Below are 56,395 nucleotides of genomic sequence, written 5' to 3' on the forward strand. Positions count from 1 at the left end.
TTGTCCAGATAGCGCGTGGCCACGCCGTTGAAGTGATGGAGCCACCGTTTAAAGCGGCTGTGATAAGCGTTGACGTTTTGAATGTGAATGGCTTCACGTACACGAACGCCCTGGCGCAGATTGATGCTTTGATGGTCGATGCCCGCCTCGCGCGCGAATTTTTTATAGGCCCCATTGGCGTCGCTCACGAGCAGCACATCGCGCTGCAGTTTTGGTAACAGGTGGGTGTGCAAGGCGTCGGCCTGGAGGGCGCCGCGCCCGGCAATAAAATCGATGGTGGCGCCGCCCCGGTCGCGCGCCACCACGATGTTGACCAGTTGCCTGGATATGCCCCGTTTCGACGCGACGCCCCCGCGCTTGCGGGGCGCTCTGCCCAGCGGTGTATTTTCCTGCTGACTTTCCTGATCCTTTTTCGGCCCCTTGTCCTGATCACTTTCCTGCTTATTACTCTGCTGCTTGCTCTGCTTCTTACCCTGCCGGTTCCCCTTCTCCGATTCGAGCAAAAACGTCTCGTCGGCCTCGGTGATGCCTTGCAGTGTGGCGGGTCGGTCGAACTTGACCCAGTGCAGGAAGCGGTGGCGCCATCTGAAACTGGTATTGGCGTGCACCTGCACTTTCTCGGCGGCGCTTTTGACGGTGCAGGCCGGGTCGCGCAGGCAATCGCAATACGCGAGCCATTTGCCCTTGAGGCGCAGGCGCGCCAGTGGCGTGCCCGTTAAACCATTAAAAGTTTTTCCACAGGCGCTGCAGCGATAGCGCTGCAGGCCATTGGCGAAGCCGTGGCGGCCGAACTGGCGCGATGCGCAGCGGGGACACGCGCTGCGCGCGTGGGCGATCTGGTCGATCAGCGCGGCGATGCGCTCGCCGTTGACGAGCGCCGACATGAAACAGCACACGGCCAGCCTTTGTTGCGTATTGAAGGCGCGCAGCCGGGAGAACAGACGGGTGAAATTCGGACGGACCTGCTTGCCTTGTGCCATGCTGCTCTCCCATCACCTTGGTGGAGCAGGTTTGACCTCAGCAATTCAAATCGGTTCGGGGTCGACCCACAGCAAACGGTGAAAGCGCCATAAAAAAAGGCCGGGTCGATGCCGACCCGGCCTGTGGCCGACCGCCTGCCCTGCGTGTTAGCAGCCGCGCCGCGCGCCCGTCGCCAGGCCTTCGTTGCCGGCCACCTGCAATTGCTGGTAACTGCGCTCGGTGGCCGGCACCGCCAGCACGTAGGCCTGCCGTTCGAACTTGTGCACGACGGTGATCTGGGCGACGTAACTGGGCGCGAGCACCTGCTGCGCCTTGCGCTTGCCCAGGTCGAGGTAGCCGAACAACATGCGCGCTTCGGCGATGGCGTCCGGGGGCAGCTCGTCGCGGCCGTTGCCGAGCAGGCTGGCAAGGTGCTGGGCCAGCTGGCGCGCCGCCAGTTCGGGGGCGATGGTTGTCGCCGTGTCGACCGTTTCGGCGGCGCTGGGGCGGATGCGCAGCGAGAACGCATCGACCGTGCCGTCGCCAGCGAGCCGCAGCGCCACCGAGGCCGCGCCCAGCACGGCAATGCCGGCCACCGCATGGCGCCAGGCGCCCACCGCGCGCGTGAGCAGCACCTCGCTGTTCTTGCCGGTGCGGTCGCTGCCCTGCGCTTTCATTTGCCACAGCCGTTCAAAGCTGAGCGAGCCCTGTTCGCCCAGCCAGGCGGGTAGCTCGAGCCGGGCCGCCCGCTCGGTGAGCTGGCGGATCAAGCCCTCGCGTTCGACCGGCTGGGCAAAGCTGGCCGCGAACGGGGCCAGGCCGGAGCGGTAGTCGATGGCGCCGGAGGCGTGATAGAGCACGGCGCGCGCCCCTTGCGGCAGGGTGATGGTGGTCTGGCTGTCGTCGCTTTTCCAGTCGGCGCGGTCGCTGCGGCAGGCGCCGGCGCTGTCGTCCTGCCCGGTCAGCAGGGCCAGCAGGCCGCTGGCGCGCGTGCGCAGTTCGTCCAGTGCGAACGGCTGCACGGCGTAGATGGCGGCGCTGGCCGGCGCTTGTGTCGCGCTGGCGGCCAGCACGCTTGTCAGGGATTGTCCGTTCATCGCTCAGCCCTCCGTCCAGTACCACAACAAGCAGGCTTGCTGGGCCGGCGCCAGGTCGGCGTCGACGTTGCCATGCCCCCAGAAATGATCGCGGTTGAGGTAGCTGCGATCCCAGCGAATATTGCCGTTGTTCCAGGTGGCGGCGTCGCCCACGCACACCGTGATGGGGTGGTTGTCGACCCACCAGTCGGAGACGCCGTCGTGCCAGGCATGGCTGACGGTGTCGCCATGGATCAGGTTGTCGCCCACGTCCTCGCCGCACTCGTCGGTGGTGATGCCGTCGTACATATTGCCCCAGGCGCCGCAATAGATATGCAGTCGGGCAAAAATGTTCCACAAGCCCGTGACCCGGTTGCGGTCCACCGTTTCGCAGGAATACGCCATGACCCACTCGGCGTTCCAGTTTTCGCCCAGCTGCCACTGGTCGGAGTAGGTACGCCAGTTGACCCGGGCGGTGTCATACAGCATGCGGGCGCGACCGTCGGCTTCGTGGTTGCCATGCGTTTCAATCCAGAACAGGTCGACATTGTCGGCCCAGCGGACGTCGTCGCCGCCCTTGTCGGTGTCGCGGATGTCGGTTTCCCAACAGTTGGTGTTGGCCCAGTAAAACGCCCGCGTATGCCCGGCCGAGCGCAGCTTGTTGTCAATGCCGTTGGCGCGGTTGAACGTGTAAGTGAGGTCGCCGGCGGTGCTGACGCCGGCGGCGCGCGCGTGATTGAAATAACGAATGCCTTCCACTCCAAAACTTGCCATAGTCGTCTCCCAGAAGGTGAGGCCGGACCCACGTCACGGCCCGTCCAGGGGGACAGACCGCGCATGCCACATGCGCCGGCTTGAACACCTTAGCCCCGCAACTTTAGCGAGCTCTGCTTTAGATCAATGAAAGGGGTTTCCCGACAGCTTGGTCGGGGCACCGGCGGGACGAAAAAAAACCGGACAGCGTCCGGTTCTTTTGAGGGGGGCAGTACCTGCTCAGGCGCCAGCCTTGGCGGCGCGGCGGTTGCGCGGGGTGAACATGGCGAGACGGATGGCGACGACGACAGCGGCCAGGCCAACGGGGATCAGTTCGAGCATGTCCATGGCTTAATCGCGGGTGGCGAGGTTGCGCAATTCAGCGGCCAGGTTCGGCGAAAAATGCTCGACGTCGCGGGCCAGCGAGAACAACTGGCGCACGCCGCGGGCCTTGACGGCCGGCGCGACCGGCGCGCTGGCGCGCACTTCCTGGACGACGAACTGGCGCGCCTGGGCGGCGAACAGGGCATCGGCGAAGGCGCGGGCAGCGTTGCCCAGGTCGGAGAAATAGTGGCGGAGGGAGGCGCTGTCGTTCGAATAGGTGGCGGTGGTCATGATCGTTCCTTGAGAATGTTTCGTTGTTGCAGTGCAGTATATGTGCGCCTATCCAATAACGGAAATTTTAAGATCTGATGGCGTCCATACACAAAGCGTATATCTTGACCGCGTAAGCGACGATATCGGTTCAATTGTGGAACACAAATAGAAATGAGAGTGATTCCTATTTACAGAAGTGGCCCTGGTCGTTTATGATTTATTCAAGTTGGCACCAGCGCTCACCGCGCCGGGCCTGCAGCACATCATCCATCACGCCATCCATCAAGGGAATCATGAATCACTCGCCAGTTCGCCAGCCGCTGCGTCTTCGCCATCTCGACACCACACCTGCCGCTTCGCTGCAGCGCTCGACGCTCGCCATGAGCGTCTCGGCGGCGATGCTGCTGGTACCGCTGGCGCCGCTGAGCGCGCTGGCGCAGACGGCCGCCGCGCAGGGCGCCGCCACCGCCACCGCCACCGGTCCTGGCGGCGAGCAGATCAGGCAGCTCGGTGAAATCGTCGTGCTGGGCAAGCGTGTCGAATCGAATCCCAACGCCGAAGTGGGCGCGCCGTATAAAGCACGTACTTCGGGCGACTCGCGCCACACCCGTCCGCTGGCCGAGACGCCATCGACCATCACGGTATTGACCAAGACCGCCATCGACGATGCCGGCGTCACCGACCTCAAGCAGATCCTCGCCGCGCAGCCGGGCATCACCCTGGGCACGGGCGAAAACGGCAATGCCTTTGGCGACCGCTACATCATCCGCGGCCAGGAAGCGCGCAGCGACGTGTTCGTCGACGGTTTGCGCGACCCGGGCATGAGCACCCGCGAGAGCTTCGCGGTGGAGCAGCTGGAAATTTCGAAAGGCCCGAACTCGAGCTTCGCCGGCCGCGGCACTGCCGGCGGCGCCATCAACGCCATCACCAAGCAGGCCACGCTGGACCACGATTTCACGCGCTTCTCGGCCGGCGTCGGCAGCGACAGCCAGAAGCGCTTCACCACCGACTTCAACAAGGGCTTCGGCGACAACTTCGCCCTGCGCGTCAATGCCCTGTATGGCGACGAAGACGTCCCCGACCGCAAGCCGGTATCGCGCAGCCGCAAGGGCGTGGCCGTCTCCGGCCTGGTTGAAGTGAACAAGGACCTGGCCATCACGCTCGACTACTACGGCCTGCGCACCAGCGACAAGTCGCCCGATCTGGGCGCCTACCTGACTGGCACGCTGCCGTACCGCGTGCCCGCCAAGGACGTGCCCGTGTATGCCCAGTCGAGCGACTTTTTAAAATCCGACATCGACACCGTCACCGCCCGCATCAACTGGAAGCTGGCGCCGAACATGCGCTTGACCAGCCTGACCCGCTACGGCACCTCGAACAATGCCTACGTCACCACCGGCGCCTCGGCCGGCACCCGCTACGACGGCGCCACCGGCGCGGCCTACACGACCGGCTATATCGACGGTGGCCACAGCGGCTGGCAGGACGTCGACTATTTCGCGCACCAGAGCAATCTGCGCCTGGACACCACCCTGGGTGGCATGAAGAACGAGTTCATTTTCGGCGTCGAGTACACCAACCACAAGGTCGTTTCGGGCAGCTACGGCATCACCAACGGCGCCGCCGCCAATTGCCGCTCGGTGTCGACCACGTCCCCCAACCCGATCGGCGCCAATAACGCCTGGTGCTTCACCGCCTCGAACGGCACGCCGGTGGCCAACCTGGCCAACCTGGCCGGGCGCAGCGCGATCCGCGCCGGCAAGAACCAGGACTGGCGCGTCAAGACGGTGGCCCTGACGGCGATGGACACGATCGACCTGACCGAGCGCTTTTCCGCGTTCGGCGGCGTGCGCGCCGACCGCTTCGACCTCGACCTGGTGCGCTTCACCGCCGCCACCGGCGCCGTCAGCGGCGACTACGGCTACAAGGACACCCTGGTCAACGGCCACTTCGGCCTGACCTATAAAGTGGCCAAGGACGTCATCGCCTATGCCAGCGCGTCGACGGCGCAGGACATCAACGGCGGCGAAGCCGATTCGGGCACCAACAGCGGCTACGGCGGCGCCGTGCTGTACCAGGGCCAGATCGCCGGCGCCAAGCCGGAAAGCTCGACCAACCTGGAACTGGGCACCAAGTGGAACCTGCTCAACAATCAGCTGCTGGCCACCGCGGCGCTGTTCCAGACCACCAAGAAGGAAGTGATGGAAGGCGCCAACTACGACACCATCGGCACCTTCAACACGGGCAAGAACCGCGTCCACGGCCTTGAAATCGGCATCTCGGGCGACTTCACCGACAAGTTTTCGATGCAGGCCGGCGCCGCCGTCATGAAATCGAAAGTGCTCGGTTCGGCCGTCGCCACCAACGTCGGCAACCCGCTGTCGAACTTCGCCGAGAAGTCCTATTCGGTGCAGGCCAAGTACCAGTTGACGGACGCCTTCTCGTTCGGCGCCATCAACCGCTACGAAAGCAGCCGTTGCGGCGGCCAGCCCGACACCGGCGCCGGCTTCACCAATGGCATGTGCTCGCAGCCGGTGCCGTCGTTCAACGTCTCCGACCTGTTCGCCGCCTACCGCTTCAACAAGAAGCTCGACGTGCGCGTGAACGTGCTCAACGTGTTTAACAAGGACTACTACACGGCGGTGTACCGCTCCGGCTCCTTCCTGTACAAGGGTGACGCGCGCGCAGTCCGGGTGACGCTCAACTACGAGATCTGAGTTGGCAGCGTAATCCGCCCCCAGGCATGCCGGTACAATACCGGCGTGCCTTTTTCAATTTGATGAGCACCCCCATGACCAGCGCCAGCCCGGCCCAGCCAGCCATTACCAGCATCCCCGCGCAGATCGCCTGCGCCGAGGATTACGCCGTGCTGGCCCAGCGCTTCCTGGCCGCGCCCACCTTCGACTACATTGACGGTGGCAGCGGCGCCGGCGCCACCGCCAGCGCCAACCGGGCGGCGTTCGCGCGCTGGTCGGTGCTGCCGCGCATCTTGCGCGATGTCGGCCACGGCCACACTCGCCTGACCCTGGCCGGGCGCGCTCTGGCCCATCCCATCCTGCTCGCGCCGGTGGCGCTCCAGACCCTGGCGCACCCGGGGGGCGAGCTTGAAAGCGCCCGGGCGGCGGCGGCGCTCGAGACCACCATCGTCAGCAGCACGCTGGCTTCGTACACGCTCGAGCAGATCGCCGCGGCCGCGCCGGCCCCGGCGTCGCACTGGTTCCAGCTGTATTTTCAGGGCAGCCGCGAGGCCACCCTGGCCCTGCTGCGGCGTGCCGAAGCGGCCGGTTGCGGCGCCATTGTCGCCACCTTCGACGCCGCCATCCAGGCGCCCGGCCGGCGCGCCCTGCGCGCCGGCTTTCGCATGCCGGCCGACTGCGTGGCAGCCAATCTGCCCACGCCGGCGCCGGCGGCCGCGCCGCAGGCGGGCGCCAGCCGGATTTTCCAGGGCATCATGCGCGGCGCGCCCACTTGGGACGACCTGGCCTGGCTGCTGGGGCAAACCCGCTTGCCCGTGTGGGTCAAGGGCGTGCTCCATCCCGACGACGCGCGCCAGGCGCTGGCGCTGGGGGCGGCCGGCATCGTCGTCTCCAACCATGGCGGGCGCGGGCTCGACGGCGCGCCCGCCAGCCTCGACGCGCTCGTCAAGGTGCGCGCGGCGCTGGGCGATGGCGCGCCACTGCTGTTCGACGGCGGCATCCGCAGCGGCCTGGACGTGTTCAAGGCGCTGGCGCTGGGCGCCGACGCCGTCATGGTGGGGCGCCTGCAGGTGTACGCGCTGGCGGTGGCGGGCGCGCTGGGCGTGGCCCACATGCTCCAGTGCCTGCGCGAGGAACTCGAACTGTGCATGGCGCTGGCCGGCTGCGCCACGCTGGCGCAGATCGACGGCGCCACCGTCTGGCGTAGCGACTGTAACGACTACCAGGAACGACCATGCTGATCTCGATTGAACAGGTACTGAGCAAGGACGAAGTGCGCCAGTTCCGCACGATCCTCGACGGCGCCCCCTGGCAGGACGGCGCCGCCAGCGGCGGCACCCTGGCCCGCACCGTCAAGCACAACGAGCAGGTCGACGACAGCGCCGACGTGGCGATCAGCCTGGGCAACCATCTCCTGCGCACCCTGGGCGCCCATCCCCTGTTCGTCTCGGCCGCGCTGCCGCGCAAGATCTATCCGCCCCGCTTCAATCGCTATGCGAGCGGCGGCGGCTACGGCGCCCACGTCGACAGCGCCATCATGCACGTGCCGGCCAGCGCCGTGAGCGTGCGCACCGACCTGGCGGCCACCCTGTTCCTGTCCGAACCGGACGAGTACGACGGCGGCGAACTGGAGATCGAGGGCGCCTTCGGCGGCCAGTCGGTCAAGCTGGCCGCCGGCGACATGGTGCTGTATCCCGCCTCGAGCCTGCACCGGGTGGCGCCGGTGCGGCGCGGCGCGCGCATCGCCTCGTTCTTCTGGATCGAGTCGCTGGTGGGCGACGAGGGCGCGCGCGCCACCCTGTTCGACCTTGACCAGGCGATCCAGCAACTGACCCCCGTGCTGGCCACCGACGACGCGCGCCTGCTCAAGCTGACCAACGTTTATCACAATCTGGTGCGCCGCTGGGCCACCACCTGACCCTGACTTTTCTTCAAAGGACCACCATGAAACACTCCCTCGCATCCCGCCTGCTGCTGTCCGTGCTGCTCGCCGGCGCCGCCGCCGGCGCCAGCGCCCACGGCGACGTCAAGTGCAAGGCCTATCCGAAAACCGAATGGAAGTCGCACGAGGAACTGGCCAGGAAACTGGTGGCCGAAGGCTGGACCATCCGCCGCATGGAAGTGTCGAAAACCTGCTACGAGGTGTACGCCAAGGACCCGCAGGGCAAGCGCGTCGAAGCGTTTTTCGACCCGGTGACCTTTGCCCGCGTTGAAGAGTAAAAAGGGCGCGCGAATGCTGCGCATCTGGGACCTGCCGGTGCGCCTGCTGCACTGGCTGCTGGTGCTGTCGATCGCCGGCGCCTGGATCACCAGCAGCCGCACCGGCCCCCTGCACGAGTGGGTCGGCTACGGCGCCGTCGCCATCGTCGGCGCGCGCCTGCTGTGGGCCGTCAAGGGCAACGCCTACGCCCGCTTCAGCGAGTTCGTCACGCCGCCGCGCGCCAGCCTTGGCTATCTGCGCCAGGTGCTCACGGGCGCCGCGCCGCGCTACCTGGGCCACAATCCGGCCGGCGGCGCGATGGTGGTGGCGCTGCTCGCCTGCGTCACCCTGGTGGGCCTGTCCGGTTGGGCCGCCACCACCGATCTGCTGTGGGGCTATGCCTGGCCCGTGCAAGTGCACGCGGCGCTGGCCTGGCTGCTGGTGGGATTGATTGCACTGCACCTGGCCGGGGTGGCGCTGGCCTGCTGGCAGCACCGCGAAAACCTGGTCAGGGCGATGCTCACCGGTGACAAGCGGGCCGGGGACTGAACAGCGTCGGCGCCCGCTTCAGCCCAGGCTGACGCTGCCGTCGACCACGCGCCGGCCATCGAGGCCGATGCAGTAGCGGTGATGGTCGCCGCTGAAGTACAGGGTAGGGCGAGCGCGCAGGGTGATCGGCGCGCGGAAGCGGGCGCTCACCGCCGTCACGCGCCTGGCGGTGGTGTGCTCGAGCAGGGCGCAGGCGGCCGCCACGCTGTGCATGCCGTGGATGATCGGCCGGCGCAAACCCATCAGCCGCGCCGACCAGCGCCACAGGTGAATCGGATTCCAGTCGCCCGACACGCGGGCGTAGGCGCGCCCCAGCGAGCCGCCCACCGCCCAGCCGCCGATGCGCTTGCCTTCGATGGCGTCGTCGCCGGCGCCGCCCGCCCCCTGGCGCGTGCCGCGCCGCGCCATATATTTGCTGACGCAAGTAAATACGGTGGCGCCGTCCTGTGCCGCCACCGTCAGCAGTTCGCAAAACGCGGCGCCGCCCGCGCTGAGCGGGGCGATGGTGACGGTGGTGGTGAGCAGCAGGGGCCGCGCCGGATCGGCCGGCTGCGCTTCGACCAGGCTGTTTTCGACGTGGATCATGCCGGCCACGCGAAACGGAAAGGCCGGCGCCAGCAGCGTGGCCAGGTGGGCGCGCTGGGTCAGCAGGTAATAGTAAGTGAGCGGCACCCGTGCCGGCGCAAAGCCCAGCAGGGTGTTGTAGCGCGCCAGGTGGCGCGCATCGATGCGGGCGAGCAGAAAGACCGTCTGCAGCGCGTCGATGCGGCCCTCGGGCACGTCGCCTGCCGCGCCTCGCTTGAACAGGGCGGCGAGCAGGCGCGCGGCGCGCATTGGCGGAAGGGGAGCGATCATCGCCTTATTATGGCCTATCGACCCCTTGTGCACGATTGCGTGCGCCGGCTCAGGCCACCAGCGCCAGCGAGCTCGAACAGCCGATCCAGTCGACCAGCGCGGCCGAGGACAGCGGCTTGCTGTACAGGTAGCCTTGCCCCTTGTCGCACTGCAGCTCGTTGACCACCCTGGCCTGCGCCGCCGTTTCGATGCCCTCGGCCACCGTGTCCATGCCCAGGCTGCGCGCCACCTTGACGGTCGCTTCGATCAGCACCCGGTGGTGCGCGCTGGTGTCGCTCTGGCTGACGAACGAGCGGTCGATCTTGACGGTGTCGACCGGCAGCAGGTGCAGGCTGGCCAGCGACGAGTAGCCGGTGCCGAAGTCGTCCAGCGCCAGCTTGATGCCCAGCGCTTTCAGTTCGTGCAGGCGGTGTTGCACCTGATCGTCCTGCGCCGCCAGCGATTCCGTCACTTCCAGCTGCAGCTGGCACGCGCGCATGCCGCACGTTTGCAGGATCTGCGCCACGCGCGCGGCGAAGTCGGTCTGCGCCAGCTGGGCGCGCGACAGGTTCACCGCCAGCAGGCGCGGCGTCGCTTCTCCCAGCAGCGCCTGCCAGGCGACGAAATCGGCGCAGGCCCGTTCCAGCACGAAGTCGCCCAGCGCGCCGATCAAGCCGCACTGCTCGGCCACTTCGATGAATTCGAGCGGTGGCACCACGCCGCGCACGGGGTGCTGCCAGCGCACCAGCGCCTCCACCCCGGTCGAGCAGTCGATGCGGCCGTCGGCCAGCAAGCCCACCACCGGCTGGTACAGCACGAACAGCTGCTGGTCGTGGATGGCGCGGCGCAGTTCGCCTTCAATGTCGCCACGCCGCACGGCGCGCTCGCGCATCGACTGGTCGAACACCAGGTAGCCGCAGGCGTCGGCCTTGGCCAGGGTCATGGCGATGCTGGCGTCGCGCAGCACGCTGTCGGCTTCGCCGGCCGCCTCGGCGCCCAGCACGATGCCGATGCTGACGTTGCAGATGATCTCGTGAGCGTCGATGAGGCAGGGCGTGCGGATGGTTTCCAGCAGCCGGCTGGCGACATTTTCGACGTCGCCGGCGCGACGTATGCCATCGAGGACGACGACGAATTCATCGCCGCCGATGCGCGCGGCCATCTGACCGCCGCTGTCGGGCTGGCGCAGCACGGCGCGCATGCGCCGCGCCATCGCCACCAGCACCTGGTCGCCGATGGCGTTGCCGAGTGAATCGTTGATCATCTTGAAGCGGTCGAAATTGATGAACAGGACGGCAAATCCGCCGGGCGCGCCCCGGTGGCGGCTCATCATCAGGCCGATCTGCTCCTGCGCCGCGCGCCGGTTCGGCATCTGCGTGAGGGCGTCGATGCGGGCCGCGCTGTTGAGCCGGCGGGTGATGGTGTCCTGCTCGCGTTGCGCTTCGGCGGTGGCGTCGGCCAGCACCGCCATGACCTTGTTGGCGTCGATTTTGAGCAGGCTCACGGACAGGCACATGGGACGCGCCTGGCCATCGTCGTGCGGTTCCATCATGATGCGAAACGACTCGCAGATCACGCCGGCCGGCGTGGCGAACAGCGTCGTCATCTGGCGCAGTTCCGGCGCCAGCGGGTCGAGCACATCGAACAGATTGACCATATTGCCGTCGCGCGCCAGCGGCATCAACAGGCTCGATGACATCGGGTTGAGCATCTCGATGCCGCCGTCGAGGGTGATCTGCACCAGGCCGATGGGCGCGCGGTACAGGAACTCGATCAGCGCCTCGTTGGGGTCGATGTTGTCCAGGCTCATGAGCGATCTCCCCCGGCCTGGGCGGGCAGCGCCTCACGCCAGCATTCGACGCGGTTGCGCCCGCCGGCCTTGGCCGCGTACAGCGCCTGGTCGGCCCGTTTCATCAAGCCTTCCAGGTCCGTCACGTTCGCGTCGAGCACGGCCACGCCGGCACTGACGGTATAGTCGATATTGGCGCCGTCGACGCGCACGGCGGCCTGCTCGACCAGCAGGCGCAGGCGCTCGGCCAGCTCGGCGGCGCCGGCCAGCCCGGTCGATGGCAGCAGCACGGCGAATTCTTCGCCGCCCACGCGGGCGACGATGTCGATGTCGCGGAACGTGAGATTGAAGGCGGCTGCCAGGTGGCGCAGCACGGCGTCGCCGCCGGCGTGGCCGTGGCGGTCGTTGACGGCCTTGAAATGGTCGGCGTCGAACATGATCAGGGCGGTCGGGCGGGGCGAGCGGCGGTGCCGATCGAGCTCCACTTCGGCGGCCTCGAAAAACGCGCGGCGGTTGCCCAGGCCCGTTAGATAGTCGCGCAGGGCGGCGTTGCGTTCGCGCTCGGCGCCGGGCTGCTTGTCGCCGATATCGCGCATGATCATCGAATAGGCGGTGGTGGCGCCGTCGTCGTGTTCGCGCAGCGGCGTGATCATGGTGCTGACGCGGAACTCGCTGCCGTCGGCGCGCACGCGCACGCCGTCGTCCAGGCTCCAGCCATCGCGGTCGGCTTCGGCCAGGCGGTCGGCAAGATGGTGGTCGGTGGTGGTGCCCGGCGCATAGAACATGGCGCCGGAGCGGCCGATGGTGTGCGCGGCGTTGTAGCCGGTGACCCTGCCGATGCTCTCGTTCCACGATTCGATCATGCCCTGCGGGTCCAGGCGCACGATGGCGTAGTCGCTGATGCCGGTCAGGATGGCGTTGAGCCAGGCGCCGGTCTGGCGCAGCTCGCGCTCGCGCCGCACCTGGTCGGTGACGTCATTGAGCACCGCCATCAGGCGCGCCTCGCCCAGTTTGACCACCGACAGCGACAGCACGCGGGCGTTTTTCGAACGCCGGCGGTCCGGGTCAAGGTACAGGTGGGCGCCGTCGCACACCATGCCCTGCGCCGCGCTAAAGTCGTGGCACTGGTGGCGCAGGTCGGGGGCGACTCCCGCCAGGACGGTAAACAGGTTCTCGAGCTGGCCGTCGGTCGCCAGCGGCATCAGCAACTGCGCCGCCACCGGATTCATCATCGAAATCGCGCCATCGAGCGACGCTTGCACCAGGCCCACCGGCGCCAGGTACAAGAACTGGATCAGGGCCTCGTGCTCTTCGCTCAAGCGTGCCAGGTCGAATTCCATCACTGGGCGCGGCGCACGAGGACGTAGCGCACGGCGCTGCCTGACGGGGCCAGCAGGCGCAGCGCCACCTTGATCGGGCGCATGCGCAGCGTCAGCACGTAATCGATGGTCACGTCGAGCGCCTCGCCCGCATCGAAAGCGTCCTCGAAACGCTGGGCCACCATAAAATTGTTCATGCACGGCGCTACCACCGTGAACAGCGGCTGGCCCAGCACGCGGTTGGCGGTCAGGCCCGCCGCATTCGACTCGAAGGCGTTGTAGCGGGTCACCACGGTGGCGGCGTCGAAGCCGATCACGCCGAAGTCGAGTCCGTCCAGTGCCGACTCCGACAATCGCGCCAGTTGCGCGGCCAGGTCGGTCGCGGCGAAAGAACAAACGGCGGGAAGCGCGTCGGTGTGCGGCATGGTGTGAACTCCTTGAAAATGGTCAGATCCGTTAGCAGGGTAGTCTATCTGAATTGATCATATGTTGTTGGCGCACAGAAACAATTGTGCGCTTCCTGCGACAAATTGTGTCAATTTGAGGACGCCGCCTCCATGATTGATCCTCGCACGGGGACCGGGATTTTGCGAGGACTTGTAGGTGAGGATGGATAATTTATAATCGGTCTATATATTGGTGACGGAATAAGGAATGGGTGTGAAAGAAATTGCGAAAATACAAACTGGCGTGCACGCCGCCGTCACTGTGGCACAGCCGCAACAGCCGCAACAGCCGCAACTGTCGCAACAGCCGCACTGGTGGCGCGCCCCCGGCGCCTTGCAGCGCTTTACGGTCGACCTGATCGACGGTGAGCTGGCGCGCCTGCGGCCCGGCCGTGGCGGCCTGCGGGTGGCTGGCGACGGCGCGCCCGACCTGGTGGCCGACCTGGGCGCCGATTCGCTCGAGCTGATGGCGCTGACGGCCGCGCTGGCCGAGGTGCTGCAGTTGCCGCAGGCGGGCATGCTCGATGCGCTGCTGGCCGACAGCTCGCTCGACGCCTGGGTGGCGGTGCTGCAGGCGGCGCTCGAACAGCCGGCGCCGATCGCATCGCCGGCCCGGCTGGGGTTTCGCAGCTCCGGCAGCAGCGGCTTGCCCACCTCGAGCGTGCACCCGCTGGCCCATCTGTGGCAGGAAGTGGCGGCGCTGGCCCCCTTGCTGCCTGGGCGCCGCCGTATCGTCAGTGCCGTTCCCTGCCACCATATCTACGGTTTCTTGTGGACCGTGTTGCTGCCCCAGCTGGCCGGCCCGGGCCGCATCGTGCCTGTCGTCGACGTGCGCGGCCAGGTGGCGGCCGGCGTCTGGCAAGCCCTGTTGCCGGGCGACCTGGTCATTGGCTACCCGGAGTTCTGGCAGGCGGCGCTGGCCGGGGCCGGCCTTGGCCAGTGCGCCGCCGACGTGGTCGGCGTCAGTTCCACCGCGCCCTGTCCGCAGGACCTGGCCGAACGCTTGCAGGCGGCCGGCCTGGCGCGCCTGGTGCAGATCTACGGCAGCTCCGAGACGGCCGGTGTGGGCTGGCGCGACGGCGTCAGCGCGCCCTACCGCTGCTTGCCGTACTGGCAGCGGGTCGACAAGGACGATGCCCGCCTGGTGCGCCGCATGCCCGATGGCAGCGCGTCGATGGTCCGGCTGCCGGACCGCCTGGTCTGGCAGGACGACTGCCACTTCGCGCTCAGCGGCCGGGTCGATGCGGCCGTGCAGGTGGGCGGCATCAATGTGTTCCCGCAGCGGGTGGCGGCCCTGCTGCGCGAGCATCCCGCCGTGGTCGATGCGGCTGTTCGGCTGATGCGGCCCGACGAGGGCACGCGCCTGAAAGCGTATATCGCCACCGCCAGCGGCGCCAGTCCCGCCACGCTGGCGCAGCAACTGGGCGATTATGTGCGCCAGCACCTGGCGCCGGCCGAGCGGCCCGCCAGTTTTACGTTCGGCACGGCCGTGCCACGCCAGCGCAACGGCAAGCTGGCCGATTGGGTGATCGACGGCGACTGACGCGGGCAGGACGCTTGCGCAATGGATTGCATATGGAGAACTTTTTTCGCGGCTATAATTTAGCCCCGCAGCAATCTAAGAAGTTCGATGTTCCAGATCCCACGTTTCAGCGCCCTTGTTGTCGTTTTTATCTCCTCCATTTCTTCTGCAGCAAGCCTTGACAGCTGCCCGCAGTTTTTTGTCAATGCCAGCGTCCCCAAGCTTCCCAACAGTGCGCCCGCGCGGCAACGCCTGTTGTGTTTCGACGCCTTTGCCGTGCTTTATTCCGGCGAGTCGAAAACGCCCGTCTATGTCGTCGAAAAGCTCAGCCGTGCGCAGTTGGCCGACGCCGACGGCGAACAGCGCACCAACAAGTTTTACGAGGAAGCGCGCCTGCCCAGTGCCGACCGCGCCCGCCTCGTCGATTTCAAGGCGCGCATCGAGGACCACGGCGACGAACTGCGGTTCGACCGGGGCCACATGGCGCCGGCGGCCGACATGCCGAACGCCCGCGCGATGGCGCAGTCGTTTAGCCTGAGTAACATGGTGCCGCAGGCGCCGGCCAACAACCGGGGCGCCTGGGCCAAGTCGATCGAACAGGCCACCCGCAAGTACGTGATGCGCTCTGCCGGCGACGTGTATGTGTTCACCGGCCCCGTGTTCACGGCGCCGGTGCGCACGCTGGGGCCGAACCAGGTGTGGGTCCCCCGCTATTTGTACAAGCTGGTGTATGACCCGGTGGCCAACCGGGCGTGGGCGCACTGGATTGAAAACACCGACCAGGCGCGGGCCAGCAAGCCGATTACTTACGAGGAGCTGGTACGGCGCACGGGCATTGAATTTTTGGACAAGGCGCGGCCCGGCGGCATCTGAGGTAATTGGCGCATCTACATTTCGCCGTAGCGAAACGCAAGGTTCAGCGCCGACGGCGCCGCCAGCCACAGCGACAGCAGCAAGGCGCCGTACCAGCATGCCATCAGCAGATTGGCCAGGGGCGCCGGTAGCATGCGCATCAGAAATTCGTACATCATCGTTTTCCTTATTGTCCCGCCAAAACGCTAATTTTCCGGAAGGCCTCGCCCAGGGTGGCGCTCGAGGTCAGGGCGAAACTGACGATCACAAATTGCAGCGTGAGCAAGCTGCAGGCGACCCGCCAGGCCCGGTAAGTGCGCAGCGTGGCGGCCAGCGCGATGTGGTTCGACCACAGGTAGGCAATGCCCAGGCCGAGGCCGTGAAAAGCCCCCCAGGCCAGGTAGCGCGGCGACAGTTCATGCCACAGCCCCAGCACGATCATGCTGGCCAGGCTGGCGGCCAGGTAATGATGGCTACGCGAAAACAAGGGCCGAAACACGAAGTCGCGGCACCATTCGGACACCGTGATGTGCCAGCGGCGCCAAAAGTCGGGCAGGCTGCGCGCGGCGAAGGGAAAGTTGAAATTTTCCGGCACCCGCATGCCCAGCAGGGCGGCGAAGCCAATGGCGATATCGCAATAGCCGGAAAACTGCCAGTACAGGTCAAGGCCGTAAGCGAGTAGTCCCAGGTAGGTATCGACCCAGACCACGCCGCTGAGGCCTTGCAGGCCGTGGAGTTTATTGGCGAGCAGGTAATGGGCCAGCAGGATGACCTTGCAATAGCCGTACAGGATGCGCTCGAGCGCGCGCGAGGCGTCCCGGCTGTCCCAGCGCGCGCGCAGCAGCTCGAGCCGGAAGGCGTCGAAGCGCTGCACCGGGCCGAGCGCCAGCGTGGGCGGGTACAGCAGGTAGGCAAGGGTACTTGCCATCCGGCCTTGTGCGCCAGCGCCGCTGCCGTGTTCAGCAATGATGTGCCAGGCCTTGAGCGACACAAAGGCGAATCCCAGGTAAGGCGCCAGGGCGTGCTCAGCCTTGGCGTACTGGTACAGTGCAAACGCCAGCACGATGCCCGTCAGGCCGAGCTGCCTGGCCAGCGCGGGACGGCGCCAGCGGGGCCCGCACACGAGGCCCAGCCAGGCCATCAGCGCACCCCACGCAGCCAGCCCGGACCAGCCGTCCTGGGCCAGCAGCAGCGCACCGGCGGCGCTGAGCACGCCCGGTCGCCAACGCGCCGGCACGCGCCAGTAGAGCAGCGTGGTGCCTGCCATGAAGAACAAGCCGAAACCGGTCAGCCATACCATATCAGGGTGCGCCTTCACGCAGGGCGACCAATTGCGCCAGCCACCAGGGGCCGAACCGGCGGCTGCCGGCGCCATTGAGGTGGGCGCCGTCACAATACAAACGGGTATCCTGGTACGACGGCGCCGCCTGATAGCGCAGTATGGGGCCGGGCGGCAGCGCCTGGCGCAGGCGGGCGTACCAGCGCGCCTTGTCGGCGGCGGAAGGCCGCTCCAGTTCGGCCGAGCGGGGCACATCGAGGATCACGACGCGCACGCCGCGCCGCGCCAGGCGCAGCAAGGCGGCCGTCAGCACGGGGTCGGGCGTGGGCTGGGCATAGGCGCGGCGCAGGTAAGTGGCGTAACCAATACGCTGTTGGGGGCTCAGGCCGGCAAAGCCAGGCGTGCACTGGAACGCCATGCTTTGCTCGGCCAGCGGCAGTTTTGCCTTCGATTGCAGAAGCATGGCCGGTAGCGCGCCATTGGCCACCACGAGCAGCGCCGTTTTGAGCGCGTGCTTGATGTCGATCTTCACCAGTTCGTCGATGCCGCTGCCTTCTTCCTCAAACAGCAGGGTTTTTTCAACGACCACGACATCGGGCGGCGCGCGCTCGACTTGCGCCAGCGCCTGCGCCAGCGCGCCCAGTCCGGGACCGCCTTTGATCAGGCGCACCCAGTTCAGCCAGGCCGGTTGGTGCGGCGGGTCGATCTGCCCGGGCGGCGTGGCCGCCCACAGCAGCGAGGTGCCAAGGCCCAGCACCCGCAGTTCGCCGGGCTGGCGCGGCGCGGCCAGGATCTTGCTGGCGAAAGCGGCCATCAGTTGCTGCGGCTGCGGGGCAGCCGCCATGGCATTGTGGCGCAGAAACGCCAGCACGATCACGCCCGCCGCCAGCGCGGCGCCGGCCGCCCAGACGGTCAGAGGAGGGGCCTGGCGCATCTCAGGCGAGCCGGCGTTTGACCAGGTCGATGGTGGCATCCATGCTGTCCATGTGCACCACGTCCGAGGGACTGAGGCGGATGCTGAACAGGCTCTCGAGTGCGATCACGAAATTGATGTGCGCCAGCGAATCCCAGCCAGCCGTGTTCGCGGGGCCGGAATCGAGCCGCAAGTGCCCGGGCGCCAGATGAAACAGGCCCGCTGCCAGCTCGAAAATCTGCGCGTGCAGATCGCCTGCCGCGCTCGTGGCCGCGCCTTCCTGGCCCAGCTCTTGCTGCAATTGCGCGACGATGACCTTGCCCGACGGCGTGCGCGGCAAGGCGGCAAGCAAGCGGATTTTTTTCGGCAGTTCATGCGCGCCCAGGTGCAGCGCGCAGTGGGCCAGCAAGCTGGCGGCATCGGCTTGCTGGCCGGGCCGCAAGACCACGAAGGCCACCGGGATCTCGCCCCACAGGGCGTCGGGCAGGCCCAGCGTGGCTGCTTCCTGCACCGCCGGATGCAACATCAGCACACCGTTGATCGCTTCGGGCGACACGTTGTAGCCGCCACAGATGATCAGTTCCTTGATCCGGCCCACGATCCAGTACACCCCGTCGCCGTCGCACCTGGCCTGGTCACCCGTGTGCAGCCAGCCGTCGATCAGCGCGCGCGCGGTGGCATCGGGGTCGTCGAGGTAGCCCGTCATCAGGTTGGCGCCCTGCAGGCACAATTGTCCCGCCTCGTCGGGCCCGGCCTCGCTGCCATCGGCGCGCAGGATCCTGGCCAGCATGTCGCGCGGCATGCCGACGCTGCCGATCTTGTGGCTGGCCGCATCGGGGCCCGCGTACAGCCCGCAGGCGCCGGTCTCGCTCAAGCCGTAGGTATTGATCAGCTTGACCTTGAAGCGCTCACTGAAGGCGCGCCAGACGGCCTCGCTCAGGGGCGCGCTGCAAGAGATGGCAAAACGGAAATGCTCGTTGGCGAAATTGTCGGCCAGGTGGCCGCCATATTGCTGCAGCAGCGCCAATGCGGTCGGCGCCGCCACCAGGTGGCTGACCCGTTCGCGGTAAATGGCGATCAGGATGCTTTCGATCGCCACGATGCTGAACGGCGCCGGGCGCACCAGCGTGATGCCGCAGCGGTAGGCCAGCAGCAGGCCCTGCACGAGGCCGTCGCCATGCGACAGCGGCATCAGGTTCAACAGGCGCGCATCGGCTTGCAGATCGTAATGGCGGGCAATGGTATCGAGATGGCTGTTCAGGGCCGGCCAGCCCATTTCCACGCCTTTCGGCCGCGCCGTGCTGCCGGAGGTAAACACGACATAGGCGCTGCCATGCTGGCGGGGCGGCGGCAGGGGCGGCCCTTTCGGTGCGGACAGCAAGCCGGGCCAGCTGTCCGGTTCGGCGCTCGCGCGGCGCCCTAGCAGTTTGCCCAGCAACAGGCCCTTGGGCGCCGCGGCGCTGACGCGTACTTGCCGGGCCGGCAGCGCCATCCCGGTCTCCGACCAGCGGGCCAACAGAGCGGCGTCGGCGATGACGCCGTCGACGGCATTGAGCGCGACGATGTCGCTCACCTGGCGCGGCGCCATGCCGGGATCGATCAGCAGGGGCAGCGCGCCGGCGCGCAGGCAGCCGAGCAGCAGCGGCGCCAGGTTATGGTCGTCGGCCACCGCAAACAAGATGCGCTGGCCGGCAAGCCCGCGCGCGATCAGGTAAGCGGCAACCTGGGCAATGCCGTCTTCCAGCTCCCCATACGACAAGCTTTTTGGGCCACACAAGAACTGCTGGGCGGCTTTACGTGGTTCAAACATGATTATCCTGCATTCAAAGAAGTTCGGCCAGGCGGCGCCGGTCCAGTTTGCCCGCCGCCGTCTGCGGCAGCGCCGCCACCTGGCGGAAGTCGCGAGGCAGGTAGGCGCCGGCGGCGATGGCAAGGCAATAGGCGTGGAAGTGGGGCAGGTCGAAGCCCTCGTCCGTCACCAGCAAGGCGACCAGGCCATGCACGCCAGGCGCGAGCGCGGCTTCGCGCACGCACGGGTGGCTGGCCAGGATCGCTTCGAGGGGGGCCGGATGGACGATTTCGCCGAACTCGTTCTTGAGCTGGTCGTCGCGCCGGCCCAGCAGCCGGATGCGTCCCTGGCCGTCGTGGCTGGCGATATCGCCCGTGTAGAACCAGCCCTCGCGCACGGCGGCGGGCGCGGTGGCGCCGGCGCCGGCGTCATCCCAGTAGGCGCTCAGCAATTGATTGCTGTGCACGCGCAACTGGCCCGCCACGCCGGCGCCGACTGGTGCATCGGCCCCGTCGCAGATCTGCAGCACGGCGCCGACGGGCCGGCCGGCCACCGGCGCGACGCCGTGATCGAACACCATGCACAGGCCACCGGTTTCCGTCAGCCCGAAATAATCGACGATGTCGACCCGCAGGCGCGCGCTCAGCGTCGCGTGCAGCGACGACGCCAGGGTGGCGCCCGTGCTGACGATCTGGCGCAGCGCGGGAGGACGCAGGGTCAGGTGCGGCGGCAGCATGGCCAGTTGCGCCAGCCAGGCCGGTCCCGCGGCCAGCACCGTCACGCCCTGCGCGGCGGCGGCCGTCAAGGTGCTGCCGGCGTTCTGTCGTTCGCCCGCGCTTGGCAGGTAGACGGTGGCGCCGGCGAACAGGGCCGCCACGGCCGGGTTGCGCAAGCCGCTCATGGTGTGTTGCTCGCCCAGCGACAACAGCACGTCCTTGTCGTGCCAGCCGAATTCGGTGGCGGCGAGCTGGCCGCTGTAGAGCAGGGCGCGCTGGCTGAGCACCACGCCCTTGGGCTGGCCGGTGCTGCCGGACGTAAACAAGATCACGGCGGGATCGTCGGCGGCCACCGGCGTCGCCGTGGCGGTCGGCGTCGCTTCTAGCCAGGCTGGCAACAGATCCGCCAGTTGCGGCGCGCCCGCGGGCACCGCACTGGCGTCGCCCTCGCCGCTATCGTCGAGCAACAGCACGGGGCAGCCAGCCAGGCCCCCCGCCAGCGCGCGCGGCCCGTCGAGCACCAGCAGCGCTGGCGCGATGCGGTCGAACAGGGCGCGCAATGGCGCCGGGTTGTCCGCCAGCTCCTTGCGGAGCGGCACCAGTACGCTGCCGTTCAGCCAGATGGCCCAGCTGAGCAGGACGGCTTCCGGATGGGGCGCGCTGAGCATCGCAACCCGGTCGCCCGGCTTCACGCCCAGCGCCAGCAAGCCCCGTTGCAGGGCCGGGACCAGCAGGTTGACATCGTCCCAGCAGAAGGCGCTGCCGTCGTCGCCGGCAACGAGCAGCGGCCGCGCGCCATACAGCGTGGGCAACAACTGCCACAGGTAGTCAAAGTTCGCTTCCTGCGGCAGGGGCCGCACCACCTGGTCGCCGTAGTACGACTGCAGGCGCGCCATCGCCGCACTGAGCGGCGCCACTTGCAGCAGTTCTTGTCCGACCATGCGGGCGACGTGCTGCGCCACCACGGCAAAAGGCAGCGCCAGCCGTTGCGCGGTGTCCTCGAGCGTGTGCAACTGGTCCAGCTGGAACAGGATGCACAGTGCGGTGGCATCGAGCACCTGCGTGCCCAGTTCGTCCAGGCGCGCCGCATAGCAGGGGTGGCGCGACAACAGCTCACCCATCAGGGCGCCCAGCGCCTGCGGGTCGGGCGTGGCCTTGCCCGTCAGGCTGTCGATACGCAGCAGGCGATTGCGCACCGCGCGCGACTGCGGCAGGCAGATATCGAGGTTGGCAGTGCGCAGCGGGGTGCCTTCCCATGCGCGCGGCACCAGCGCCACGAGGGCGTTGTAATGGGGCGTGTCGGGCTCGGAGCGCAAGGCGGCGGCGCCGTTGAACAGGCGCGTTTCCGCCATCACCACCACGCTGCGGCCCGCGCGCGCGTGGGCCTGGTCGAAGCGTTGCTGGTAGCTGCGGCCAGAGACGATATGGCCGCCGCGTTCGAAAAACGGTTGCGGCTGGCTGTTCGACAGGTGTACATGGGGAAACACGATTACACCGTCGGCGCGGGCGATGCGCAAGATGTCGCCGGCGAACCGTGCCGGCGCATAGCGGTGCAGCGAATCGAGGCCGTGGACGAGAGCGAAAGCGTGGTCGAGGAAGGGCAGGCCGGCGCCGGCGGCGGCGAAGACGATGTCGTGATTGGGGGCACGGGCGCCGGCCGCCAGCCAGTGGGCATAACCGGCATACCCGAGCACGTCGAAATTACCCTCCCATACTGAAATGACGTGTTGTTCTGGAAACGCCGCCGCCAGCATTTCGCCACTCCAGCCCGTGCGCCCCCAGGTGTCGAGGATGGCGTCGCCGGGCGACAGGCAGGGTCGGATCAGATCGAGCAGGGCGTAAAACGCCCGCGTCGATTCATTGAACGGCTGGAACGCGGCGTAGCGGTCGGGAATGCGGCGCGCATGGCGCTGGTGGACGAAGGCGCGGTAGGCGCGCGACGCGCCGACGTGCTCAAGGGGCGCGGCGGGCAGGGCGCCCGGCAATGCCTCCGTGAACATGGCGAAACCCTGTTCCACGGGGACCTGCAGCGCACATTGCGGACAGGCCAGCACGCCCGAGACCATGCGGGAGGCATGGTGCGCCGATCCCACTGCGCGCAGGGCAATGCGGCAGGCAGGACAGGCGAGTCGGTCTAAGGTGGCGGCTAGCATAAAAGAGTGCAGTGGTCAGGCGACGGCGACGGTGGAAGTCGCCCATGTTGCACTTGGGCGGGATGCGGCCAGTCAGTATGCCACGCGCAATGGGTAGCCACGCGCTGTATTGGAAACGCCAATGGAGGCGCAGTCGCCCTTGGCGTTCGTAGAATGGGCATCGACGCACCATAACAGTTTTATGTCGGGCGTGAAAGATTTCTCGAGGGAATTCAATCTTGCTGTCGCGGACAAGAAACAGCGTGCGCATGGCGCGGCGCAGCCTGCCGGGACAGGCGGGGCTGGACCAATCGGCGCCTTTGCGCGAGGGCCCGGCTCGCTTACAATCAGGCTTTGCCCGCACGGGGCGCCTCGGAAAGCCTCATATGACCAAAGCCGGACGGCCCCCATCGACCAGCGCCGGCAGCCAGCGCCGCCTGCAGATGGCCGATATTGCCCGCCTGGCGGGGGTGTCGACCGCCACCGTCTCGCGCGCCTTGAGCCACAGCCCGCTGGTGAACGAGGAAACGCGCCAGCGCATTCTCGATCTGGCCAGTTCGCTGCGCTACGCCGTCAACGTGGGCGCGCAAAACCTGCGCATGAAACAGAACCGTACCGTCAGCGTGCTCATTCCCTACGAGCGCGCCACGCGCCAGCATCTGTCCGACCCGTTCTTGCTGGCCATGCTGGGCAGCCTGGCCGACGCCCTCACCGAGCAGGGTTACGAGATGCTGTTCTCGCGCATCAGCACGGACGAATTCGAGACCGCCTCGGCGCCGTTCGACAGCGGCCGCGCCATCGGCATCATCATGATCGGCCAGTGGGGGCGCCACGCCCAGCTCAATGAGATGGCCGCGCGCCAGGTGCCGATGGTGGTCTGGGGCGCCCAGCTGCCCAATCAGCGCTATTGCTGCATCGGCAGCGACAACGTCCACGGCGGCATGCTCGCCACCTTGCACCTGCTGGCGCTGGGACGACGCCGCATCGCCTTTGTCGGCGACATCGCCTTGCCCGAACCGCAGCAGCGCTACCAGGGCTACTGCGCGGCATTGGCGCAGTATCAGCTGGCGCCCGATCCGCAGTTGCAGGTGTCGGTGCCGTTCCTGCCCGAGGGCGGCGCCCAGGCGGTGGCCGAACTGGCCCGCCGCGGCGTCGCCTACGACGCCATGTTCGCCTGCAGCGACCTGTTGGCCATGACCGTCATCGACGCCCTGCGCGTGCGCGCGGTGAGCGTACCGGGCATGGTGGCCATCGTTGGCTACGACGACATCGCCCAGGCCACCCTGTTTCATCCCCGCTTGAGCACCGTGCGCCAGAGTACCGAGGCGGCCGGCCAGGCGATGGTGGCGGCCCTGCTGGCGCAGGTGCAGGGCACGCCGGCGCCATCGGTGCAGCTGGCGACCGAACTGGTGATTCGCGCGAGCAGCGTCGAGGCGACACCCTGAGTGTTGCAAAAACACGTCGCCGGCCGTGCCGTCGGCGTTTGCAAACGATTGTATAAAAATCGGCATCAAGCCGTTTTTCCCGTTGGAAAATTCATTAAATAGCGTACGCGCTTCCATATTTACCCACTAAAAACCGCTAAAAGCGCTCACTGCCGTGATTCAGGCATGGTGCTAGTCGGCATTGCAATCGTTTGCATTAATTGTCAACTCTCGCCATAATCGCTTCACCGCCAGATGCATGGACGGTGCGGCCGCAAGGTACGCCTCCCACATCCGTGGCGATGACTATAAAAATTTTGGAGACAGCATGAACGCGAATTTCACCCGCATGGCGGCAGCCGTATCGCTCGCCGTATTTCACATGAGTGCTTCAGCCCAGCAGCAGGCGCCGGCCGCTCCCGTTGTTGTCGCCGATGGCTTGAACATGGAGCGCATCGTCGTCACCGGCAGCAGCACCGGCCAGAGCAAGATGAAGTCGAGCGTCTCGATCAGCACGATGGAAGAGGCGGCCATCCTGCACAGCGCGCCCACCAGTGCCGCCGAAGTGCTGCGCTCGATTCCCGGCGTGCGCTCGGAGTCCTCCGGCGGCGAAGGCAATGCCAACATCACCGTGCGCGGGGTGCCCATCTCCGCCGGCGGCGCCCGCTATGTGCAGATCCAGGAAGATGGCCTGCCGGTGCTGCAGTCGGGCGACTTCAACTTCATCACGCCGGACGCCTACGTGCGCATCGACGGCTCGCTGTCCCACCTCGAAGCGGTGCGCGGCGGCTCGGCCTCGACGCTGGCGACCAATTCGCCGGGCGGCATCATCAACTTCATCAGCAAGACCGGCACCGAGAAAGGCGGCAGCGTGGGCGTGTCGACTGGCCTGGGCTACGACAGCAAGCGGGTCGATTTCGACTACGGCGCGCCGCTGTCGGCGACGACGCGCTTTTTCGTCGGCGGCTTCTATCGCAGCGGCGAAGGCATCCGCGACAGCGGCGTGACGAGCGAGAAGGGCGGCCAGATCCGCGCCAACCTCACCCACGAATTCGATGGCGGCTTCGTGCGCGTCTCGCTCAAGCACCTCGACGACCAGACCCCCACGGCGCTGCCGGTGCCGGTCAGCGTGAGCGGCAAAACCATTTCCACCATCGACGGCATCGACCCGCGCACGGTCAGTTTTTATTCGCCGTACTGGGTGCCCGATGTCGTCCTGAACAAGAACAACGCCCGCATGGCGACCAACGTCAACGACGGCCTGACGGTCAAGAGCGACTCGATTGGTCTTGAAGCGCAGCTCAAGCTGGGCGCCGGCTGGACCCTGTCGGAAAACTTCCGCAAGTCGAGCAACAGCGGCCGCTTTATTGGCGTCTTCGCCGGCAATAACGGCGCCACCGGCAGCTATATCGTCGCCAGCGGCCCTGCCGCCGGCAGCGCCTACAACGGTCGCGCGTTTTCCGCCGTGGTCTTCAACACCTCGATCGACGACGCCGGTTCGACCATGAGCGACACCCGGCTGGCGCGCACCTTTGCGCTGGCCGACGACATGCGCCTGACCACCACCGCCGGCCTGTACCTGTCGCACCAGAGGCTGGGACTGACGTGGAACTTCAATGAATACCTGCTGCAGGCAAGCGGCAACAAGCCGGCCCTGCTCAAGACTGCCAGCAGCACGCCTGGCCTGGTCGGCCCGGCCTTTGGCGGCTGCTGCTCGCGCGCCATCGACATGCAGTACAACTACACCTCGCCCTACCTGAACCTGGGCTTCGAGCGCGGCCCGCTCAACGTCGACGCCAGCGTGCGGCGCGACCGCCAGCAGGCCGATGGCCAGGCCAACATCGCCACCGCCGGCCTGCGCTACGACCCGGCCAGGCGCCAGTTCGTCGACTACAGCCTGAACCACGACTCGTATTCGGTCGGCGGCAACTTCAAGGTGACGCCGGCGCTGGCCTTGTTCGCCCGCATCAGCGACGGCGTGGCCTTCAACGCCGACCGCATCCTGTTCGGCACCCCGCTCGATGGCAGCAAACCGATCAACATCAACACCGTCAAGCAGATCGAGGGCGGCGTCAAATGGCGTCGCGGCGGCCTGAGCGCATTCGTCACCGCCTTCCAGGCCAAGACCGTCGAGACCAACTTCGAAGCGACCACCCAGAAGACCACCGCCAACAGCTACGACGCCAAGGGCGTGGAACTCGAATCGGCTTACCAGGTCGGCGCCTTCCGCATCAACGGCGGCCTGACCGTCACCGACGCCAGCATCACCGCCACCGCCCCCGGCGGCGAAGCGGTGATCGGCAACACGCCACGGCGCCAGGCGCGCGTGATCTACCAGGTGGCGCCGTCGTACGCCATCGGCGCGGCCACCTTTGGCGCGAGCGTCGTCGGCACCGGCGAAGCGTGGGCCGACGATGCCCACACCATCCTGATGCCGGCCTACCGGGTGGTCCATGGCTTTGCCAATTACCAGGTCAACAGCGCGGTGCAGGTATCGCTGACCTTCAACAATCTGTTCAACAAGCTTGGCTACACCGAAGTGGAAGGCGACGGCCACGCCGCGCGTGCCGTCTCCGGGCGCGCTGTCAAGGTGGGCCTGAAGTATTCGTTCTAAGTCAGCTGTCAGCCATCACCCGTCACCCGTAGCGCAAGACGCCGGCGTGCCTGCACGCCGGCGCACTTCATCGAAACCATGACCATGCACCTCCCATTTTCCGAACGGCTGCTGGCCGTTCTTCCAGCGCACTTGCGCGCCGATGCCGCGCGCCGCTACGCCGAGCACGGCGCCGTGCTGCACGGGCGCCTGGCGCACCTGTACGGCGACAGCGCCGATTTTTCAGCCTGGTATGGCGACCTGCTCGAGGCCGCCGGCCGCCTGCACGGCGCGCGTCCCGCGCCGCTGCTGGCGCAGGACGCCGCGCGCGAGAATGCGCCGCAGTGGTTCGCCAGCGAGCAGATGCTCGGCTACAGCGCCTACGTGCGCCAGTTTGGCGGCACCCTGCAAGGCGTCGCCGGGCGCATCGCGCACCTGCGGGAGGCCGGCGTCAACTACCTGCACCTGCTGCCCTTCCTGCGTCCGCGCGACGGCGACAACGATGGCGGCTTCGCGCTCGCCAGCTTCGACGACGTCGATCCTGCGCTGGGCAGCAACGACGACCTCGACGCCCTCTGCACGGCGCTGCGCGAAGCGGGCATCAGCCTGTGCGCCGACCTGGTGCTCAACCACGTGGCCGACGATCATCCGTGGGCGCAAGGCGCCGCCGCTGGCGACGGCGCCTTGCGCGAATTTTTTCACGTCTACCCGGACCGCACCATGCCGGACCGCTTTGAGGCGACCCTGGCGCAGGTGTTTCCGCAAGCGGCGCCCGGCAATTTCACCTGGGTCGAGGCGCTCGGCGGCTGGGTCTGGACCACCTTTTATCCCTTCCAGTGGGACCTCAACTACGCCAACCCGGCGGTGTTCGCCGAACTGGCGGCGGCCCTGCTGCGCCTGGCCAACCGCGGGGTGGACGCGTTCCGGCTCGATTCGACCGCCTTCCTGTGGAAGCGCGAAGGGACGAGCTGCATGAACCAGCCGGAAGCCCACACCATCTTGCAGGCGCTGCGCGCGCTGGTCGACATCGTCGCCCCCGGCGTGCTGCTCAAGGCCGAAGCCATCGTGGCGACGCGCCACCTGCCGGCCTATTTCGGCACGCCGGCTGCGCCCGAATGCCAGCTGGCCTACCACAGCTCGCTGATGGCGGCCGGCTGGGCCGCCCTGGCCGAGCAGGACACCGCCATGTTGCGCACCGTGATCGCCACCACGCCGCCGCTGCCGCCCGGCGCCAGCTGGATCACCTATGTGCGCTGCCACGACGACATCGGCTGGAAGGTGCTGGCCGATGAAGCAGGTGCGGACGCGCAGGCACGCCTCGACCACGTCGCCGCCTTCTATCATGGCGCCCCGGGCAGCTTTGCGCGCGGGGTGCCGTTCCAGTCGGGGCAGGCCACCAATGGCAGCGCCGCCGCGCTGGCGGGCTACGACCTGCCCGGGCAGGACCACGCCAACGCCCACGCCCTGCGCCGCCTGCTGCTGCTCCATGGCCTGGCCTATACGTTTGGCGGCCTGCCGCTGTTGTACATGGGCGATGAGCTGGGCATGCAGAACGATGAGGCCTGCCTGGCCGATCCCGTCCGCGCCCTCGACACGCGCTGGGTACAGCGGTCCCCGCTCGACGCTGCCCGGTTGGCGCAGCGCGACGATCCGGCCAGCGGCGCCGGCGCCGTGTTCGCCGCCCTCGGCGCGCTTGGCGCGCAGCGGCGTGCGCAGCCGGCGCTGGCGGCAGGCGGCGCGCGCCGCCTCTTGCCCTGCAGCGATGCAGCGGTGCTGGCGCTGCTGTGCGGCGAGGATTTTTTGAACTTGTCGAATTTTTCCGGCCGCGCCATCACGCTCGATCTGGCGTCGCTGCAGGCGGGCCACTGGCCCGGGCAGGCCGCGACGGTGATGCTGGCGCCGTGGGCCATGCTGTGGCTGACGCGCGATGGCGCCATGCACAAGGAGACCAGCACATGATCAGCCCATCTTCAATGAGCGCGCCGCTGCCATCGCCGCGCGCCGCCGACATCGTCCTGTTTGGCGAAGCGCTGATCGATGAATTTCCCGCCACCCGCGTGGTCGGTGGTGCGCCGTTCAATGTGGCGCGCCACCTGGCCGCCTTTCAGGCCGGCGTTCTGATGGTCAGCCGCATCGGCGACGACGCCAATGGCGCCCTGGTGCGCGCCGAATATGCGCGCTTTGCCATGCGCAAGGAGGGCTTGCAGCGCGATCCGGTGGCGCCCACTGGCCGCGTGCTGGTCGAGGCGGACGGCGACAGCCACCGCTTTGTCATTTTGCCCGACCAGGCCTATGACCATATCGATGGCGCGCTGGCGCTGGCGGCGCTGGCGTGCTGCGCGCCTTCCACCATTTATTTCGGCACCATGGTCCAGCGCGGCGCGTGTGCGCGCGCCGCCCTGGCCGGCCTGCTGGCGGCAACCCCGGCCCGCCGTTTTCTGGACCTCAATGTGCGCGACGGCCAGACCAGCGCCGACTGCGTGTTCGCCTCGCTGCGCGAAGCGGACGTGGTCAAGGTCAATGAAGACGAGCTGGCCGCGCTGTTTGGCTGGGTCGCACCGGCGGCGCCGCCCTTGCTGCGGGGCGGGCGGGTCGACATGGACGATGGCGCGCTGCGCGTCGCCTGCCTTGGCCTGATGCAGCGCTTTGACGTGAGCCGCCTGATCGTCACGCTCGGTCCGCGCGGCGCCGTCTGCCTCGATGCCGACGGCCAGTATGTGGTCGCCGCGGCCTCGACGGCGCCGCTGCACATGGTCGATACTGTCGGCGCGGGCGATGCCTTTGCCGCCGTCTGCCTGCTGGGCTGCGTGCGCGGCTGGGCACTGGCGACGACCTTGCGGCGTGCCAACGAGTTCGCCAGCGCCATCTGCGGCCTGGCCGGCGCCGTGCCGGCCGACCTGGCATTTTACGTGCCGTGGCGCGCGCGCTGGCTCGCTGACTGATCACCCAATTGACATACCGCGCAACACACCAAGCAACGCACCGAGCAACCCCAAGGAAAGATCATCATGGCGCATCAACCGCACTTGTCGTTCTGGCAGATCGTGAACATGAATGTCGGTTTCTTCGGCATCCAGTTCAGCTTCGGGCTGCAGCAAAGCAGCATGAGTCCGATCTACACTTACCTGGGGGCGAACGAGGCGACTTTGCCGCTGCTGTGGCTGGCGGGGCCGATGACGGGACTGATTGTCCAGCCCATCATCGGCGCCATGAGCGACCGCACCGTCAGCCGCTGGGGCCGGCGCACGCCATATTTCCTCATCGGCGCCATCCTGTGCAGCCTGGGCCTGCTGGCGATGCCTTTCAGTCCCACCCTGTGGATGGCGGCGAGCCTGTTGTGGGTACTCGACTCGGCCAACAACGTCACCATGGAGCCGTACCGCGCCTACGTTAGCGACAAGCTGGCGCCGCCCCAGCACGCGCTGGGCTTTCTGACGCAAAGCGCCTTCACGGGACTGGGGCAGACGCTCGCTTACCTGACGCCGTCGCTGCTGGTGTGGTTCGGCATGAACAAGGACGCCACCAACGCCAGCCACATTCCCCATATTGTCATTGCCGCCTTCCTGATCGGCGCCGTGTTTTCCATTTCCACTGTGCTGTGGAGCCTGGTGACGACACCGGAGACCAAGCTCGACGCCACCGAACTGGCCAGGCTGCGCGCCAGCCGCCGCGGGGTCAAGGCGGTTGCCGCCGAGATCGTGCTGGCCATGCGCGACATGCCGCCCACCATGCGGCAGCTGGCGGTGATGAAGCTATTTCAGTGGTATGCGATGTTTTGCTATTGGCAGTACATTTCCTTGTCGCTGGCGAAAACCATTTACCACACGAGCGACCCGCTCACGGCAGGGTTTCGCGACGCCGGCCTGCTCAATGGCCAGATCGGCGCCTTCTACAATTTCATTGCATTCATCGCCGCGTTTGCGCTGGTGCCGTTCACGCGCCGCTTCGGACCGAAGGTGGTGCACGGGGTCTGCCTGGCGCTGGCCGGCGCGAGCATGCTGTGCATCCCGCTGATCGAAGCGCCCGTGTGGCTGTTCGTGGCCATGATCGGGATCGGCCTGGCGTGGGCCAGCATCATGGGCAATCCCTACATCATGCTGGCCGGCTGTATTCCGCCCGAGCGAACCGGGGTCTACATGGGCATCTTCAATATGTTCATTGTCATTCCCATGATCATCCAGATATTTACCTTGCCCCTGTACTACCAGGCCTGGCTCGGCGGCCGTCCCGACAACGTGATTCGGCTGGCGGGCGTGCTGATGCTGTGCGCGGCCGTGTCCGTCGTGCTGGTCAAGTTGCGCCATGGACGGGCGCGCGGGCTGGAGGTCGTGCCGACGGCGGCGCTGCCGTAAGCGGGCAGCAGGGCGTCCAAGGGCGCTGCTGTCAATTGCTGAGAGGCCTTTGAATGTGTTCTCTTGAGAATTAAGAGGAACCTTGGTCGGGGTGAGAGGATTCGAACCTCCGGCCTCTGCGTCCCGAACGCAGCGCTCTACCAGGCTGAGCCACACCCCGACGGCGCAGGTCAGCGACCAGTGTAAAAAGGCATAGGGGAGGCTGTCAACTGGGACGATGAGCGGCTTGCGCTCGCTTGCGAAGCGTCAAACGTAGGGCGAAACACAGTGGGCGCCGCGGCCCTTGCAGCCGCGGCGGTGCGGCTATCAGTGGTCGCGGTCGACCGCGAACACGCACAGTTGCAATAAATTTTGCTTGAAGCTGCTCTCGGGCAGGCCGGCGATGGCCGCGCTGGCGCGCTGCGCGGCCACGTGGGCGGCCTCGCGCGTGTAGTCGAGCGCGCCGCTGGTGGTGACGGCCGTCAGCACCGCGTCGAAGTGCTGCTCGTCGCCTTGCTCGATACAGTTGCGCACCAGTTCGCGCTGCGCCTGGCTGCCGTTTTCCATCAGCCAGATCAGCGGCAAGGTCGGCTTGCCTTCGCGCAGATCGTCGCCCAGGTTCTTGCCGATGGTCTCGGCGTCGCCCGCGTAGTCGAGCACGTCGTCGATCAGCTGGAACGCCGTGCCCAGCGAGCGGCCGTATTCGCCGGCGGCGTCGACCTCGGCATCGCTGGCGCCGGCGATCAGGGCGCCCAGTTGGGCAGCCGCTTCGAACAGCTTGGCCGTCTTCGAGCGGATGACGTTGAGGTAGGCGTCCTCGTTGACGTCGGGATCGTGCATGTTGAGCAGTTGCAGCACTTCGCCTTCGGCGATGACGTTGGTGGCGTCCGACAAGATTTGCATGACGCGCATATTGTTCAGGCCGACCATCATCTGGAACGAGCGCGAATATAAAAAGTCGCCCACCAGCACCGAGGCGGCATTGCCGAACAGGGCGTTGGCGGTCTGGCGCCCGCGCCGCATCGACGATTCGTCGACGACGTCGTCGTGCAGCAAGGTGGCGGTGTGGATGAATTCGACAACGGCGGCCAGCTCGTGGTGGGCGCTGCCCTGGTAGGCGTAGGCCTTGGCCACCAGCAGCACCAGGGTGGGGCGGATGCGCTTGCCACCGGCGCTGATGATGTATTCGGCAATCTGATTGACCAGCGCGACGTCCGAATGCAGGCGTTCACGGATCACCACATTGACTGCCTCCATGTCGGCAGCGATTGCGTGGGCGATGGTGTTCTGGTGCGATGGTTGGAGAGCGGCTGACAAGGCTTACCTGCGATGGACATGGATTGCAGCGATTATACGACAAGCCCGCCCTTGCCGAGGGGCCGCAGCAGCAGGGGTTCGCCAGCGGCGGTCGTGTCAATACGTTGCCGACATACCACGAACTGCGGCACTTGTGAACGCTTTTGACCGGATTTCTCGAATCATGTATAATCTGCGGTTCCCCCGGCTCCGTACTGCGCTTCGCAAGAGGCGGCAAGACGATGTTGTGGGAAATTCTTTCAAACATTTGATGAGGTTTCAAATCATGTACGCGGTCATAAAAACCGGTGGCAAGCAGTATAAAGTTGTCGCTGGCGAAAAACTTAAAGTAGAACAGATACCGGCAGACATTGGTTCCGAACTCACCATCGATCAAGTTCTCGCAGTAGGCGCGGGCGACACCATCAAGTTTGGTGCGCCATTGGTCGAAGGTGCAACGGTTACCGTTTCTGTTGTGGCACACGGTCGTCACGATAAAGTGAAGATTTTCAAGATGCGTCGTCGTAAGCACTACCAGAAGCATCAAGGCCATCGCCAGAATTTCACCGAAATCCAAATCGTTTCGATCAACGGCTAATCGCTGTTGCCCGGTACATTCAGTCATCAAGGAGCTCTAAATGGCACACAAAAAAGGCGGCGGCACAACGCGCAACGGCCGTGATTCAGAATCAAAACGCCTTGGCGTTAAGGTCTACGGCGGCGAGAAAATCAACGCCGGCGGCATCATCATCCGTCAGCGCGGCACCCCAGTGCGCGCAGGCGAAAACGTCGGCACCGGCAAGGATCACACCTTGTTCGCGCTGGTCGACGGCAAAGTCAAGTTCGTCAAAAAAGGCCTCGGCTCGAAGCAATTCGTCACCGTCGTCGCGAACGAAGCAGTTGAAGCAGTCGCAGCTTAAGTTGCACAGAAAATCGCCGGTCTCCGGCGTATCCTTGTAAGGCGCAAGCCTTTCATCGAAAGGCTCTATCTAACGCGGTAGAGCCTTTTTAGTTTTATGGCGGTACAAGACAATGAAGTTTATCGACGAAGCACGTATTGAAGTCATCGCCGGCGACGGCGGCAACGGCTGCGCCTCATTCTGCCGCGAAAAGTTCCGCCCGTTCGGCGGGCCGGACGGCGGCGATGGCGGCAAGGGCGGCTCGATCTGGGCCGTGGCCGACCGGAATATCAACACCCTGGTCGACTTCCGCTACTCCAAGATGCACAAGGCCCGTGACGGTGAGCCGGGCCGCGGCGCCGATTGCTACGGCAAGGGCGCCGACGACATCGAACTGCGCATGCCGGTCGGGACCCTGATCGTCGATAATATTTCGGGCGAAATCATCGCCGACCTGACCGAACACGGCCAGCGCGAGGCGCTCGCCAAGGGCGGCGAGGGCGGCTGGGGCAACATCCACTTCAAGTCCTCGACCAACCGCGCGCCCCGTCAAAAGGGCGAGGGCAAGGAAGGCGAACGGCGCGAACTGCGCCTCGAGCTCAAGGTGCTGGCCGACGTCGGCCTGCTGGGCATGCCGAACGCGGGCAAATCGACCTTCATCACGGCCGTGTCGAACGCCAAGCCGAAGATCGCCGACTACCCGTTCACCACCTTGCACCCGAACCTGGGCGTGGTGCGCGTGTCGCACGAGAAAAGCTTCGTCATCGCCGATATTCCCGGCCTGATCGAAGGCGCCTCCGAAGGCGCCGGCCTGGGCATCCAGTTCCTGCGCCACCTGCAGCGCACCGGTTTGCTGCTGCACATCGTCGACATGGCGCCGTTCGAGACCAATGTCGATCCCGTCAAGGAAGCCAAGGCGCTGGTGAAAGAGCTGGAAAAATACGACGAAGCGCTGCTCAACAAGCCGCGCTGGATCGTGCTCAACAAGCTCGACGTGGTGCCGGAAGACGAGCGCAAGAAGCGCGTCAAGGATTTCGTCAAGCGCATGGCCTGGAAGGGCCCCGTGTTCGAAATCTCGGCGCTCAGCCACGAAGGCTGCCAGGATCTCGTGCAGGCGATCTATCGCCACCTCGAAGAGAAAAAGGGCGAAGAACACCGCGCCGAAGAAACCCAGATGACGGAAGAGGCGCGCGGGATTGCCTCGATCGATCCGGACGATCCGCGTTTCAAGATCTTTGAAGAGTAATTTGGCGTCTCCCCAGACGCTGAACCGATGGCGCCGCCAGCTGCTGCAGCTGACGGCCTTGCTCGGTTCGCTGTCGGCCCTGGCGGCCCTGCTCGACCCTGACCGGGTCGCTGCCGCCATGGGCCTGTTTCTCGTTGGCGTGAACGGCTACAGCCAGTTTTACGCCATCTACGTCGGCACCAGGCTCGCTACCGCAGCCCTGGCGCTGCTGGCGGCCAGGCCGGGTCAAGCACCCATCCTCGGCGACCTTACCGCATGGTTTATCCTGGCCCAGCCAGCCGGACGCCTGGCGGCGGCCACCCTGATCGGCTTGCCGCACGGCGTGCTGCTGGCCGTGTGCGCGCTCGAGGTAGCTATCGGCGTGGGCTTGCTGGCGCTACGACCCGGGCCGGTTAAAATCGAGTAACGTTTATTTCAGTCTTACGGGCCGCCGATGAAATCTGTTTTGCACACTGCCTCGCGCATTATCATCAAAGTGGGTTCGTCCCTCGTCACCAATGACGGCCGTGGCCTCGACCATGATGCCATTGCCCGCTGGGCCCTGCAGATCGCGGCCCTGCGCGCCTTGGGCAAGCAGGTCGTGCTGGTCAGTTCCGGCGCCATCGCCGAGGGCATGCTGCGGCTCGGTTTCGAATCGCGTCCCACCGATATCCACGAATTGCAGGCCTGCGCCGCGGTGGGCCAGATGGGCCTGGCGCAAATCTATGAAACGAGCTTTCGCGCCCACGGCCTGGGCACCGCCCAGGTGCTGCTGACCCACGCCGACCTGGCCGACCGCGAACGCTATCTCAATGCGCGCTCGACCCTGACTACCCTGCTGCGCCTGGGCGTGGTGCCGATCATCAACGAGAACGACACCGTCGTGACCGACGAGATCAAGTTCGGCGACAACGACACCCTCGGTGCGCTGGTGGCCAACCTGATCGAGGCCGATGCCCTCGTCATCCTCACCGACCAGCATGGCCTGTTCAGCGCCGATCCCCGCAAGGACCCGGCGGCCGTGCTGGTGGCCAGTGGCCGCGCGGGCGACCCGGCGCTCGAAGCGATGGCGGGCGGCGCCGGCAGCAGCCTGGGCCGCGGTGGCATGCTCACCAAGATCCTCGCCGCCAAGCGCGCCGCCCGCTCGGGCGCCCACACTATCATCGCCTGGGGCCGTGACAGCGACGTGCTCACGCGGCTGGCGGCGGGCGAGGCGATCGGTACCCAGTTGCTGGCCGACACGGGCCGCATGACCGCCCGCAAGCAGTGGATGACGGACCACTTGCACACGGCGGGCAGCGTCACGCTCGACGCGGGCGCCGTGCAAAAGCTCACGCGCGAGGGCAAATCGCTGTTGCCGATCGGCGTGATCGCCGTCAGTGGCGAATTCGGCCGCGGCGCCGTGGTCACCTGCGTGGGCGAGGACGGCGTGGCGGTAGCGCGCGGGCTGTCGAATTATTCGAGCAGCGAAGCGCGCCGCATCATGCGCAAGCCGTCGTCGGAGATCGAGGCCATTCTCGGCTTCCTGGAGGGGCCGGAACTGATTCACCGCGATAATATGGTGCTGATGTAGGCAGCACGGCGCTGCGGCGCTTTAGGCGGGCACCGGCTGCGGCGGCAGCAGCCCTTCGGGCGCGGCGGTTTTTTGCTTGTACTCGCACAGATCGGCGATGACGCAATTCCAGCACAGGGGTTTGCGCGCCATGCAGGTGTAGCGGCCGTGCAAAATCAGCCAGTGATGGGCGTCCTGCAGAAAGTCTTTCGGCACGAACTTGAGCAATTTCTGCTCGACGATCTCGACCGTCTTGCCGGGCGCCAGGCCGGTGCGGTTGGCCACCCGGAAGATGTGGGTGTCGACGGCGATGGTGGGGTCGCCAAAGGCCGTGTTGAGCACCACGTTGGCCGTCTTGCGGCCCACCCCCGGCAAGGATTCGAGCGCCTCGCGCGAATGGGGCACGGCGCCGCCGTACTGGTCGACCAGGATCTGGCAGGTCGCCAGTACATTTTTCGCCTTGGTGTTGTACAGGCCGATGCTGGAAATATAGGTTTTCAGTTCGTCCAGGCCCAGCGCCAGCATCGCTTGCGGCGTGTTTGCCACCGGATAGAGCTTGCGCGTGGCCTTGTTGACGCCCACATCGGTCGACTGCGCCGACAGCAGCACGGCAATCAACAATTCGAACGGCGTGGTGTAGGCCAGCTCGGTGGTGGGGTGGGGGTTGTTGGCACGAAATCGGGTAAATATTTCCAGGCGCTTGGCGCCGTTCATGGCTTGGCCGCTTTCTGGCGCGCCCGTTCGATGGCGGCGGCGATGATGGCCCGCTTGCGCTCTTTCTCGGCCAGTTCGGCTGGCGTATTGCTCGTCTCGGCGTTGACGTCGCGCAGCTTGGCCACGGCCTTGGCGGCCAGGCGGGCGTCGTTTTCTTCGCGTTCGCGTTGCAGGCGGGCGCTGCGGAAATCGTGGCGCGCGCGGGCCGCCTCGGCCTGCTCGGCCGTCCACGCGTTCCAGCCGGTGGCGTCGCCGGTGACGGGGAACATGACGATGCAGTCGACCGGGCAGGGCGCCACGCACAGGTCGCAACCGGTGCACTGGCTGGGCAGGATCGTGTGCATCTGCTTGGCCGCGCCCAGGATGGCGTCGACGGGACAGGCCTGGATGCACAGGGTGCAGCCGATGCACAGCGATTCGTCGATGAACGCGACCGAGCGGGGGCGCTCGAAGCCGTTGACGGGATTGAGGGGAATGACGCGCTGGCCAGTGATGGCGGCGAGCCGCTCGATGCCCTGCTGACCACCGGGCGGACACTGGTTGATGTGGGCCTCACCGGCGGCGATGGCCTCGGCATACGGCCGGCACGCCGGATAGCCGCACTTCGTGCATTGCGTTTGCGGCAGGGCGTCTTCGATGAGGTCGGCTAAGGTCTTGGTCACGGTGCGGGCACTGGCAAAACACCATTATCTCACGCCGGGCCATCGCGCAAAAAACGTAAAAAACGCAAAAACGGCGCCAGCTCGTGCAAGCTGGCGCCGTCGACTGGGTCGCGCTATCAGGTCTTAGCGGTGCTGCGCGATAAACTCGGTGATCTTCGGACAGACCACCTCGCGCCAGCGGCGGCCCGAGAAGATGCCGTAGTGGCCGGCGCCGGGGGCGACAAAATCCTGCTGCATGTCGGCCGGGATGCCGGAGCACAATTCATGGGCGGCCTGGGTCTGGCCAGCGCCGGAAATGTCGTCGAGCTCGCCTTCGACGGTGAGCAGGGCCACCGTGGTGATGTCTTGCGGGCGCACCAGCTGGCCGCCCACTTCCCAGGTGCCGCGTGGCAAGGAAAAGTCCTGGAACACCGTCTTGATGGTGTCGAGGTAGTACTCGGCGGGCATGTCGAGCACGGCGTTGTACTCATTGTAGAACTGGCGATGGCTCTCGGCCGGTTCGTCGTCGCCGCGCACCAGGTGCTGGTAGAACTCGCGGTGGCTCTGGGCGTGGCGGCCCGGGTTCATGGCGATGAAGCCGGCGTGCTGCAGGAAGCCCGGGTAGACCTTGCGGCCGAAACCGGGAAAATTCGATGGCACCGCGTAGATCACGGTGTTTTCAAACCACGAAAACGGCTTTTCGGTGGCCAGGTCGTTGACGGCGGTGGGCGACTTGCGGGGATCGATGGGGCCGCCCATCATCGTCATGGTCTTCGGCAGTTTCGGGTCCTTGTTGGTGGCCATCAGCGAGATGGCGGCCAGCACGGGCACGGTGGGCTGGCAGACGGAAATGACGTGCACCTCGGGACCGAGATCGCGGATGAAATCCTGCACATAGAAAATGTAGTCATCGAGGTGGAACGGGCCGCTGGCGGCGGGCACCATGCGGGCGTCGGTCCAGTCGGTGATGAAGACGTCGTGCTTGGGCAGCAAGCCGCGCACGGTGTCGCGCAGCAGGGTCGAGTGGTGGCCCGACAGGGGGGCGACGAGCAGCACGGTCGGCTGATTGAGCCCCGCAATTGCGGCCTCGGCCAGGTCTTTCTTGAAATGGAGCAGGCGGCAGAACGGCTTGGTGTCGACCACCTGTTCGACGATGGCCACGGTATTGCCGTCGATCACGGTGTCCTTGATATCGAAGGCCGGCTTTTCGTAGTCTTTGCCGAGGCGGTACATCAATTCGTAACCGGCCGCGATACGCTGGGCAAACGGGGTGTGGGCGAACGGCGAAACGGGGTTCGAGAACAGCTTGGCGGAGGCGTCGGCCCACTGCATCATGGGTGTCAGAAGGGACCGCTGCATCTCGTGCAATTGGTAGAGCATGATTTTCTTTCGGTGTGTGGCGCGGGCCGCGCGGGCGGCATTGCCGCGCAGGCCAGCATTGCATTATTGTATTGCATCACTACGGTGCAGCTTGAAGCTTGGGTCGGCCAGCGTAGCAGCCGGACCTTACTGCTGATTGACAAGTGCGAGGGCAGGAACTCTGCCCGCTGTCTGGACGGTCGTGCGTTGCGGCAGTCAATGTTTTATCACGATTTTTACCAACGCGTCGGTGGTCGAGCGCACATCCAAAAAAAATGCCCTGCAAGCAGGGCATTTGTATCCGTACGGAAACGGAACGTTGTTAGTCGAACACCGGCGTTTCGACGCCGAGGATCTTGTGCAATTTCGGCGACGTGGTCGTGTATTGCATGTGAATCTTTTTGTCCGGGAAGATGTAAGGCGCGGCGCCGAAGGCGGCCAGGGCCGCTTCGTGGAAGCCGGACAGGATCAGTTTCTTTTTGCCGGGGTAGGTGTTGATGTCACCGACCGCGAAAATGCCGGGCACATTGGTCTCGAATTTTTCCGTGCTGACCACTTTGAGCTGGCGCCGCTCGATATCGAGGCCCCAGTCGGCGATCGGGCCCAGTTTGGGCGACAGGCCAAAGAACACCAGCAGCATGTCCAGCGGCACGCGGCGGGTGACGCCGTCCGGTCCGGTGACCTTGATTTCGCTCAGCTGGCCGGCCTTGCTGTCGAACCCGGTGACCTGGCCCGTGATCAGCTGCATTTCGTAGGCGTCGCACAGGGCTTTCATTTTTGCCACCGAGGCGGGGGCCGCGCGGAAGTCGTCGCGGCGGTGCAGCAGCACCACCGATTCGGCCTTGCCGACAAAGTTCAGGGCCCAGTCGAGGGCGGAGTCGCCGCCGCCGCAGATGACCAGGTTCTTGCCTTCGAACAGGGCAGGTTCCTTGACGCGGTAGTGCAACTGGGTGCCTTCGAACGCTTCGATGCCGTCGACCTTGATGGTGCGGGCCTGGAACGAGCCCACGCCGGCGGCGATAAAAATCGTCTTGGTGATGAACCGCGTGCCGGTCGAGGTTTCGACGTTGAAGCGGCCGTCTTCACGGCGCTGCACGACAGTGACTTCCTGGCCCAGGTGGAACGTGGGCTCGAACGGCTCGATCTGCTTGAGCAGGTTGTCGGTCAGTTCCTGGCCGGTGCACACGGGGACGGCGGGAATGTCGTAGATGGGCTTGTCGGGATACAGTTCGACGCATTGGCCGCCGACGGCAGCGAGCGAATCGATGACGTGCGCTTTGATCTCGAGCAAGCCCAGTTCGAATACCTGGAACAGGCCGACGGGACCGGCGCCGATGATCACGGCATCGCTGTCGATGGCGCCTTCGAACGAACTGTTGGGAGCGACAATGGCCGCCTCGTGAGAAATTGTCATGCTTGAATTCCTGGTTTTTTTGAGAAGAACGGACGCTTAGCGCACCAGCTGGTCCAGCTTGTCCTTGACGTCTTTCCACTTTTCCGCGTCCGGCAGGGCCGGCTTGGTCTTGGTGATGGACGGCCAGTTGCGGGCCAGATCGACGTTGATCTTGATAAACTTGACCTGGTCGGCCGGCACGTCTTCCTCGGCGTAGATGGCATTCACGGGGCATTCGGCGACGCAGACTGCGCAGTCGATGCACTCGTCAGGGTCGATGGTGAGGAAATTTGGCCCTTCCCGGAAACAATCTACCGGGCACACATCGACGCAGTCCGTGTAGCGGCAGGCGATGCATGATTCGGTGACAACGTGGGTCATAACAGTCCTATCAAAGAATTGGGTAATGCGGGGGTATCGCGCCAAAAGCGGGCTGGAGATGAGTTCGCCAACCAAGGCAAAGCACTGTATTTTAAGGCAATTCGCTTTTTCCCACAATTGACGCGCCAGATACATTCAGCATAAGCATATACGGGCCGGCGGCGCGGCGCGCGGCCGGCCGGCCGATGGCGGCAGCGCCCGGGTGGGCAATGGCGGCTCGGTGCGGTACTGAAATCGGGCGAAAAATGGCGGGAAATGTGCGGGAAATGTGCGGAAAAGCGGGCGCTGGCTCAGCGCCGCGCCGCCGTGTCGATCATGGCGTCGCTGACCATTTCGGTCGCGCCGGTGCGCCCGTGCTCGGCACACCACCGGGCCAGGGCGGCCATTTCACCATCGAGCACGCTGTCGATGGCGTAATACTCGGCCAGGTTCATGGTGCCGCAGCACGCGCGCCGGTCCTGCTGCACGCCGGGCGCGTCCTTCACGTGCGCCGCCAGCACCACGGCGTCGGCGTGGTCTTCGCTCAGGGGCACGGGCGAGGTGACCACTTCGCGCACGGCGAAGCGGTTGCGGATGCTGTTGCGGTAGGCCACCGGTTTGCCATCCTCGAGCGACAGGCGCAGCATGGCGTTGACGACGTCGGCATACGCCGGGGCGATCTCGGGCGCCGCCACCAGCGCGCGCAGCACCAGCGCGCGCAGGTAAGCGCCCACTTCGTGCAGCACCAGCCCATCGTCGCGCAACAGGGGATCGCGCTCGGTGGCGAAGCAATCGGCCAGGATGTCGTAGACGGCGCCCGTAAATACCTGCGACAGGGCATGCACTTCGCTGCCCGCTTCGCTCATGGTGAGGTCATTGTCGGCGTTGCGCAGGCCGGTGGCGGTGCCCAGCGCCAGGCCGAACTGTTCGGCGATGTCGGCCAGGAAGGTCTTGTCGTGCAGGCGCGCCTTGGTCTGGGCGATCACCGCCTCGCACTGGTCCAGTTGCGACAGCGCCAGAAAAATCGCCGTCAGGTCGCCGAAGGACTCGTGCAGGCCGCCCGTCTGTGGCGGATTGTCCGCGTCCAGCCAGGCCGGCTTGAGGCCGTCGAGCACGGCGTGGCCCGTTTCGTGCGACACGATGTCGAACGAGCGGCAGGTGTAGACGCGGCTGCCGTCCTGATCGGACACGAAGTGGCCAAATTTCAGGCAGCACTGGGCGCGGCTGTAAAAGGCGTTCATCACGTTCGGCAAGCCGTAGGCGAATACCTGCAGGGGCGCCGTGTCGACGCTGCTGTTCCATTGCCACGGCAAGGGCATCGGATCGCCCGCCGCCGACAGCGCGCGCTGGTACATGGTGAGGGTCTGGCGCACCACGGCGAAGGCGTGGACGGCGTCGAACTGGGGGGTGTCGGCGGTGGTGACGAAGTCGCCGAACGCATTCGGGCTGACCGGGGCGATGGCCGGGTCGCTCGAGACGATCCGGGCGTCGCGGGGGCCGTCGAGTACCACGCCCGGCAAAAATGCCTTGCGGGTGCCGATTTCGCTGACCGAGGGATCCTGCTTCCACATCAGCACCCGGGCGCCGAAGGCAAATTGCAGGGGCACGGGAGAGGCGATGTCGGGCGCGTGCTGCTGGCCGGGCCCCAGGCTGCCGGGCCGCCCCGGCTGCTCGAGCAATTGCGCCGCCTTGCGGTGGGCGCGCCAGGCGGCAGTGGGGACCGGGACGGCCCCCGGCGCGGAAGCGGCCCCTGCCGGCCGCTGGCCGTCGCCATCGCGGGTGTCCATGTGCTCTCCTCGATCTATTTCCAAGGGGAATGATCGCGCCGCTTGCCATCCCCTTGCTTGAGATGCATCAAGGCATGGTGTTTCGATTAGAATGGCTGCCATTTATTTTAGGCAGGAAGACACACTTCATGGCAGACATCCACATCGTCCAGGCGCACGCGCTGAACCAGGAACAGGCGCGCCTGGCGGCCCAGGCCGTCACCGACAAGCTGGCGCGCGACTTCCAGCTGGTCTGCGTGTGGGATGGCGACACCCTGCGGTTCAAGCGCAGCGGCGTGGCGGGCGAGCTGGTGCTGACGGCGGGGAGGGCGGCAGTGGCCGTGCGGCTGGGGTTTCTGATGGGCGCGATGGCGCCGGCGATCAGGGCGAAACTGGCCGCCAGCATGAAGAAGGTGTTTGCGGGATAGCTGCGGCGCTTGCGAAAAAAATGGCGCCCGCGGGCGCCATTTTTACGGGACGGTCAGGTCGCTCACGCGTCCTTCAATTCCTCAATCAGGTCGACATACTGCTGCATCGCCGCCTCGTTCGAGGTGCCTTTCAAGCCGTCCCAGGCATCGAACTTGGCGCGCCCGACCATGTCGGTAAAGCCGGGACGCTCGCCCACGGCGTCGCCGTTGGCCGCTTGCTTGTACAGGCCGTAGATCTTCAACAAGGTCATGTTGTCGGGACGTTCGGGCAGGTTTTTCGAATCGGCCTGGGCCTGGACGAACTGGTCTTGCAAGCTCATGGAGTCTCCTGGAAAGTTAAGTCGAGCAGGCGATTCAGACGCCGAGCAGTTCGACGTCGAAAATCAGGGTGGCGTTGGGGGGAATCGCACCGCCCGCGCCGCGCGCGCCGTAGCCGAGGCTGGCAGGGATGGTCAGACGGCGCAGGCCGCCGATTTTCATGCCTTGCACGCCTTCATCCCAACCGCGGATGACCTGGCCGCCGCCCAGCGAGAAACGGAACGGGTCGTTGCGGTCCTTGCTCGAGTCGAATTTGTTGCCCTTGCTGCCGTCGTCGTTGCGCAGCCAGCCCGTGTAGTGGACGGTGACGTGCTGACCGGCTTTCGCTTCGGCGCCTTCGCCCGTGGTGACGTCTTCGTATTGCAGGCCCGAATCAGTGGTAATGGTGGACATGGTGTCGTTCTTTCATGGTCAAAGTGATGGGGGATTGTAGTGCAAGACGAAATAAACCGCCAACGATGCGCTGACGGGAGCTTGCCACAGCGACATCGTGGCCGTTTTCGCTGTTGCGGCGGGGCGCCGATTGTCGCAATGGAGCCCATGAGGGGGTGAATTTCCACGTAGAATATGCATTTTGGCCCTTTCGAGCGAAACCCCTCCATGCTGCGCTGTTTCAACCGGCTGTACTCGTCTTTCCTGTGTGTGGTCTTGCTGGGCTGTGTCGCATCTGCCCACGCCAATGTCGTCGTCATCCTCAATTCACGCGATGCCACCATCAAGCTGCTCGACCAGCAAACCTATGCCGAACTGGCCACCATCCCGGTCGGCAAGGAGCCGCACCACCTGATGGCCACGCCCGACAACAAGTCGGTGATCGTGGCCAGCTCGGTCGGCAACGAACTGATCTTTCTCGACCCCGTCACGGGCAAGATCCAGCGCACCATCAAGGATGTGCTCGATCCCTACCAGATCGGCTTCTCGCCCGATCAAAAATGGTTCGTCAGCGCCTCGCTGCGCCTGGACCGGGTCGACATCTACAAGTACGACGGCGCCAACCTGACCCTGAACAAGCGTATTCCGCTTGGCAAGCTGCCCAGCCACATGGCCTTCAACAAGGCCAGCGACACCGTCTTCATCACCCGCCAGGGCAGCGATGAGGTCAGCGCCATCGACCTGGTGACGCAAACGGTCAAGTGGACGATCCCGGTGGGCAAACTGCCGGCCGGTATCGTCATGACGCCGGACGACAAATACCTGTTGGTCGGCATCATGGGCGCCGATTACGTCGAAGTGATCGACTGGCGCACGCAAAAAACCGTCAAGCGCATCAAGGCCGGCGACGGCACCCACAATTTCCGCTCGCTGGGCGACAAGCGCCATACCTTCGTGTCGAACCGGGTGTCGAACACCATCAACATCATCGACCAGGTAACGCTCGAAAACGTCGGCACCATCAATGTGCCGGGCGGTCCCGACTGCATGGAGCTGACCAAGGATGGCAAGACCCTGTGGGTGACCTTGCGGTGGATCAAGAAGGTGGCCGTCATCGACGTCGCCAGCCGCAAGGTCCTCAAGCTCATTCCCGTCGGCCGTTCGCCGCACGGCGTGTTCTTCGCGGACGCGGCCGCGCGGCTGTGACGCCATGACTGCGCGCGCCAGCTGGGCCTGCGCCGTGGCCGCCTGTGCCGCCGTCGCCTCGGCGCCGCCCGCGCTGGCCGCCGACAGCGCCTGCCGCGGCACCATTTATCTCACCTTCGATACGGGCAGCCAGTCGCAGGCGGAACTGATCGCCGCGACCTTGCTGCGGCACCAGGTCAAGGCGACGTTTTTTCTGGCCAATGAAAAAACCACGCGGGGCGACTGGTCGCTCGATCCGTCCTGGGCGGCGTTCTGGAAGGCCCGCGTGGCCGAAGGGCACGCCTTCGGCAGCCACACTTTCGATCACGTGTATTACAAGGGCGATGCAGACGCCGGCGCGCTCCGCGTCAAGCCCCAGTTCGGCGCGCAGGCGGGCCAGAGCCTGCGCTGGACGCCGGCCCAGTATTGCAGCGAGATCGCGCGCGTCGACCAGCGCTTTCGCCAGTTGACGGGGCGCGCGCTCGACCCCATCTGGCGCGCACCGGGCGGCAAGATCTCGGCGCGCAGCATTGCCGCCGGCAAGGCCTGCGGCTACCAGCACTTCGGCTGGGCGCCGGCGGGCTTTTCCGGCGATGAAACGGCGAGCGAGGTGGTTTCCAACGCCACGCTGCTCAAGCAGTCGCTGGCGAATTTGCGCGACGGCGATATTTTCCTCGCCCATATGGGCATCTGGTCGCGCAAGGACCCATGGGCGCCGGCCAACCTCGACCCCCTGATCGTCGGCCTCAAGCAAAAACACCTGTGTTTCGCTACACTGCGTGAGCACCCCGACTTTCCGAAAGCGCCATGATGCAGTTTCTCATCGATCTGTTCGGCTCCGCCCAGGGCTGGCTGTTTGAACACGCCGTCGAACCGTTCCTGTTCGTCAGCGGCCTCGGCGAGTACACCGAGGAAGCCTTCGAAGGCACCGAGTGGTTCTTGATCGGCATGGTCGAACTGGCCGCCCTGTACCTGGTGCTGCGCCCGCTCGAAGCGCTGCTGCCCGTGCACCCCTTTCACGACAAGCGCGCGCGCCTGAACGATTTTCTCTACACCCTGGTGCACCGCCTCGGCCTGTTCCCGATCGCCATATTTTTCACCCTCGATCCCTTGATGGACCACCTGGCCGGCCTGCTGCGGCTCGAGGGCGTGCACCCGTTTAACCTGGAAGCCATGCTGCCGGGCCTGCCGGCGCTGGGCAGCTTCCTGCTCTACCTGGTGGTGCTCGATTTCTGCGATTACTGGTTCCACCGCGCCCAGCACCAGTTCGGCTGGTGGTGGGGCTTGCACAGCCTGCATCACAGCCAGCGCGACATGAACCTGTGGAGCGACAACCGCAACCACCTGCTCGACGATCTGCTGCGCGACATTTTCATGGCCATGGTGGCGCTGGCGATTGGCGTGCCGCCCGCCCAGTTCATCTTGCTGGTGTCGGTCTCGCGCATCGTCCAGAGTGTCCAGCACGCCAATGTGCGCATCCATTTCGGCGCCATCGGCGAGCGCTTGCTGGTCTCGCCCCGCTTTCACCGCACCCACCACGCGATCGGCGTCGGCCACGAGTCGAAGGGGCGTGGCTCGCTGGGCGGCTGCAACTTCGGCGTGCTGCTGCCCGTGTGGGACTTGCTGTTTCGCACCGCCCGCTTTGAACAGGGCTACGCCGACACGGGCGTGCGCGATCAGCTCGAGCGGGTCGATGCCAATGGCACCGTCGTCGCCGGGCGCAACTACGGCCGCGGCTTCTGGCAGCAGCAGTGGTACGGCCTGAAACGCATGGTCGAATTTGCCCGTCGGCGAGCGCGCTGATGCGCGCCGTCCTCGACGCCTTCGGGCGCGCGCTGGCGTCGCAATTTAGCGGCCGCATGCTGCTGCTGTCTGTGCTGCCCTGCCTGCTGTCGGTGGCCCTGTGGGCGGCGCTGCTCTATGTCGGCTTTCAACCGCTGGTCGACGCCGTCCAGGTCCTGTTTGCCGAACACGGCGCCTACGCCGCCAGCGCCGGCATGCTGGCCATGTTCGGCATGGGGGTGCTCAAAACGGTGGTGGTGCCGCTGGTGGCGATGCTGTTGCTGTTGCCCCTGATGATCTTTACGGCGCTGCTGTTCATGGGCTTGGCCGCCATGCCGGCCATCGGCCGCCATGTCGCGGCACGCCAGGCCAGCCGCCTGGGCCCGCTTGAAAAGAAAGCAGGCGGCAGCCTGGCGGGCAGCCTGGCCACCAGCCTGGGCGCGCTGGCCATCTTCGTCGTGCTGTGGCTGATCAGTCTGCCGCTGTACCTGCTGCCGCCCCTGTTCGTGGTCGCCCAGGTGTTGCTGTGGGGCTGGCTGACGGCGCGCGTGATGGCCTACGACGCGCTGGCCGAGTTTGCCAGCGTCGACGAGCGGCGCGTTCTGCTGCGCCAGCACCGCAAGGCGCTGCTGGCGATCGGCATGGTGTCGGGCGTGGCGGGCGCGCTGCCGGGCCTGGCGTGGATCGGCGGCGCGCTCATTTCCGTGTTGCTGTTCCCGGTGCTGGCGATCGTCTCGATCTGGCTCTACGTGGTGATTTTTATCTTCACCGGCCTGTGGTTCCAGCACTACCTGCTCACTGCCTTGCACGTGCTGCGCAGCGCCGCGGAGCAGGGCGAACGCCTGGACGCAAGCGGTCCTGGCCAGGGCCGCTCGCCGTTGCCGAACTGAACCGTCGCGCCCGATCTCCGCGCCCTGCCCGAAGCGGGCAATGATGCCCTCATGTGGTTTCGATAATGCCTGGCGGCCTCGTCGCCACGGGCGCCGTTGTTTTTTTGCGAAAAAAATCCGGCGCGCGGTTTTTTGTCGTTCCTGCCCACGTACGCACAGTTCCGATGTGGTGCAATGGTAGCCGCGCGAGCGCCTCGTCCGAACCCGGATGCGAGGTGCGCTTGCAGCGGCTCCACCGGTGCAGGTAAACCCATGCAAGGATGGCGACGGGTCGCCTGCGATCATCGCCTGCGGCATGGAGCCGCAGAACGTTAGAATTACATTGGTTGAGCCATCATGGAAAGTCAGACACACACCTCCCAGAACGCCGGCGCCGCCGCCGTTCGCCAGGGCCAGACCAGCAACGGGGGCGACACCGCCGAGCGCATCGAGCCCGGTTTTGGTGCCGATACGGACGTCGCCGAAATCACCGTCGATGAGCGCGGCGACGCCGCCCTCGCTGACGCGGCCGTCGTGCCTGCGATCGCGCCGGTGCCCGTGCCACCGGCCGCGCCGCCCGTAGCGGACGCGCCGGCACCCGTGCCGCCCAAGCGGCGCCGCCGTTTCAAGCTGGTGCTGGCCCTGGTGCTGCTGATCCTGATCGCGCTGGCGGCCTGGTGGGTGGTGGACGAATCGCGCACCTCGGCGATGCAGGCGAAGGTGTTTTCCCAGATGGCCCGTAAAATTTCCTGGAAGCTCGAACCGGGCCCCAGCAACGCCATCCGCTTCCCCTCCGACAGCCCGTACGACGAGCGGCTCGGCTACGCCAAGCTGCCCGACTACCTGGCCAAACTCAAAGGGCACGATTACGTCGTCACGGCGCAGGCGCGGATGTCGCCGAAAATGCTGGAACTGGCCGACCGGGGGGTGTTTTCCACCTACCGCGAAAAGACCCGCGTCGGTCTCGACATCCGCGACGGCGGCGGCGAGCCGCTGTTCAGCGCGCGCTTCCCCGAGCGCGTGTACGACAATTTTGCCGCCACCCCGATGCCGCTGGTGAGCAGCCTGCTGTTCATCGAAAACCGCGAACTGCTCGATCCCACCTATCCGAAACGCAATCCGGCGATCGAATGGGACCGCTTCAGCAAGGCCGTGTTCGACAAGTCCGTGCACACCGTCACCGGCGGCGACAAGCGCGTCTCCGGCGGCAGCACGCTGGCCACCCAGATCGAAAAATACCGCCACTCGCCCGACGGGCGCACCGGTTCGCTCCAGGACAAGCTGCGCCAGATGTTCTCGGCCACGCTGCGCGCCTACCAGGGCGGCGAAGACACCACCAATGCGCGCCGCCAGATCGTCGTCGAATACATCAACACGGTGCCCCTGTCGGCCAAGCTCGGTTACGGCGAAGTCAATGGCATCGGCGATGGCATGTGGGTCTGGTACGGGCGCGATTTCGCCACTGTCAACAGCGCCCTCAAGGGGGCCATCGACAGCCCCGAGGCGGCGCTGGTCTACAAGGAAGCGCTCAGCCTGTTCATCGCCCAGCGCCGTCCGGCCCACTACCTGGGCGCCGGCGCCACCGACCTCGAAGAGCTGACCAACACCCACCTACGCGTGCTGGCCGCCGCCGGCGTCATCACGCCGCGCCTGCGCGACCTGGCCGCCAGGCAGAAACTGCACCCGGCCGCCGGCACCGGCATCGCGCCGCCAGCGGCCAACAGCTTTACCACGCGCAAGGCGGCCAACGCCGTACGCACCCACCTGGCCGGTTTGCTGGGCGACACCCGCTTGTACGACCTCGACCGGCTCGACCTGTCGGTGGCCAGCACCTTGAATGCGGCCGCGCAAAAGGCCGTCACCGAGCGCCTGCGCAGCCTGCGCGACACCGAAACGGCGACCGCCGCCGGCCTGACCGGCAAGGGCATGCTGGGCAACGGCAATCCGGCCAACGTGGTCTACAGCTTCACCCTGATCGAGAAGGGCGCCACCGCCAATTACCTGCGCGTGCAGACCGACAACTACGACCAGCCGCTCGACATCAACGAGGGCGCCAAACTGGACCTCGGTTCCACCGCCAAGCTGCGCACGCTGGTGTCCTATCTCGACATCGTCGACCAGTTGCACAAGCGCTTTGAACCGATGTCGACGGCCGAACTGCGCAAGGTGGTGGCGGACCCGAAAGACCGCATGAGCTTGTGGGGCCAGGACTATTTCCTCACCCTCAAGAGCGGCGCCGACCGGGGCCTGCGTCCCATGCTCGACGCGGCCATGGACCGCACGTATTCGGGCAACCCCGGCGAAGGCTTCTTCACGGGCGGCGGCCTGCACCACTTCGGCAACTTCAGCAAACTCGACGACGCGCGCATCCTGACCGTCCACCAGGCGCTGCAAAATTCCACCAACCTGGTGTTCGTGCGGCTGATGCGCGACGTCGTGCGCTACTACATGTTCCAGCTGCCCGGTTCGTCCGCGGCCTTGCTGGCCGACGCCGACGATCCCCGCCGCGCCGAGTACCTGGCCCGCTTTGCCGACCGCGAAGGGCGCGAATTCCTCGCCCGCTTCTTCAACAAGTACAAGGGCAAGTCGCCCCAGGACGCGGAAAAAGTACTGCTGGCGAGTTTCCGCCCCACCGCCTCGCGCCTGGCCGCCGTCCATCGCACCGTGTTCCCGGAGCAGACCCTGGCGCAATTTAGCGCCTTCGTCACCGGCAACCTGCCGTCGGCCAACGAGCTGCCGCCCGAGCGCCTGCCCAAGCTGTACGAGCAGTACGCGGCGGCCAATATGTCGCTGGCCGACCGTGGCTATGTGTCCTCGTTGCATCCGCTCGAACTGTGGGTGGTGGGCTACCTGCGCACGCACCAGAACGCCGGCTGGAAAGAAGTGGCCGACGCCAGCGTCAAGGAACGCCAGGAAGTCTATGCGTGGCTGTTCAACACCCACCGCAAGCATGCCCAGGACAGCCGCATCGCCGGCCTGCTGGAAGTGGAAGCGTTCCTGAAAATCCACGCGCAGTGGAAAAAAATGGGCTACCCCTTCGATTCGCTGGTGCCGTCGTACGCGACGACGCTGGGCGCCTCGGCGGACCGGCCGGCGGCGCTGGCGGAAATGATGGGCATCATCGTCAACGGCGGCGTGCGCAAGCCCGTGCAGAAAATCGACGCCCTGCATTTCGCCGCCGGCACGCCGTACGAAACCGTCGTCGAACACGCCAAGGCAGACAAGTTCGAGCAGGTCATTGCCCCGGAAGTGGCACGCACGGCCGCCGACGCCATCCGCGAAGTGGTGGCCATCGGCACGGCCAAGCGCGTCAAGTCGGCCTTCGTGGGCGCCGATGGCAACATCATCCTGGTCGGCGGCAAGACCGGCACGGGCGACCAGCGCTTCGACGTGTATGGCGCGGGCGGACGGCTGATCGAATCGCGCTTCGTGAACCGCTCGGCCACGTTCGTGTTCAATATTGGCGAGCGTTTCTTTGGCAGCATGACGGCCTATGTGCACGGCCCCGACGCCGCCAACTACGACTTTACCAGCGCCTTGCCGGTGCAATTGCTGGTGTCGCTGGCGCCCACCCTGATGCCGATGATCGATCCGGCCGCGGCGGCCAAGGCGGCACTGGTGGCCGAGGAAGCGGCAGCGGCGAAAGCTGCCGCCGCCGCCGCGGCGCTGCTGGCGCCACCGGTGGCGAGCGCCGCTGTCAAGCCAGCGCTGGCCGACGAGGCCAAGCCGGCGCCCAAGGTAAGCGACGAGGAGGCGCTGGCGAAGAAAAAAGCGGCCGACAAGAAAGCGGCTGACAAGAAAGCGGCTGACAAAAAAGCGGCCGACAAAAAGGCTGCTGACGAAGCCGATGGCGACAAGAAGCCAATCGACAAGAAACCAGTCGACAAGAAACCAGTCGACAAGAAGCCAGCCGACAAGAAGCCAGTCGAGAACAAGGCCGCCGACAAGAAGCCCGCCGACAGCAAGCCGGCCGCCGATAAAAAAACCGTCAAGCCCGCCCCACGGCCGCAAGAATTGTTTTAAGAAGCGGCGTGGGGGAGGCGTCGTTCGCTTGCATCTTGCGCCGTTTGTTGGCATGGTAGCCCCCCATGAAGCCACCACGCCAACTGATGTCACGGATCCGTAAATTCACCCAGTTCTCGCTGCGCGACCTGGTCGCCACCGCCGGCCCCACCATGCTGCTGGTGGGTGGCCTGTGCCTGCTCGCCTACGTCATCGTCGATCCGGCGCCGCCGCGCCAGGTGCGGCTGGCCACCGGCCAGGAAAACAGCGCCTACGACGGCTTCGGCAAAAAATATGCGGCGCAGCTGGCGAAGGACCGCATCAAGGTCACCCTGGTGCCCTCGCTCGGTTCGCAAGAAAACCTGCAGCGCCTGCAGGAGGGCACGGTCGATGTCGCGTTCGTGCAGAGCGGCTCGACCGACGAGCTCGAGGCCCAGCGCAAGGGCCTGGTCTCGCTGGGCAGCCTGTTCACGGAACCCGTGTGGCTGTTCCTGCGCGATTCCGTCAAGGCGACCCAGCTGAGCGAGATGAAGGGCCTGAACATCAATCTGGGGCCGGAAGGCACGGGCGTGCCGAAACTGTTCAAGCAGGTGCTCGCGCTCAATGGCGTGGCGCCGGAAGAACTGCGCCTCGGCGCGCTGGAAAACACCCCCGCCACGGTGGAACTGCTGGCCGGGCGCATCGACGGCCTGGTGTTTTCATCGGGCCCCGACGCGCTGCTGGTGCAGATGCTGCTGCAAACACCGGGTATCCGGCTGGCCAATTTCGACCAGGCAGAAGCCTATGCGCGGCGCCTGCCTTTCCTCGAGCACGTGGTGCTGCCGCGCGGCATTGTCGACCTGGGCCGCGACCTGCCGCCGCGCGACTATCACCTGATCGCCCCCACCGCCACCCTGGTGGCGCGCAGCGACCTGCATCCGGCGCTGATCGAATTATTTGTCCAGGCCGCCAGCGACATCCATGGCGGCGCCGGCTGGTTCCAGCGCCAGGGGCAGTTTCCATCAAGCCAGTACACGGAGATTCCCGTGGCGCGCGAGGCGGCCAAGTTCTACAAGGACGGTGCGCCGCTGCTGCAGCGCTATATGCCGTTCTGGGTCGCCAATCTGTTCGACCGCCTGTGGGTGGTGGTGGTGGCGCTGGCGGCGCTGATCCTGCCGTTTTCGAAAGTGGTGCCGCCCCTGTACGTGTGGCGCATCAAGTCGCGCCTGTACCGCTGGTATGGCCAATTGCGCGCGGTCGAGCAGGCGCTCGACGAAGCCGCCGCCGACCAGCGCGCCGGCGTGTGCACGGGCTTGCTCGCGCGTCTCGACGACATCGAGGAGCGCGTCAACCGCCTGTCGATTCCGCTGGCATTCGCCGACAATCTGTACGGCTTGCGCAGTCACATCAATTTCGTGCGGCAGCGCGTCAACGCCAGCCTGAAGGCGGCGCAGCCGGCTCCGGAGCCGGAGCCGGCGCGCGTTTAGGTTCTTAGCCGCCGATCCACGGCAGCCCCGCGTGGCACCAGCCCCCGCTGGTCTTGCGGTGGCCGGCGCTGTCCTTGTCGCCCTCGAAGCCTTCGAGGATATCGAAGGCATTGCTGTAGCCGTGCTCGGTGGCCAGCTTGGCCGCGTGGCGCGAGCGCACCCCCGAACGGCACAGGAACAGCAACACGTTGTCGCGGGCGGCGATGGCGCCGAGCTGCTCGATAAACTGGGGATTGACCACGCCGCTGGGCCAGCTGGTCCATTCGACCGCCATGTGCTGGCCGGGCGGCAACGCCACCTGGCCAACCCAGTGGCGTTCGGCGTTGGTGCGCACGTCGACCAGCCTGGCGCCTGGCTGCAGGCGCAGCAGCTCCCACGCTTCGGCCGGCGTGACGGCGCCCGCATACGGTTGGTCGGCGCCGCGCGAGCGGGCGATGGCTAACAGCTGTTCGGTGGTGCTCATGAGTCATTCCCATCATGGAAAGTGGCGCGGCGGCGATCAGGCGATTATATGACGACGGCGGCGCACCACGCTTGTGGGGCGGTCCGCACCATGGCGGTGCCAGTCTGTGTTGACGCACCATGGTGGTGCATTTAGTTGGTGCATTTTCACGCACCCCGGATCACGGATGGGGCCGTTTGGCCCCGAGCCGCCGTAATTCGCCGCAAAAAGTTCCCTCCCGATCAGCGCTCCCGCTGGCATGGATTCTGCTAAGATTGTCCTTGTGTTTGCGCCGCTGCAAGGCTGGTGCACCCCTTATTTCATTTAGGAGATTTTGAATGGCAAAGACCGCCGCAGAAGTGTTGAAGATGGCCGAAGAGCACGAAGTCAAGTTTGTTGATTTCCGTTTTGCTGATACCCGCGGTAAAGAGCAGCACGTCACCGTGCCGGTTTCGCACTTCGATCTCGATAAATTCGAGTCGGGCCACGCCTTCGACGGCTCGTCGATCGCCGGCTGGAAAGGGATCGAAGCATCGGACATGATCCTGATGCCGGACCCGAACACCGCCAACATCGACCCGTTCATGGAAGAAACCACCATGTTCATGCAGTGCGACGTCATTGAACCGTCGGACGGCAAGGGTTACGACCGCGATCCCCGCTCGATCGCCAAGCGCGCCGAAGCGTACTTGAAATCGTCCGGCCACGGCGACACCGCCTATTTTGGTCCCGAGCCAGAATTTTTCATCTTTGATTCGGTGCGCTGGAAAGTCGACATGTCGGGTTGCTTCGTCAAGATCGATTCAGACGAAGCTTCGTGGTCGACCGACGCCAAGACCGAAGGCGGCAACAGCGGCCACCGTCCGACCGTCAAGGGCGGCTACTTCCCCGTGCCACCGGTCGACTCGTTCCAGGACATGCGTTCGGAAATGTGCCTGATTCTTGAGTCGCTGGGCATTCCCGTCGAAGTGCACCACCACGAAGTGGCCGGCGCCGGCCAGAATGAAATCGGCACCCGCTTCTCGACCCTGGTCGAGCGCGCCGACTGGACCCAGAACCTGAAATACGTGGTGTGGAACGTGGCCCACAGCTACGGCAAGACCGCCACCTTCATGCCAAAACCGATCGTTGGCGACAACGGCTCGGGCATGCACGTGCACCAGTCGATCTGGAAAGACGGCAAGAACCTGTTCGCCGGCGACGGCTATGCGGGCCTGTCGGAAACGGCGCTGTTCTACATCGGCGGCATCATCAAGCATGCCAAGGCCCTCAACGCCATCACCAACCCAGGCACCAACTCGTACAAGCGCCTGGTGCCAGGTTTCGAAGCCCCCGTCAAACTGGCGTACTCGGCCCGTAACCGCTCGGCCTCGATCCGCATTCCGCACGTGGCCAATCCAAAAGGCCGCCGTATCGAAACGCGTTTCCCGGACCCGCTGGCCAACGTCTACCTGTGCTTCGCCGCGCTGCTGATGGCCGGTCTCGACGGTATCGCCAACAAGATCCACCCGGGCGAAGCGGCCACCAAAGACCTGTACCATCTGCCGCCTGAAGAAGACGCGCTGATCCCGACGGTGTGCTCGTCGCTGGAAGAAGCCCTCGACGCGCTCAACAAGGACCGCGAGTTCCTCACCCGCGGCGGCGTGTTCAGCGATTCGATGATCGATGCCTACATCGAACTGAAAATGCAGGACGTCCAGCGCATGCGCATGACGACCCACCCGGCCGAATTCGACATGTACTACTCGCTGTAAGAAGGCGGCTTGTTTCGCTGCCAACAGACCTGGTCTGAACGGCATCGAAACGGGCGCAGCGGTGGTAAAGCGCGGCGAAAGCGACAGCTTTCGCCGCGCTTTTTTGCGTTTCAGGTATATTCGGGCTGAGCCTATTTTGCGCACGCGCAGCGTGCCTGACTATTGATGATGTATATGACAAGCCGCCCGTACGTCCATGCCTTCGCCGCCCTGGCGGCGTTGCTGGCCACGGCGGCGCACGCCGACACCACCATCTACAAATGCGTCGATGCCGATGGCCGCATCGAATTTACCGATACGCCCAAGCGCAACTGCAAGAGCCTCGATTTGCCCAGCACCATCGTGGCGCCCCCGAAGGCGCGCAGCGGACCGGCCACCGGCGCCGGGCGCGCGCCCACCCCGGCGGCAGCGGCGCCGGCCGACTTTCCCAAGGTGTCGAGCTACCAGCAGAAGGGGCGCGACGACGAGCGCCGCGCCATCCTCAACGAGGAACTGCGCAACGAAGAAAAGAAACTGGCCGAGTTGCGCCGCGAATTCAACGGCGGCGAACCTGAGCGCCAGGGCAATGAACGCAACTACGCCAAGTACCAGGAGCGCGTGGTCCAACTGAAAGACAGCATCGGCCGCGCCGAAAAGAACATCGACGCCCTGAAACGAGAGATTGCCAATATCAAATGAGTCCCCCCGCGCCCGCCACCCCGTCGTCCCTTGCTGCCAGCGCCGCCATCGCCGCGCGCCTGGGCGGCCTCGAATTGCTGGCCTCCGGCGTGCTGCTGGTCGGCGCCGACGACAACATTCGCTACGCCAACCCTGCCGCCGAACACCTGCTCGACAATTCCGCCCGCGTGCTGGTGCGCAGCCACCTGTGCCAGCTGTTCGTCAATGCCGACGAATTGCGCAATCTGTGCCGCCAGGCGCTGGCCCACCAGTACACCGACCTGCGCCAGGACCTGTCGCTCGAGCGGCTGGGGCGCGAGCCCTTGCAGGTGCACTCGATCGTCAGCGCCGTGGGCGACGATGAAGTGCTGGTCGAACTGCGCGAAAACGTGCAGCAATTAAAGCTCGACCGCGAGGAGCGCATCCTCGATCAGAGCCAGGTCAACAAGGAACTCATTCGCAACCTGGCCCACGAGATCAAGAACCCGCTGGGCGGCATCCGTGGCGCCGCCCAGTTGCTCGAACTCGAATTGCCCGAGGCGCACCTGTCGGCCCTGCGCGAGTACACCCAGGTCATCATCAAGGAAGCGGACCGCCTGCAAACCCTGGTCGACCGCCTGCTGGCGCCGCACCGGCGCCCGCACATCGTCGGCGACGTCAACATCCACGAAGTGTGCGAACGGGTGCGCAGCCTGATGCTGGCCGAGTTTCCCAGCGGTCTGGCGATTCGGCGCGACTACGACGCCTCGATTCCCGAGTTCCGGGGCGACAAGGAACAGCTGATCCAGACGGTCCTGAACATCACCCGCAACGCCGCCCAGGCGCTGTCGGCGCGCATCGAAGCCGGTGACGCCGAGCTCGTCATGCGCACGCGGGTGGCGCGCCAGATGACCCTGGCGAAGGTCCGTTATGGGCTGGCATTAGACTTGCATATCATTGACAATGGACCGGGCATCTCGCCGCAGATCCGCGACCGTATTTTCTACCCGCTGGTGTCGGGCAGGGAAGGCGGCAGCGGCCTGGGGCTGACATTGGCGCAAACCTTCGTGCAGCAGCATCTGGGTGTGATCGAATGCGAGAGCCGGCCTGGATTGACGGATTTCCGGATTTTGCTGCCCCTGCCATAAGCGCGGCGTGGCGCCGGA

The 56,395-nt window shown here is 65.9% G+C and carries 50 protein-coding genes and 1 tRNA gene; 27 read left to right on the forward strand and 24 right to left on the reverse strand.

The window, feature by feature from the left end; genetic code table 11:
- From ACP7EY_RS17350 to ACP7EY_RS17365, 4 genes are all read right to left on the reverse strand, one after another.
- Positions 1-980: IS1595 family transposase (locus ACP7EY_RS17350; RefSeq protein ID WP_426195781.1), on the reverse strand; the 980-nt coding region annotated here is incomplete at its 3' end.
- A 147-nt stretch (positions 981-1,127) separates the two neighbouring features.
- The gene (locus ACP7EY_RS17355) at positions 1,128-2,057 is read right to left on the reverse strand and encodes a hypothetical protein (RefSeq protein ID WP_426195783.1); all 930 of its coding nucleotides are present in this window, start codon (positions 2,055-2,057) and stop codon (positions 1,128-1,130) included.
- Positions 2,058-2,060: 3 nt separating this feature from the next.
- Positions 2,061-2,810, reverse strand: a complete 750-nt coding sequence (locus ACP7EY_RS17360; RefSeq protein ID WP_426195784.1) for a DUF6345 domain-containing protein — start codon at positions 2,808-2,810, stop codon at positions 2,061-2,063.
- A 330-nt stretch (positions 2,811-3,140) separates the two neighbouring features.
- On the reverse strand, positions 3,141-3,404 hold the full coding sequence (locus tag ACP7EY_RS17365; RefSeq protein ID WP_426195786.1) for a hypothetical protein: 264 nt from the start codon (positions 3,402-3,404) through the stop codon (positions 3,141-3,143).
- A gap of 275 nt (positions 3,405-3,679) precedes the next feature.
- Here ACP7EY_RS17365 and ACP7EY_RS17370 point away from each other — a divergent pair, with 275 nt between their 5' ends.
- From ACP7EY_RS17370 to ACP7EY_RS17390, 5 genes are all read left to right on the forward strand, one after another.
- Entirely contained in the window at positions 3,680-6,103 is a 2,424-nt protein-coding gene (locus ACP7EY_RS17370; protein ID WP_426195788.1) for a TonB-dependent receptor, read from the forward strand.
- 74 nt (positions 6,104-6,177) lie between these two features.
- The gene (locus ACP7EY_RS17375; RefSeq protein ID WP_426195790.1) at positions 6,178-7,323 is read left to right on the forward strand and encodes an alpha-hydroxy acid oxidase; all 1,146 of its coding nucleotides are present in this window, start codon (positions 6,178-6,180) and stop codon (positions 7,321-7,323) included.
- On the forward strand, positions 7,317-8,000 hold the full coding sequence (locus ACP7EY_RS17380; protein ID WP_426195792.1) for a Fe2+-dependent dioxygenase: 684 nt from the start codon (positions 7,317-7,319) through the stop codon (positions 7,998-8,000). Before ACP7EY_RS17375 ends, ACP7EY_RS17380 begins: the two co-directional genes overlap by 7 nt.
- A 26-nt stretch (positions 8,001-8,026) precedes the next feature.
- The gene (locus tag ACP7EY_RS17385; RefSeq protein ID WP_426195794.1) at positions 8,027-8,302 is read left to right on the forward strand and encodes a PepSY domain-containing protein; all 276 of its coding nucleotides are present in this window, start codon (positions 8,027-8,029) and stop codon (positions 8,300-8,302) included.
- A 13-nt stretch (positions 8,303-8,315) separates the two neighbouring features.
- A complete protein-coding gene (locus ACP7EY_RS17390) occupies positions 8,316-8,831 on the forward strand; it encodes a cytochrome b/b6 domain-containing protein (RefSeq protein WP_426195796.1) in 516 nt (171 codons plus the stop codon).
- A gap of 18 nt (positions 8,832-8,849) precedes the next feature.
- On the opposite strand, the gene ACP7EY_RS17395 is transcribed toward ACP7EY_RS17390, so the two are convergent.
- From ACP7EY_RS17395 to ACP7EY_RS17410, 4 genes are read right to left on the reverse strand one after another with little or no spacing between them, the layout of a single operon-like run.
- A complete protein-coding gene (locus ACP7EY_RS17395; RefSeq protein ID WP_426195798.1) occupies positions 8,850-9,686 on the reverse strand; it encodes a MaoC/PaaZ C-terminal domain-containing protein in 837 nt (278 codons plus the stop codon).
- Between the two features lie 49 nt (positions 9,687-9,735).
- Positions 9,736-11,475 carry a putative bifunctional diguanylate cyclase/phosphodiesterase gene (locus ACP7EY_RS17400; protein WP_426195800.1) on the reverse strand — a complete coding sequence of 580 codons (1,740 nt, stop codon included), beginning with the start codon at positions 11,473-11,475 and terminating at the stop codon, positions 9,736-9,738.
- Entirely contained in the window at positions 11,472-12,794 is a 1,323-nt protein-coding gene (locus ACP7EY_RS17405; protein ID WP_426195801.1) for a sensor domain-containing diguanylate cyclase, read from the reverse strand. Before ACP7EY_RS17405 ends, ACP7EY_RS17400 begins: the two co-directional genes overlap by 4 nt.
- Positions 12,794-13,198, reverse strand: coding sequence for a phosphonate transporter (locus ACP7EY_RS17410; protein ID WP_426195803.1), 405 nt, complete (start codon positions 13,196-13,198; stop codon positions 12,794-12,796). Before ACP7EY_RS17410 ends, ACP7EY_RS17405 begins: the two co-directional genes overlap by 1 nt.
- Positions 13,199-13,433: 235 nt before the next feature.
- Here ACP7EY_RS17410 and ACP7EY_RS17415 point away from each other — a divergent pair, with 235 nt between their 5' ends.
- Both ACP7EY_RS17415 and ACP7EY_RS17420 read left to right on the forward strand, forming a co-directional pair.
- Entirely contained in the window at positions 13,434-14,762 is a 1,329-nt protein-coding gene (locus tag ACP7EY_RS17415) for an AMP-binding enzyme (RefSeq protein ID WP_426195805.1), read from the forward strand.
- Between the two features lie 87 nt (positions 14,763-14,849).
- Entirely contained in the window at positions 14,850-15,614 is a 765-nt protein-coding gene (locus ACP7EY_RS17420) for a DNA/RNA non-specific endonuclease (protein WP_426195807.1), read from the forward strand.
- A gap of 14 nt (positions 15,615-15,628) precedes the next feature.
- On the opposite strand, the gene ACP7EY_RS17425 is transcribed toward ACP7EY_RS17420, so the two are convergent.
- Genes ACP7EY_RS17425 through ACP7EY_RS17445 form a run of 5 tightly spaced genes read right to left on the reverse strand, consistent with a single transcriptional unit; the run spans position 15,629 to position 22,443 of the window.
- Positions 15,629-15,772, reverse strand: a complete 144-nt coding sequence (locus ACP7EY_RS17425) for a hypothetical protein (RefSeq protein ID WP_426195809.1) — start codon at positions 15,770-15,772, stop codon at positions 15,629-15,631.
- An 8-nt stretch (positions 15,773-15,780) separates the two neighbouring features.
- Positions 15,781-16,893, reverse strand: coding sequence for an MBOAT family O-acyltransferase (locus ACP7EY_RS17430; protein WP_426195811.1), 1,113 nt, complete (start codon positions 16,891-16,893; stop codon positions 15,781-15,783).
- A gap of 1 nt (position 16,894) precedes the next feature.
- Positions 16,895-17,845: a hypothetical protein gene (locus ACP7EY_RS17435; protein ID WP_426195813.1), complete on the reverse strand. Its 951-nt coding sequence runs from the start codon at positions 17,843-17,845 to the stop codon at positions 16,895-16,897.
- Complete coding sequence (locus tag ACP7EY_RS17440; protein ID WP_426195815.1) at positions 17,808-19,595, reverse strand: AMP-binding protein; 1,788 nt, start codon at positions 19,593-19,595, stop codon at positions 17,808-17,810. Before ACP7EY_RS17440 ends, ACP7EY_RS17435 begins: the two co-directional genes overlap by 38 nt.
- 13 nt (positions 19,596-19,608) lie before the next feature.
- Positions 19,609-22,443 carry a class I adenylate-forming enzyme family protein gene (locus ACP7EY_RS17445; RefSeq protein ID WP_426195817.1) on the reverse strand — a complete coding sequence of 945 codons (2,835 nt, stop codon included), beginning with the start codon at positions 22,441-22,443 and terminating at the stop codon, positions 19,609-19,611.
- Positions 22,444-22,808: 365 nt separating this feature from the next.
- On the opposite strand from ACP7EY_RS17445, the gene ACP7EY_RS17450 reads away from it, so the two are divergent.
- From ACP7EY_RS17450 to ACP7EY_RS17470, 5 genes are all read left to right on the forward strand, one after another.
- The gene (locus tag ACP7EY_RS17450; RefSeq protein WP_426195818.1) at positions 22,809-23,867 is read left to right on the forward strand and encodes a LacI family DNA-binding transcriptional regulator; all 1,059 of its coding nucleotides are present in this window, start codon (positions 22,809-22,811) and stop codon (positions 23,865-23,867) included.
- A gap of 307 nt (positions 23,868-24,174) precedes the next feature.
- On the forward strand, positions 24,175-26,460 hold the full coding sequence (locus tag ACP7EY_RS17455) for a TonB-dependent receptor domain-containing protein (RefSeq protein ID WP_426195820.1): 2,286 nt from the start codon (positions 24,175-24,177) through the stop codon (positions 26,458-26,460).
- Positions 26,461-26,538: 78 nt separating this feature from the next.
- The gene (locus ACP7EY_RS17460; protein ID WP_426195822.1) at positions 26,539-28,398 is read left to right on the forward strand and encodes an alpha-amylase family glycosyl hydrolase; all 1,860 of its coding nucleotides are present in this window, start codon (positions 26,539-26,541) and stop codon (positions 28,396-28,398) included.
- A complete protein-coding gene (locus ACP7EY_RS17465) occupies positions 28,395-29,381 on the forward strand; it encodes a PfkB family carbohydrate kinase (protein WP_426195824.1) in 987 nt (328 codons plus the stop codon). The genes ACP7EY_RS17460 and ACP7EY_RS17465 overlap by 4 nt, the downstream gene beginning before the upstream one ends.
- Before the next feature lie 66 nt (positions 29,382-29,447).
- Positions 29,448-30,791 (forward strand): MFS transporter, encoded by a 1,344-nt coding sequence (locus tag ACP7EY_RS17470; protein ID WP_426195826.1) that lies wholly within the window; start codon positions 29,448-29,450, stop codon positions 30,789-30,791.
- A gap of 83 nt (positions 30,792-30,874) precedes the next feature.
- On the opposite strand, the gene ACP7EY_RS17475 is transcribed toward ACP7EY_RS17470, so the two are convergent.
- Positions 30,875-30,951: transfer RNA gene (locus ACP7EY_RS17475), tRNA-Pro, on the reverse strand.
- 146 nt (positions 30,952-31,097) lie between these two features.
- Positions 31,098-32,087, reverse strand: coding sequence for an octaprenyl diphosphate synthase (gene ispB, locus ACP7EY_RS17480; protein ID WP_426195828.1), 990 nt, complete (start codon positions 32,085-32,087; stop codon positions 31,098-31,100).
- A 265-nt stretch (positions 32,088-32,352) separates the two neighbouring features.
- Here ispB and rplU point away from each other — a divergent pair, with 265 nt between their 5' ends.
- The 5 genes from rplU to proB all read left to right on the forward strand — a co-directional run bounded on the left by rplU (position 32,353) and on the right by proB (position 35,763).
- Positions 32,353-32,664, forward strand: a complete 312-nt coding sequence (rplU, locus tag ACP7EY_RS17485; protein WP_305508712.1) for a 50S ribosomal protein L21 — start codon at positions 32,353-32,355, stop codon at positions 32,662-32,664.
- A 40-nt stretch (positions 32,665-32,704) separates the two neighbouring features.
- Positions 32,705-32,986 carry a 50S ribosomal protein L27 gene (gene rpmA, locus ACP7EY_RS17490; RefSeq protein WP_426195830.1) on the forward strand — a complete coding sequence of 94 codons (282 nt, stop codon included), beginning with the start codon at positions 32,705-32,707 and terminating at the stop codon, positions 32,984-32,986.
- A gap of 112 nt (positions 32,987-33,098) precedes the next feature.
- Positions 33,099-34,211, forward strand: coding sequence for a GTPase ObgE (obgE, locus tag ACP7EY_RS17495; protein WP_426112245.1), 1,113 nt, complete (start codon positions 33,099-33,101; stop codon positions 34,209-34,211).
- Between the two features lies 1 nt (position 34,212).
- Positions 34,213-34,617 (forward strand): hypothetical protein, encoded by a 405-nt coding sequence (locus ACP7EY_RS17500; RefSeq protein ID WP_426195832.1) that lies wholly within the window; start codon positions 34,213-34,215, stop codon positions 34,615-34,617.
- Positions 34,618-34,644: 27 nt separating this feature from the next.
- Positions 34,645-35,763, forward strand: coding sequence for a glutamate 5-kinase (proB, locus tag ACP7EY_RS17505; protein WP_426195834.1), 1,119 nt, complete (start codon positions 34,645-34,647; stop codon positions 35,761-35,763).
- A gap of 21 nt (positions 35,764-35,784) precedes the next feature.
- Here proB and nth read toward each other — a convergent pair whose 3' ends face one another.
- The 6 genes from nth to ACP7EY_RS17535 all read right to left on the reverse strand — a co-directional run bounded on the left by nth (position 35,785) and on the right by ACP7EY_RS17535 (position 41,996).
- Positions 35,785-36,456 (reverse strand): endonuclease III, encoded by a 672-nt coding sequence (gene nth, locus ACP7EY_RS17510; RefSeq protein ID WP_426195836.1) that lies wholly within the window; start codon positions 36,454-36,456, stop codon positions 35,785-35,787.
- Complete coding sequence (rsxB, locus tag ACP7EY_RS17515; RefSeq protein WP_426195838.1) at positions 36,453-37,118, reverse strand: electron transport complex subunit RsxB; 666 nt, start codon at positions 37,116-37,118, stop codon at positions 36,453-36,455. The genes nth and rsxB overlap by 4 nt, the downstream gene beginning before the upstream one ends.
- Before the next feature lie 123 nt (positions 37,119-37,241).
- Positions 37,242-38,477, reverse strand: coding sequence for a polyhydroxyalkanoate depolymerase (locus ACP7EY_RS17520; RefSeq protein ID WP_426195840.1), 1,236 nt, complete (start codon positions 38,475-38,477; stop codon positions 37,242-37,244).
- Positions 38,478-38,778: 301 nt separating this feature from the next.
- Positions 38,779-39,870 (reverse strand): NAD(P)/FAD-dependent oxidoreductase, encoded by a 1,092-nt coding sequence (locus tag ACP7EY_RS17525; protein ID WP_426195842.1) that lies wholly within the window; start codon positions 39,868-39,870, stop codon positions 38,779-38,781.
- Between the two features lie 36 nt (positions 39,871-39,906).
- Complete coding sequence (fdxA, locus tag ACP7EY_RS17530) at positions 39,907-40,230, reverse strand: ferredoxin FdxA (protein ID WP_426112258.1); 324 nt, start codon at positions 40,228-40,230, stop codon at positions 39,907-39,909.
- A 290-nt stretch (positions 40,231-40,520) separates the two neighbouring features.
- Positions 40,521-41,996 carry a hypothetical protein gene (locus ACP7EY_RS17535; protein WP_426195844.1) on the reverse strand — a complete coding sequence of 492 codons (1,476 nt, stop codon included), beginning with the start codon at positions 41,994-41,996 and terminating at the stop codon, positions 40,521-40,523.
- Between the two features lie 128 nt (positions 41,997-42,124).
- On the opposite strand from ACP7EY_RS17535, the gene ACP7EY_RS17540 reads away from it, so the two are divergent.
- Complete coding sequence (locus tag ACP7EY_RS17540) at positions 42,125-42,403, forward strand: polyhydroxyalkanoic acid system family protein (RefSeq protein ID WP_426195846.1); 279 nt, start codon at positions 42,125-42,127, stop codon at positions 42,401-42,403.
- Positions 42,404-42,465: 62 nt separating this feature from the next.
- Here the strand turns inward: ACP7EY_RS17540 and ACP7EY_RS17545 are convergent, their stop codons facing one another.
- Together ACP7EY_RS17545 and ACP7EY_RS17550 are read right to left on the reverse strand one after the other, a co-directional pair.
- Entirely contained in the window at positions 42,466-42,723 is a 258-nt protein-coding gene (locus tag ACP7EY_RS17545; protein ID WP_426195848.1) for an acyl-CoA-binding protein, read from the reverse strand.
- Positions 42,724-42,757: 34 nt separating this feature from the next.
- Entirely contained in the window at positions 42,758-43,114 is a 357-nt protein-coding gene (locus tag ACP7EY_RS17550) for an FKBP-type peptidyl-prolyl cis-trans isomerase (RefSeq protein WP_426195850.1), read from the reverse strand.
- Positions 43,115-43,321: 207 nt separating this feature from the next.
- On the opposite strand from ACP7EY_RS17550, the gene ACP7EY_RS17555 reads away from it, so the two are divergent.
- The 6 genes from ACP7EY_RS17555 (at position 43,322) to ACP7EY_RS17580 (ending at position 52,397) form a co-directional block, all read left to right on the forward strand.
- A complete protein-coding gene (locus ACP7EY_RS17555; RefSeq protein ID WP_426195852.1) occupies positions 43,322-44,299 on the forward strand; it encodes a cytochrome D1 domain-containing protein in 978 nt (325 codons plus the stop codon).
- A gap of 4 nt (positions 44,300-44,303) precedes the next feature.
- Positions 44,304-45,089 (forward strand): polysaccharide deacetylase family protein, encoded by a 786-nt coding sequence (locus ACP7EY_RS17560; RefSeq protein WP_426195854.1) that lies wholly within the window; start codon positions 44,304-44,306, stop codon positions 45,087-45,089.
- The gene (locus ACP7EY_RS17565; protein ID WP_426195856.1) at positions 45,086-46,081 is read left to right on the forward strand and encodes a sterol desaturase family protein; all 996 of its coding nucleotides are present in this window, start codon (positions 45,086-45,088) and stop codon (positions 46,079-46,081) included. Before ACP7EY_RS17560 ends, ACP7EY_RS17565 begins: the two co-directional genes overlap by 4 nt.
- Positions 46,081-46,950: an EI24 domain-containing protein gene (locus ACP7EY_RS17570; RefSeq protein WP_426195857.1), complete on the forward strand. Its 870-nt coding sequence runs from the start codon at positions 46,081-46,083 to the stop codon at positions 46,948-46,950. The genes ACP7EY_RS17565 and ACP7EY_RS17570 overlap by 1 nt, the downstream gene beginning before the upstream one ends.
- Before the next feature lie 336 nt (positions 46,951-47,286).
- Positions 47,287-50,952, forward strand: coding sequence for a transglycosylase domain-containing protein (locus tag ACP7EY_RS17575; protein WP_426195859.1), 3,666 nt, complete (start codon positions 47,287-47,289; stop codon positions 50,950-50,952).
- 86 nt (positions 50,953-51,038) lie between these two features.
- Positions 51,039-52,397 (forward strand): TAXI family TRAP transporter solute-binding subunit, encoded by a 1,359-nt coding sequence (locus ACP7EY_RS17580; protein WP_426195950.1) that lies wholly within the window; start codon positions 51,039-51,041, stop codon positions 52,395-52,397.
- A 4-nt stretch (positions 52,398-52,401) separates the two neighbouring features.
- Here ACP7EY_RS17580 and ACP7EY_RS17585 read toward each other — a convergent pair whose 3' ends face one another.
- Positions 52,402-52,860, reverse strand: coding sequence for a rhodanese-like domain-containing protein (locus ACP7EY_RS17585; RefSeq protein ID WP_426195861.1), 459 nt, complete (start codon positions 52,858-52,860; stop codon positions 52,402-52,404).
- A 317-nt stretch (positions 52,861-53,177) separates the two neighbouring features.
- Between ACP7EY_RS17585 and glnA the strand changes: the two genes are divergently transcribed.
- From glnA to glnL, 3 genes are all read left to right on the forward strand, one after another.
- On the forward strand, positions 53,178-54,593 hold the full coding sequence (gene glnA, locus ACP7EY_RS17590) for a type I glutamate--ammonia ligase (RefSeq protein ID WP_426195863.1): 1,416 nt from the start codon (positions 53,178-53,180) through the stop codon (positions 54,591-54,593).
- Between the two features lie 174 nt (positions 54,594-54,767).
- A complete protein-coding gene (locus ACP7EY_RS17595) occupies positions 54,768-55,271 on the forward strand; it encodes a DUF4124 domain-containing protein (RefSeq protein WP_426195865.1) in 504 nt (167 codons plus the stop codon).
- The gene (gene glnL / locus ACP7EY_RS17600; protein WP_426195867.1) at positions 55,268-56,377 is read left to right on the forward strand and encodes a nitrogen regulation protein NR(II); all 1,110 of its coding nucleotides are present in this window, start codon (positions 55,268-55,270) and stop codon (positions 56,375-56,377) included. The genes ACP7EY_RS17595 and glnL overlap by 4 nt, the downstream gene beginning before the upstream one ends.
- Positions 56,378-56,395 lie beyond the last annotated feature (18 nt).

The sequence above is a fragment of the Massilia sp. DWR3-1-1 genome, from assembly GCF_049898325.1.
Classification (GTDB): Bacteria; Pseudomonadota; Gammaproteobacteria; order Burkholderiales; family Burkholderiaceae_D; genus JAFCUW01.

Excerpts from the sequence above, each read along its gene's own strand:
- ACP7EY_RS17410 (WP_426195803.1), bottom strand. The coding sequence starts at position 13,198 with ATGCCGCACACCGACGCGCTTCCCGCCGTTTGTTCTTTCGCCGCGACC.
- ACP7EY_RS17400 (WP_426195800.1), bottom strand. The coding sequence starts at position 11,475 with ATGAGCCTGGACAACATCGACCCCAACGAGGCGCTGATCGAGTTCCTG.
- ACP7EY_RS17450 (WP_426195818.1), top strand. The coding sequence starts at position 22,809 with ATGACCAAAGCCGGACGGCCCCCATCGACCAGCGCCGGCAGCCAGCGC.
- ACP7EY_RS17535 (WP_426195844.1), bottom strand. The coding sequence starts at position 41,996 with ATGGACACCCGCGATGGCGACGGCCAGCGGCCGGCAGGGGCCGCTTCC.
- proB (WP_426195834.1), top strand. The coding sequence starts at position 34,645 with ATGAAATCTGTTTTGCACACTGCCTCGCGCATTATCATCAAAGTGGGT.
- ACP7EY_RS17390 (WP_426195796.1), top strand. The coding sequence starts at position 8,316 with ATGCTGCGCATCTGGGACCTGCCGGTGCGCCTGCTGCACTGGCTGCTG.
- rplU (WP_305508712.1), top strand. The coding sequence starts at position 32,353 with ATGTACGCGGTCATAAAAACCGGTGGCAAGCAGTATAAAGTTGTCGCT.
- ACP7EY_RS17550 (WP_426195850.1), bottom strand. The coding sequence starts at position 43,114 with ATGTCCACCATTACCACTGATTCGGGCCTGCAATACGAAGACGTCACC.
- ACP7EY_RS17595 (WP_426195865.1), top strand. The coding sequence starts at position 54,768 with ATGACAAGCCGCCCGTACGTCCATGCCTTCGCCGCCCTGGCGGCGTTG.
- ACP7EY_RS17395 (WP_426195798.1), bottom strand. The coding sequence starts at position 9,686 with ATGATCGCTCCCCTTCCGCCAATGCGCGCCGCGCGCCTGCTCGCCGCC.
- ACP7EY_RS17385 (WP_426195794.1), top strand. The coding sequence starts at position 8,027 with ATGAAACACTCCCTCGCATCCCGCCTGCTGCTGTCCGTGCTGCTCGCC.
- nth (WP_426195836.1), bottom strand. The coding sequence starts at position 36,456 with ATGAACGGCGCCAAGCGCCTGGAAATATTTACCCGATTTCGTGCCAAC.
- ACP7EY_RS17570 (WP_426195857.1), top strand. The coding sequence starts at position 46,081 with ATGCGCGCCGTCCTCGACGCCTTCGGGCGCGCGCTGGCGTCGCAATTT.
- ACP7EY_RS17585 (WP_426195861.1), bottom strand. The coding sequence starts at position 52,860 with ATGAGCACCACCGAACAGCTGTTAGCCATCGCCCGCTCGCGCGGCGCC.
- fdxA (WP_426112258.1), bottom strand. The coding sequence starts at position 40,230 with ATGACCCACGTTGTCACCGAATCATGCATCGCCTGCCGCTACACGGAC.
- ACP7EY_RS17380 (WP_426195792.1), top strand. The coding sequence starts at position 7,317 with ATGCTGATCTCGATTGAACAGGTACTGAGCAAGGACGAAGTGCGCCAG.
- rpmA (WP_426195830.1), top strand. The coding sequence starts at position 32,705 with ATGGCACACAAAAAAGGCGGCGGCACAACGCGCAACGGCCGTGATTCA.
- ACP7EY_RS17520 (WP_426195840.1), bottom strand. The coding sequence starts at position 38,477 with ATGCTCTACCAATTGCACGAGATGCAGCGGTCCCTTCTGACACCCATG.
- ACP7EY_RS17370 (WP_426195788.1), top strand. The coding sequence starts at position 3,680 with ATGAATCACTCGCCAGTTCGCCAGCCGCTGCGTCTTCGCCATCTCGAC.
- ACP7EY_RS17405 (WP_426195801.1), bottom strand. The coding sequence starts at position 12,794 with ATGGAATTCGACCTGGCACGCTTGAGCGAAGAGCACGAGGCCCTGATC.
- ACP7EY_RS17460 (WP_426195822.1), top strand. The coding sequence starts at position 26,539 with ATGACCATGCACCTCCCATTTTCCGAACGGCTGCTGGCCGTTCTTCCA.
- ACP7EY_RS17360 (WP_426195784.1), bottom strand. The coding sequence starts at position 2,810 with ATGGCAAGTTTTGGAGTGGAAGGCATTCGTTATTTCAATCACGCGCGC.
- ACP7EY_RS17580 (WP_426195950.1), top strand. The coding sequence starts at position 51,039 with ATGTCACGGATCCGTAAATTCACCCAGTTCTCGCTGCGCGACCTGGTC.
- ACP7EY_RS17465 (WP_426195824.1), top strand. The coding sequence starts at position 28,395 with ATGATCAGCCCATCTTCAATGAGCGCGCCGCTGCCATCGCCGCGCGCC.
- obgE (WP_426112245.1), top strand. The coding sequence starts at position 33,099 with ATGAAGTTTATCGACGAAGCACGTATTGAAGTCATCGCCGGCGACGGC.
- ACP7EY_RS17545 (WP_426195848.1), bottom strand. The coding sequence starts at position 42,723 with ATGAGCTTGCAAGACCAGTTCGTCCAGGCCCAGGCCGATTCGAAAAAC.
- glnA (WP_426195863.1), top strand. The coding sequence starts at position 53,178 with ATGGCAAAGACCGCCGCAGAAGTGTTGAAGATGGCCGAAGAGCACGAA.
- ACP7EY_RS17355 (WP_426195783.1), bottom strand. The coding sequence starts at position 2,057 with ATGAACGGACAATCCCTGACAAGCGTGCTGGCCGCCAGCGCGACACAA.
- ACP7EY_RS17540 (WP_426195846.1), top strand. The coding sequence starts at position 42,125 with ATGGCAGACATCCACATCGTCCAGGCGCACGCGCTGAACCAGGAACAG.
- ACP7EY_RS17445 (WP_426195817.1), bottom strand. The coding sequence starts at position 22,443 with ATGCTAGCCGCCACCTTAGACCGACTCGCCTGTCCTGCCTGCCGCATT.
- ACP7EY_RS17425 (WP_426195809.1), bottom strand. The coding sequence starts at position 15,772 with ATGATGTACGAATTTCTGATGCGCATGCTACCGGCGCCCCTGGCCAAT.
- ACP7EY_RS17365 (WP_426195786.1), bottom strand. The coding sequence starts at position 3,404 with ATGACCACCGCCACCTATTCGAACGACAGCGCCTCCCTCCGCCACTAT.
- ACP7EY_RS17375 (WP_426195790.1), top strand. The coding sequence starts at position 6,178 with ATGACCAGCGCCAGCCCGGCCCAGCCAGCCATTACCAGCATCCCCGCG.
- ACP7EY_RS17455 (WP_426195820.1), top strand. The coding sequence starts at position 24,175 with ATGAACGCGAATTTCACCCGCATGGCGGCAGCCGTATCGCTCGCCGTA.
- ACP7EY_RS17420 (WP_426195807.1), top strand. The coding sequence starts at position 14,850 with ATGTTCCAGATCCCACGTTTCAGCGCCCTTGTTGTCGTTTTTATCTCC.
- ACP7EY_RS17430 (WP_426195811.1), bottom strand. The coding sequence starts at position 16,893 with ATGGTATGGCTGACCGGTTTCGGCTTGTTCTTCATGGCAGGCACCACG.
- ACP7EY_RS17525 (WP_426195842.1), bottom strand. The coding sequence starts at position 39,870 with ATGACAATTTCTCACGAGGCGGCCATTGTCGCTCCCAACAGTTCGTTC.
- ACP7EY_RS17470 (WP_426195826.1), top strand. The coding sequence starts at position 29,448 with ATGGCGCATCAACCGCACTTGTCGTTCTGGCAGATCGTGAACATGAAT.
- ACP7EY_RS17560 (WP_426195854.1), top strand. The coding sequence starts at position 44,304 with ATGACTGCGCGCGCCAGCTGGGCCTGCGCCGTGGCCGCCTGTGCCGCC.
- glnL (WP_426195867.1), top strand. The coding sequence starts at position 55,268 with ATGAGTCCCCCCGCGCCCGCCACCCCGTCGTCCCTTGCTGCCAGCGCC.
- ACP7EY_RS17555 (WP_426195852.1), top strand. The coding sequence starts at position 43,322 with ATGCTGCGCTGTTTCAACCGGCTGTACTCGTCTTTCCTGTGTGTGGTC.
- ACP7EY_RS17565 (WP_426195856.1), top strand. The coding sequence starts at position 45,086 with ATGATGCAGTTTCTCATCGATCTGTTCGGCTCCGCCCAGGGCTGGCTG.
- ACP7EY_RS17435 (WP_426195813.1), bottom strand. The coding sequence starts at position 17,845 with ATGCCACCATCGACCTGGTCAAACGCCGGCTCGCCTGAGATGCGCCAG.
- ACP7EY_RS17575 (WP_426195859.1), top strand. The coding sequence starts at position 47,287 with ATGGAAAGTCAGACACACACCTCCCAGAACGCCGGCGCCGCCGCCGTT.
- ACP7EY_RS17440 (WP_426195815.1), bottom strand. The coding sequence starts at position 19,595 with ATGTTTGAACCACGTAAAGCCGCCCAGCAGTTCTTGTGTGGCCCAAAA.